Source organism: Pseudothauera rhizosphaerae (assembly GCF_004801305.1).
Lineage (GTDB): Bacteria > Pseudomonadota > Gammaproteobacteria > Burkholderiales > Rhodocyclaceae > Pseudothauera > Pseudothauera rhizosphaerae.
On sequence record NZ_SSOD01000004.1, the window covers coordinates 1 to 55,642 of the forward strand.

The following is a 55,642-nucleotide window of genomic DNA, read 5'->3' on the forward strand; positions in this document are numbered from 1 at the left end:
CAGTCTGACGACCATAGCTGCTCGGTCCCACCCCTTCCCATCCCGAACAGGTCCGTGAAACGAGTACGCGCCCATGATAGTGAGGTTCCCCTCGCGAAAGTAGGTCATCGTCAGACTAACTCATACCAAAACCCCCGCCAGCACAATCCGCTGGCGGGGGTTTTTGATTTAGAGGGGCGGAATTTGCCCTGAAGACGCCACAGGCGCGGTGCTATGCTCCTTGCAGTGCACAGCAAAGGCGGAACGAGGCAATGAAGGTCCAGCCGGTGATACTCTGCGGAGGCTCGGGAACGCGGCTTTGGCCGCTGTCGCGCGAACAGTATCCCAAGCAATTGCTACAACTGGCCGGCGAGCGTTCGATGCTGCAGGAGACGGTCCTGCGGATTGCCGATCTCGCCCGCTTGCTGCCGGTTTCTCCTACGCCCATCGTGGTCTGCAACGAGGAGTACCGCTTCATCACGGCGGAGCAGTTGCGCGAATGCGGTTATCCGTGCGGCGACATCCTGCTGGAACCGTTTGGCCGCAATACGGCGCCGGCCCTGACCCTGGCCGCGCTCGCGGCACTGGCGTACGAGGATGATGCCCTGCTGCTGGTGATGCCGGCAGATCATCTGATCCGGGACGGCGCGGCGTTCGCGCGTGCCGTCGCGGCGGGCGCGCCGGCCGCGGAGGTGGGCGACGTGGTGACCTTCGGCATACAGCCCACCCGGGTGGAGACGGGCTACGGTTATCTGCGGATCGGCGCGGTGGACGCTTCCGGTACGTTCCCGGTCGAGGCTTTCGTCGAGAAGCCGGACCAGCAGACGGCCGCACGCTATGTCGCCGACGGCAATCATCTCTGGAACAGCGGCATCTTCCTGCTGCGTGCATCGGTGTGGCTGCATGCGATAGAGCGTTTCGCTCCGTCCATTCTGCTTGCCTGCAAGGATGCCTTCGCCGCGGCGGTGCGTGATGCCGATTTCGTGCGGGTCGAACGCACGAGTTTCGAGGGCTGCCCGGCCGATTCCGTCGACTACGCGGTCATGGAGCATCTGCCCGGGGCGGCCAATCCCGGTGTGGGGATTCGCGCCGTGCCGATGGCGGCCGGGTGGTCGGACGTCGGTGCCTGGGACGCGCTGTGGGATGTCTCGGACAAGGATGGGCAGGACAATGTCGTGCGCGGCGACGTGCTGACCGAAGGCGTGCGCTCGTCCATGGTGGTTGCCACCGATCGCCTGGTGGCCTGCGTCGGCGTCTCCGACCTGGTCGTGGTCGAAACCGCGGACGCGGTGCTTGTAGCGGGCAAGGATGCGACGCAGGGAATCAAGGATGTCGTCGCCCGGCTCAAGCGCGAAGGTCGTGTCCAGGCCGATGCCCACCGCAAGATCCATCGCCCCTGGGGTTACTACGACGCCATCGACGCCGGCGAGCGCTTCCAGGTCAAGCGCATCGTTGTGAAGCCGGGCGGGACCTTGAGCCTGCAGATGCACCACCATCGCGCCGAGCACTGGGTCGTGGTACGCGGGACGGCGCGCGTGACACGCGGCGAAGAATGCTTCCTGCTGGGCGAAAACGAGTCCACCTATATTCCGCTCGGCGTCACGCATCGCCTGGAAAATCCCGGCAAACTTCCGCTGGAGATCATCGAGGTGCAGTCGGGCAGTTATCTCGGCGAGGACGACATCGTTCGCCTGGAGGATTACTACGGCCGCGGCTAGATGAAAAAGGGGCGTTGCCGCCCCTTCGTTCACCCGGCGCCGAAGTTCACCAAAGCTGCCACCACGGGCGGTCGTCGGCAGGGCCGCCGGCGAAGTACACGCTGTCGGGGAAGTTCTTGCGCAGGATGCGTTCGGCGTCGTCGCGCAGGTCGGCCATGCCCAGCGCGTCGTAACTGCGCATCAGCAGAAACAAGGCTTCTTCCACGGCGGGCGTCTGCGGATAGTTCGAAATCGCCGCCTGCGCGCGGTTGATGGCCGCCACGTGCGCGCCGCGGCGGGAGTAATAGCGTGCGACGTGGACCTCGTGGCTGGCCAGGGCGTTGACGAGGTACTGCATGCGCAGACGGGCGTCGTCGGCGTAGCGGCTTTCCGGGAAGCGGCCGACCAGTTCCTTGAAGGTATCGAAGGATTCCTGCGCACCCTTGGGATCGCGTTCGGAGAGATCCTGGTTCGCCAGTGTGCCGAGCAGGCCGAGGTCTTCGTTGAAGGTCGCCAGCCCCTTCAGGTAGTAGGCGTAATCGACGTTCGGATGATCGGGGTGCAGGCGGATGAAGCGGTCCGCGGCGGTGATCGCCAGCGCCGGCTCGCCGGACTTGTAGTAGGCGTAGGCGATCTCGATCTGCGCCTGTTGGGCGTAGCGGCCGTAGGGGTAGCGCGCTTCGAGCTTCTCGAACAGTTGAATGGCGCGGTCATAGCCGCCCTCGATCATCGACGCCTTGGCTTCGGAATAGAGCTTCTGGGCATTCCAGTCGGACGTCTCGTCGATCTGTTCGGGCAGCAGGCCGCAGCCGCCGAGCAGCAGGGCGCCGATAACCGCTAAACTTCGCAGGGTGAACCTAGCCATCGAGAACTCTCGCGTGAGTGAACGCGGCGATTATAGCCCAGAGGACGAAGACGCCCCCTGTCATGTCCTGGCGATTCCCGCGGATTGTGCCGGGATGCGCCTGGACCAGGCGCTGGCGGCGCTCTTCCCCGAGCACTCGCGCAGCCGGCTGCAGGGCTGGCTGAAGGCGGGTCGCATCAGGCTCGACGGTAGCGTGCCGGAGGCCAAGCACCGAGTCGCGGGGGGCGAGCGGCTGGAGGTGGAAGAGATACCGCTGCCCGAGGAGCAGGGGGCTGCTGCCGAGGACATTCCGCTGGCGGTGGTGTACGAGGACGCGGACATCCTGGTCATCGACAAGCCTGCCGGCCTCGTCGTCCATCCGGGCAGCGGCAACTGGAGCGGAACCCTGCTCAACGCCCTGCTGCACCACGCCCCGCAACTGGCCGGCGTGCCGCGGGCGGGCATCGTGCACCGGCTGGACAAGGAGACCTCCGGCCTGCTCGTGGTGGCCAAGACGCTGGCCGCCCAGACCGATCTCATCCGCCAGCTCCAGGCGCGTACGGTGAGCCGGCGCTACCTCGCCCTGGTGCGCGGACAGTTGAACGGTTCGGGCCGGATCGATGCGCCCATCGGCCGCCACCCGACCCAGCGTACCCGCATGGCGGTGGTCGATGGCGGCCGGGATGCGGCCACGCAGTACATGGTGCGCGAACGCTTCGCCGACTGCACGCTGGTGGAGTGCCGGCTGGAGACCGGGCGCACGCACCAGATTCGCGTACACATGGCCCACAGGGGCTTTCCGTTGGTCGGCGATGCGACCTACGGTGCGCGCCGGCGCGGCAATCCGCTGCTCGACGCCTTTCCCCGCCAGGCCCTGCATGCGTGGCGGCTGGGCCTGCTGCATCCGGTGAGCAGGGAAGCCCTGGAGTGGGAATCGCCGCTGCCGGAGGACTTCGCGCGCCTGTTGGCTGACCTGCACCGTACGGAGGGGGCATGACGGTAAGCGACTGGATCGTGCCGGACTGGCAGGCACCGGCCCGCGTGCGCGCGCTGATGACCACGCGCCACGGCGGTGTCAGTCGCCCGCCCTACGACGAACTCAACCTCGGCGCCCACGTGGGTGACGATCCGGCCGCCGTGGCCGCCAATCGCGCCCGGGTCCGCGCCCGCGTCGGCAGCGAGCCCCTGTGGCTGGAGCAAGTACACGGCACGGACGTGGTGGATGCGGCCGAGGCCGTCGGGCAGGGTGTGCCGCGGGCGGATGCCGCGCTGGCGCGTCGTCCGGGCGTGGTGTGCGCGGTAATGACTGCGGACTGCCTGCCGGTGCTGTTCTGCGACGATGACGGCACCGTGGTGGCGGCCGCCCACGCCGGCTGGCGCGGCCTGTGCGCCGGGGTGCTGGAACGCACGGTGGAGCGCATGGCGGTTGCGCCTTCGTCCATCCAGGCCTGGCTGGGGCCGGCGATCGGTCCCACGGCCTTCGAGGTGGGCGGAGAGGTGCGCGAAGCTTTCCTTGGCCACGACACCGCGGCCGGCAGTGCCTTCGTGCGCGCCGGCGCTCCCGGGAAATGGCTCGCCGACCTCTATGGGCTGGCGCGCCAACGCCTGGCAGGCGCCGGGGTGACGCGGATCGGCGGCGGGGAATACTGCACCTGGTCCGACTCGGCCCGCTTCTTCTCCTATCGCCGTGACGGGACGACTGGGCGCATGGCGGCGCTGATCTGGCTGCAGGAGTGAGACCGCATGCGTCACGACACCGTGGCGGACGCCTATTGCCTGCCGTCCGAATCGGCTCTATCGTTGTGACTCGGGTCTTCGGCGGCACGCCTGGCCGCGGCGCGGTGACGTGCCGGGGTACCGAACAGCCACAGGTAGAGCGCCAGCGGACCGATGCCGAAGAACAGGAAAGTCAGCACGCCGCCGACCACCGTAGTGTTGGCGATGGCGACGAGCAAGGCCACGTAGAGCCAGGCAATGGCAACGATGTACATGGCGCCGATTCTACCGCCGCCCGCGCACGGGGGCCGGACGGCAGGATGCGCGGCGCACCGTAACGATGCCTCAGGAGGGGCGGATGTCAGATTCAGGTGAAAAGATCCCCGCGGCGATCGTGCAGGGCATGCTCCAGTTCGGCCAGACCATGGCGCAGGGGTTCTTCGACGTGCTCGCCAAGCAGCACGCGGCCATGCAGGACACCAGCGGTACTGCGGCGCCCAGCCTGCCGCTGCCGGAAGCCGAACAATTCACCCGCCTGCAGAAGGAGTTCGCCGAGAAGCACGCCGAACTGTGGTCGGCCATGCTTGCGCGCCAGAAGGGCGAGCCGGGGACGGCGGTGGTCCAGCCGCCGCCGGGCGACCGCCGTTTCAGCGCCCCCGACTGGTCCGAGAGTCCTGTATTCGATTACGTGCGCCAGGCCTATCTGCTCAACGCCGGCTTCCTGCAGCAGGTGGCCGAGGAGATGCCGATCGCCGATGGCCGGGCCAAGTCCCGCATCCAGTTCCTGACCCGGCAGTACGTGGACGCCCTGGCGCCGACCAATTTTGCCGCGACCAATCCGGAGTTCATCCGTACCGCCATCGAAAGCAAGGGCGAGAGCATCTCGCGCGGCATCCGGAACATGCTTTCCGACCTGGAGAAGGGCCGCATCTCCATGACCGACGATGCGGCCTTCGAGGTGGGGCGCAACCTGGCGCTCACGCCGGGCTCGGTGATCTACGAGAACGAGCTGATGCAGCTCATCCAGTACGCGCCGCTCACCGACAAGGTGGCGCAGGTGCCGCTGCTGATCGTGCCGCCGTGCATCAACAAGTTTTACATCATGGACCTGCAGCCGGAAAACTCGCTGGTGCGCTTCGTGGTCGAGCAGGGCTTCACGGTATTCCTGATCTCGTGGAAGAATCCGAAGAGGGAGGAATCCCAGGCGACCTGGGACGACTACCTTGCCAAGGGGCCGCTGGCGGCGCTGGACGTGGTGCGCGCGGTGACCCGGGTCAAGAAGCCCAACGTGCTCGGCTTCTGCGTCGGCGGCACCATCCTGGCCTCGGCGCTTGCCGTCGCCAAGGGGTGTGGCGAGGACCCGGTGACCAGCCTGACGCTGATGACGACCCTGCTGGATTTCGCCGATGCCGGCGAACTGGGCTGCCTGGTGGACGAGGCCAGCGTCACGGCGCGCGAGGCGGCGATCGGCAAGGGCGGGCTGCTCCAGGGACAGGAACTGGCCAACGTGTTCTCGGCCCTGCGCGCCAACGACCTGGTATGGCAGTACGTGGTCGGCAACTATCTCAAGGGCAACAAGCCACAGGCCTTCGACCTGCTCTACTGGAACGCGGACAGCACCAATCTGCCCGGCCCCTTCCTGACCTGGTACCTGCGCAACATGTACCTGGAGAACAACCTGCGCGTGCCGGGCAAGCTCAAGATGCAGGGGGTCAAGGTGGACCTCGGCAAGGTGGACGTGCCGGCCTACCTGATGGCCGCGCGCGAGGATCACATCGTGCCGTGGAAAAGCGCCTACCTGTCGCGCAACCTGCTCGGCGGCGAGACCACCTTCGTCCTCGGCGCGAGCGGGCACATCGCCGGCGCCATCAACCCGGCGAGCAAGAACCGGCGCAGCTACTGGAAAAGCGACGCGAGTGCGAGCGATCCGGACGAGTGGCTGGAAACCGCCGTCGAAGCTCCGGGCAGTTGGTGGCTGCACTGGGTGGAATGGCTCAGGGGGAATGGCGGCAAGCAGGTCGCCGCGCGCGGGCGCGCGGGCAATGCCAGGTACAAACCCATCGAGCCCGCCCCGGGGCGCTATGTGAAGGAGAGGGCCTGACGGCGGGCCGCCGCAAGAAAAGCACGAAGACAGGCGAGCGGCAGCGGGTAACGGGAGGGGCGCTGCCGCGGAAGATCGACTTCCCCCCGGAGAGCCCAGTTTGGGAGAGGAGAAAACCATGTCAAGAATTGCACTCGTAACCGGCGGCATGGGCGGTTTGGGAGAAGCGATCTGCATCAAGCTGGCGGCACTCGGCTACCGTGTGGTGACCACCCACTCGCCCGGCAACACGAAGGCTGCCGAGTGGCTGCAGACCATGAACAACATGGGCTACGGCTTCAAGGGTTACCCCTGCGACGTGTCGGATTTCGATTCCGCGAAGGCCTGCGTGGAGCAGGTGACCAGGGAGGTCGGGCCGGTGGACGTGCTGGTGAACAACGCCGGCATCACCCGCGACATGACCTTCAGGAAGATGACCAAGGCGGATTGGGATGCGGTGATCAGCACCAACCTCGACAGCGTGTTCAACCTGACCAAGCAGGTCATGGACGGCATGGTCGAGCGCAGGTGGGGGCGTGTGATCAACGTATCCTCGGTCAACGGCCAGAAGGGCGCTTTCGGGCAGACCAACTACTCGGCGGCGAAGGCCGGCATGCACGGCTTCACCAAGGCCCTGGCGCTGGAGGTGGCACGCAGCGGCGTCACGGTGAACACGATTTCGCCGGGCTACATCGGTACCAAGATGGTGATGGCGATCCCGCAGGAAATCCTGGATTCCAAGATCCTGCCCCAGATTCCCATCGGCCGGCTCGGCAAGCCGGAAGAGATCGCCGGCCTGGTGGCCTACCTGGCCTCCGAGGAAGCGGCTTTCGTGACCGGCGCCAACATCTCCATCAACGGCGGCCAGCACATGTTCTGACCGCTCCCCGCGGCGACGAGGAAGGCGGCGCACCCCGTTCCGGGGGCGCCGCCTTCGTTTTTTTGCGATGCAACATTCGCTCACGAAACTGTTTATAATCGTGCGCGTGGTGGCTTGCGCAGCGCCGCATCACGTTACGGAAGGGACCGCCCGCGAGCCTTGCTCCGCCGTCCCTGCTTCAATCGAACTGCAGCAAAAGGACTCGAACAATGACTCAGAAAGTCGCGCTCGTCACCGGCGCCATGGGCGGCCTCGGCACCGCCATCAGCCAGGCTCTGGCCAAGGACGGCTTCAAGGTGTTGGCCAACTGTCTGCCGGGTTTCCCGCAGAAGGATGAGTGGCTGGCCCAGCAAAAGGCCGCCGGTTTCGATTTCGTCGCCGCCGAGGGCGACGTGTCCGACTACGAATCCTGCAAGGCGATGGTCGAGAAGATCGAAGCCGAAGTCGGCCCCATCGACGTGCTGGTCAACAATGCCGGCATCACCCGCGACAAGTTCTTCCCGAAGATGGAAAAGGCGCAGTGGGATGCGGTGATCAACACCAACCTGAACAGCCTGTTCAACGTCACCCACCACATTTCGCCGAAGATGGCCGAGCGCGGCTGGGGCCGCATCATCAACATCTCCTCGGTCAACGGCGTCAAGGGCCAGGCCGGGCAGACCAATTACTCCACCGCCAAGGCCGGCGTGCTGGGCTTCACCAAGGCACTGGCGGCCGAACTGGCGACCAAGGGCGTCACCGTCAATGCCGTCGCCCCCGGCTACATCGGCACCGACATGGTCATGGCGATCCGCGACGACATCCGCCAGGCCATCATCGACACCGTGCCGATGAAGCGTCTGGGCAAGCCGGAAGAGATCGGTGCGCTGTGCGCCTACCTGGCCTCCGACCTGGCCGGCTACGTCACCGGTGCCACGATCAACATCAACGGCGGCCTGCACATGTGCTGATGCCGCATCGGCGCCATGCGCGCCCCGATGCACGACCCCGTCCGATGGCGGGGTTTTTTATTGCGCAGCGCGGTATAATTCCGCACCATGAGAGTGCGGGAAAACCGCCGCCGAGGAGATGACCGAAAATGGCCGAGCAAGTGCGTCTGATCAAGAAATATCCCAATCGCCGTTTGTATGACACCCGCACCAGTTCCTACATCACGCTTGCCGACGTGAAGGAACTGGTGCTGGGCAGCGAGGACTTCCAGGTGGTGGACGCCAAGACCGGCGAAGATCTCACCCGCAGCATCCTGCTGCAGATCATCCTGGAAGAAGAGGCCGGCGGCGCGCCGATGTTCACCAGCGACCTGCTCGCGCACATGATCCGTTTCTATGGCAACGCCATGCAGGGCATGCTGGGCAAGTACCTGGAAAACAACATCAAGGCCTTCACCGACATGCAGGCCAAACTGCAGGAACAGGCACGCGCGCTTTACGGCGAGAACAGCCCCATCAACCAGGACCTGTGGGCCCAGTTCCTCAATTTCCAGGGGCCGGCCATGCAGAGCATGATGGGTGCCTACGTCGAGCAGAGCAAGAAAATGTTCCAGCAGATGCAGGAACAGATCGAAAGCCAGACGCGCAACATCTTTACCGGTTTCCAGTTTCCCACCTATAACAAGACCGGGCAGGACGAGAAATCCGCAGAGACTTCCTCCACCGGCAAGGGGCAAGGCAAGTCCTGAGACGGCCGGCCCGGCGGTGCCGCGCGCATTCGCGGTCCCCTGGAGTTTCCCCAACAGCATGAACCAGAGAGTTTCCCAGGGTATGCCGCGAGTGGGCTTCGTGTCCCTCGGCTGTCCCAAGGCCACAACCGATTCCGAGCACATCCTGACCCGTCTGCGTGCCGAGGGTTACGAGATATCGGGCAGCTACGACGAGGCCGATCTGGTGGTGGTCAACACCTGTGGTTTCATCGATGCGGCGGTCGAGGAGTCGCTGGACGCGATCGGCGAAGCGCTGGCCGAGAACGGCAGGGTCATCGTCACTGGCTGTCTGGGCGCCAGGGACGACGTGGTGCTCGCCGCCCATCCACAGGTGCTGGCGGTCACCGGCCCCCACGCCACCGAGGACGTGATGCACGCGGTGCACAAGCACCTGCCCAAGCCGCACGACCCCTTCGTGGACCTGGTGCCGCCCCAGGGTGTGCGCCTCACCCCGCCGCACTACGCCTACCTGAAGATTTCCGAAGGCTGCAACCACCGCTGCACCTTCTGCATCATCCCGTCCATGCGCGGCGACCTGGTCAGCCGGCCCATCCACGAGGTCATGCGCGAGGCCGAGTCGCTGGTGGAGGCCGGCGTCAGGGAGATCCTGGTGATCTCCCAGGACACCAGCGCCTATGGGGTGGATGTGAAGTACCGTACCGGCTTCTGGGGCGGCAGGCCGGTCAAGACCCAACTGCTCGATCTGGCCAAGGCGCTGGGCGAACTGGGCATCTGGATCCGCATGCACTACGTCTATCCCTATCCCAGCGTGGACGACCTGATTCCGCTGATGGCCGAGGGCAGAATCCTGCCTTACCTGGACGTGCCCTTCCAGCACGCCAGCCCGCGCATCCTGAAGGCCATGCGGCGCCCGGCCAATGCCGAGAACGTGCTCGAGCGCGTGCGCAAGTGGCGCAGCATCTGTCCGGATCTCACCATCCGCTCGACCTTCATCACGGGTTTCCCCGGCGAGACTGAAGAGGATTTCGATCAGTTGCTGGAGTTCCTCGACGAGGCCCGCCTCGACCGTGTGGGCGCCTTCGCCTACTCGCCGGTGGAGGGGGCTGCCGCCAACGAGCTGCCCGACCCGATACCGGAGGACGTGCGCGAGGAACGTCGCATGCGGCTGATGTCCTTCCAGGAGGACATCTCCACGCAGCGCCTGGAAGCCCGCATCGGCCGCGAAATGACCGTGCTGGTGGACGACGTGGATGAGGACGGCGCGCTGGCCCGCTCGCCGGGTGACGCGCCGGAGATCGACGGACTGGTCATCATCCCGGATGCAGACGATCTCGCCCCGGGCGACTTCGTGCAGGTGCGCATCACCGACTGCGACGTGCACGATCTCTACGCCGAACGGATCGATTGAGACCAAGCTCATGATCGATCTCGCCCCCACCCGAGGCAGTTCCGGCGGCCCCCTCGTCGGGGTGGCGCTGGGCGGAGGCGGGGCGCGTGGGTGGGCGCATCTGGGCGTGCTGCGCGCGCTCGAGGAGGAGGGCATCCGCCCCGATCTGGTGTGCGGCTGCTCCATCGGCGCGCTCGTCGGCGCGGCGTTCGCGTCGGGAAAGCTCGCCGAACTCACCCAATGGACCGAATCGCTCGACTGGCAGGGCGTGGTGTCCATGCTCGACATCGGCCTCAAGGGCGGGCTGATCCGCGGCGATAAGGTCATGCAGTACTGCACCCGCCATTTCCTCGCCGACGACTTCCAGCGTCTGTCCATTCCCTTCGCCTGCGTTGCCACCGAGCTCGAATCCGGGCGCGAGGTATGGCTGCGCCAGGGCAGCGTGGCCGACGCGGTGCGCGCCTCGATCGCGCTGCCCGGCCTGATCTCGCCCACCGTGCACGACGGGCGGGTGCTGGTGGACGGCGGCCTGGTCAACCCGGTGCCGGTTTCCCTGTGCCGCGCCATGGGGGCGGACGTGGTGATCGCAGTGGATCTCGGCTCCGACCTGGTCGGTCGCGCCCGCCGTCGCCAGCCAAAGCACGAACTGCCTGCCGACACATGGAGCCAGCGCCTGCTGGCCATGGTCGGACTGGGCAACGGCAACGATGCGGCGACCGAGCCGGACCTGCCTTCGCTCGCCACCATCCTGACCACCAGCATCAACATCATGCAGATGCGCATCGCGCGCAGCCGCCTGGCCGGGGAGCCGGCCGACGTGCTGATCACGCCGCGCGTCGCGCAACTGGGCATCATGGATTTCGACCACGCCACGGAAGCCATTGCCGAGGGCAGGGCCGCGGCCGAGCGCGCCCGCCCGACCCTGCGCCACGCGTTGGCGCTGGACTGAACGATGGACGGCGCGGTGAAACTGCTGGAGGCACTGGCTGCGACGGTGGGCGCGGAGCGCGTGCTCACCGACGCGGCCGATACCGAGCCGTATTTCACCGACTGGCGCCGACGCTATCGGGGCCGTGCACTGGCCGTGGTGCAGCCGGGCAACGTGGATGAGCTCGCACGGGTCGTGCGCGCCTGTGCCGAGGCCGGCGTGGCCATCGTTCCGCAGGGCGGCAATACCGGCCTGTGCGGCGGGGCGACGCCGCCGGCCGACGGGCGTTCCGTCCTGCTCAGCCTGTCGCGCATGAACCGCATCCGGGCGGTGGATGCCGACAACAACACGCTGATCGCCGAAGCCGGGTGCACGCTCGCGGCGGTCCAGCAGGCTGCGGAGGAGGCCGGGCGGCTGTTCCCGCTGTCGCTGGGTTCGCAGGGCAGTTGCGAAATCGGTGGCAACCTCTCCACCAATGCCGGCGGCGTGCACGTGCTGCGCTACGGCAACATGCGCGAGCTGACCCTGGGGCTGGAGGTGGTGCTGCCCGATGGCCGCGTGTGGGACGGCCTGCGCGGTCTGCGCAAGGACAACACCGGCTACGACCTCAAGCAGCTCTTCATCGGCGCCGAAGGGACGCTGGGCGTCATCAGCGCGGCGGTGCTGAAGCTTTTCCCGTGTCCGCGCGCGCAGGCGGTAGCCTGGCTCGCTGTCACCGGCCCCGCTGCGGCCGTCGCGCTGCTCGGTTTCCTGCGCGACCACGTGGGTGAGCGGCTGACTGCCTTCGAACTGATCGGGCGCAACGCGCTGGAACTCGTCCTGCGGCACATCCCGGGCGCCCGTTCGCCGCTGCCCGCGGTGCCGGAGTGGTCGTTGCTGGTGGAACTGAGCGATCCGCACCCCGATGCGGTGCTCGACGAACTGCTCGGCGGCGTGCTGGAAGAGGCGCTCGGCCACGGTTGGGTGCAGGATGCGGCGCTGGCCGCCAGCCTCGCCCAGCGTGCCGAGCTGTGGGCGCTGCGCGAGAACGTCTCGGAAGCGCAGAAGATCGAGGGCTTCGCCATCAAGCACGACGTGGCGGTGCCGGTGAGCCGCATCCCCGACTTCCTCGCCGCAGCCGAAGCCGCGCTGCGAGCCGTGTGGCCCGTCGTGCGCATCGTCGCCTTCGGCCACCTGGGCGACGGCAACCTGCACTACAACCTGTCCTTGCCGCGGGCCGAGGACAACGTCGCCTTCATCACTCGCACCGCCGACGTCAACCGCATCGTGCACGACATCGTCGACGGGCTGGACGGCACCATTTCGGCGGAGCACGGCATCGGTCAGCTCAAGCGTGCGGAACTCGTACACTACAAGTCACAAGTGGAGCTCGACCTGATGCGCGCGGTCAAGACCGCACTCGATCCCCAGGGGTTGATGAACCCCGGCAAGGTGCTTTGAAGCGGGTCGTCTCCGCTGTTTCCCGAATGGGCGAAAAAAGTGTGGGCGAGCGCTTTACAGGTCAGGGGGGTGTTCATATAATGCGCGCTCTTTCGCGGTCGGGGGTATAGCTCAGCTGGGAGAGCGCTTGCATGGCATGCAAGAGGTCAGCGGTTCGATCCCGCTTACCTCCACCAACCCGAATAGGTCCCCATCGTCTAGAGGCCTAGGACACCGCCCTTTCACGGCGATAACCGGGGTTCGAATCCCCGTGGGGACGCCAGTCACGGCGAACCTGCGATGAGCAGGTGAGCGAGCCGGCAGTGATGCCGGAGCAGGTCAGCGCGGAGTGGTAGTTCAGTCGGTTAGAATACCGGCCTGTCACGCCGGGGGTCGCGGGTTCGAGTCCCGTCCACTCCGCCACGTATTACCCGCGAAGTCGGCATGATTCGTGGTTCCGGGAGAAGATGCCAGCCCGGAGAAGCTTGCGGTGGCCTTTACCGGCCGCTATAATCTTCGACTCTGTTGGGGGTATAGCTCAGCTGGGAGAGCGCTTGCATGGCATGCAAGAGGTCAGCGGTTCGATCCCGCTTACCTCCACCAACGAATAGGTCCCCATCGTCTAGAGGCCTAGGACACCGCCCTTTCACGGCGATAACCGGGGTTCGAATCCCCGTGGGGACGCCAGTCACGGCGAACCTGCGATGAGCAGGTGAGCGAGCCGGCAGCAATGCCGGAGCAGGTCAGCGCGGAGTGGTAGTTCAGTCGGTTAGAATACCGGCCTGTCACGCCGGGGGTCGCGGGTTCGAGTCCCGTCCACTCCGCCACCAAAAAACGGGAGCCACATGGCTCCCGTTTTTCTTTCAGTGGCCGCCCTGCGCCTTGCGCAGCAGGCTGCGCCGCACCAGTTGGATGTGCTCGCGCAAGGTGTACAGCTCGTTGGCGAATGCCAGCGGCACCTTGCGCCGGTTGGCCTGCTCCTCGATGCGGTCCAGGTGGGCGAAATAGTCTTCCGTCCGCTGCGGTTCGAAGTGGCGGGCGATGTCGCTTTCCAGGAACTTCAACTCCCCGTACCAGCGATAGATGCGCGAACGCATCCGCCAGGCGTAGAGCGCCGGTGTGATGCGCATCAGCGGGATCAGCAGCGCCACTACCGGCAGCAGCGAGACCAGCAGCCGGTCCACGAGGACCGCGAGCCAGAAAGGCAGGTAGCGCTGCAGCAACGGCGGGCCGGATTCGTGGAAGCGCCGCGCGGTGGGGCTGAGCGGCAGTTCGCGGCCACCCGCCTGCGGGTATTCGCCGACATGCTGGAACAGGCCGGGCCGGCCGTGGATGTCGCGGGCGGCGAGGAGCAGCAGGCTGACGATGGCCGGATGCAGGTCTTGGCGGGCAACCAGGCCGGCGGTCGCCCCCAGCAGGCGGACATCGTGCGCCGGCCTGACGTGGGCCAGATCGAGGGCGCCGGCCGGCAGCGTCAGCGGCGTCAGATGCGGGAGGCGGCGGGCGAAGGCCGGTGCCTGGGCGAGGTCCACCAGGCCGATCTCGGGGCGCTCCAGCAGGCGCTGGACCACCGGCGCCTCGGGTGCGGCGACGATGAAGGCGGCGTCGATGTCGCCGGCCAGCAGCGCTTCGGCTGCGGCGTTGTCGTCCAGCGCGAGCAGCCCCTTCGCGTCCACCGCGAAGCCGCTGGCGGCGAGCAGTTGCAGCGCAAACAACTGAGTGCCGCTTCCCGGACTGCCGACCGCCAACCTGCGGCCGGCGAGTTCGGTGAGGCGGGTCGGGGTCTGGCCGAGGCGGTGGAAGATCCATACGGGCTCCACGTACATGCTGCCGAGGGACATCAGGTCTTCCGATTCCGGCTCCACGGCGATGCCGCTCTGGACGAAACCGAGATCGATGGCCGGGTCGGTCTTGAGCAGGCGCAGGTTCTCGACCGAACCCGAAGTCGGGCGGATCACCAGTTCGATGCCTTCGCGCGCCAGCGCGGCGCGGTAGCGCTCCGCGAACATCGCATAGGCACCGCCTTCGGTACCAGCGGCGATGGTGACCGTCCTGGGCGGTGCCGGGCGGACGAAATGGAACAGCAGCCAGAAGGCCGCGAACAGGCCGGCGAAGATGCCGAGCAGGGTGAGAACGAGCATGGGCCGGGACTGGTGCCGCAGCCAGGTGATCAGGGTCATGCCGTCAGCCTAGCCCGGCGCAGGCCCCGTTGTCCATCGACGCCGGCGGTGGCCGCAGGGCTGGCGCGACATGGGCGAATAGGCTAAATTCGAATCCATACGCTGCGGTATGGATTCCGTCGTCTGTGGATCCACTGCGGCATGTTCATCGATCAAAGGAGAGATTCAAGATGACGATCAGGAAGATCGGCGTGGTCGGCGCCGGCACCATGGGCAACGGCATTGCGCAGGCGTTCGCGGTCTCCGGTTTCGAGGTGGTGATGACCGACGTGGCCGAAGCGGCACTGCAGCGCGGCCTGGCCACCATCGGCGGCAGTCTGGACCGCCTGATCAAGAAAGACAAGATGACCGAAGCCGAGAAGGCTGCGGCGCTCGCCCGCATCGGCACCTCCACCGACGTGAAGGCTGTGGCCGACGCCGACCTGGTGATCGAGGCCGCCACGGAAAATCTCGAACTCAAGCTCAAGATTTTCGCCCAGCTCGACGCCGCGGCGAAACCCGAAGCCATCATCGCCACCAACACCTCGTCGATCTCGGTCACCAAGCTGGCGGCGGCCACCGGCCGTCCCGACCGCGTGATCGGCATGCACTTCTTCAACCCGGTGCCGCTGATGGCGCTGGTCGAACTGATCCGCGGCCTGCAGACCTCGGATGCGACCTATGGGGCGGTGGAGGCGGTGTCGAAGGCGGTGGGCAAGACGCCGGTGCAGATCAAGAACAGCCCGGGCTTCGTCGTCAATCGCATGCTGTGCCCGATGATCAACGAGGCGATCTTCGCCCTCGGCGAGGGGCTGGCCAGTGCCGCCGAGATCGACGAGGCCATGAAGCTGGGCTGCAACCACCCCATCGGCCCCCTGGCCCTGTGCGACATGATCGGCCTGGACGTGGAACTGGCAGTGATGCAGGTGCTGTTCGAAGGTTTCAAGGATCCCAAGTACCGCCCGGCACCGCTGCTGGTGGAGATGGTGGAGGCCGGCTACCTGGGCCGCAAGACCGGCAAGGGGTTCTTCGACTACTCGAAATGAAGGCCGCGCAGCAGCAGGCCTGAAAACGGAAAAGCCACCCGCGGGTGGCTTTTCCTTTGACGCCCGGCGGGGGGCGTTCAGCGGCCGGAGCGCATCGCGTCGAAGAACTCCGCGTTGCTCTTGGTGGCTCGGACCTTGTCGAGCAGGAATTCCATCGCGTCGATGTCGTCCATGCCGTACAGCAGCTTGCGCAGGATCCACACCTTCTGCAGCACGTCCGACTTCATCAGCAGCTCTTCGCGGCGGGTGCCGGAGCGGTTGACGTTGATCGCCGGATAGACGCGCTTCTCGGCCATGCGGCGGTCCAGGTGCAGCTCCATGTTGCCGGTGCCCTTGAACTCCTCGTAGATCACGTCGTCCATGCGGCTGCCGGTGTCGATCAGCGTGGTGGCGATGATGGTGAGCGAGCCGCCTTCCTCGATGTTGCGCGCGGCGCCGAAGAAACGCTTCGGCTTCTGCAGCGCGTTGGCGTCCACACCGCCGGTGAGCACCTTGCCGGAGGCCGGCTGCACGGTGTTGTAGGCGCGGGCGAGGCGGGTCAGGGAATCGAGCAGGATCACCACGTCGCATTTGTGCTCGACCAGGCGCTTGGCCTTCTCGATGACCATCTCGGCGACCTGCACGTGGCGGGTGGCCGGCTCGTCGAAGGTGGAGGCCACGACCTCTCCCTTCACCGAACGCTGCATCTCGGTGACTTCTTCCGGGCGTTCGTCGATCAGCAGTACGATCAGCGTCACGTCAGGGTGGTTGGCGGTGATGGCGTGGGCGATGTGCTGCAGCATCACCGTCTTGCCGCTCTTCGGCGGTGCCACCAGCAGGCCGCGCTGGCCCTTGCCGATGGGCGCGATCATGTCGATGATGCGGCTGGTGACGTTTTCCTCGCCGCGCATGTCGCGCTCGAGCTTCAGGCACTCGTTCGGATGCAGGGGGGTGAGGTTCTCGAACAGGATCTTGTGCTTGCACTCTTCCGGCGGACGGCCGTTGATCTTGTCGAGCTTGACCAGCGCGAAGTAGCGTTCGCCGTCCTTCGGGGTGCGTATCTCGCCTTCGATGGTGTCGCCGGTGTGCAGGTTGAAGCGGCGGATCTGCGAGGGCGACACGTAGATGTCGTCGGTGCCGGCCAGGTAGGAGGCCTCGGGCGAACGCAGGAAACCGAAGCCGTCCGGCAGCACTTCCAGAGCCCCGTCACCGTAGATCGGTTCGCCTTTCCGGGCGCGATTCTTCAGCAGGGCGAACACCAGTTCCTGCTTGCGCAGCCGGTTGGCGCCCTCGATTTCGTTGGCGACGGCCATCTCCAGCAGTTCGCTGACGTGGAGAGCCTTTAACTCCGATAGATGCATGGCGGGGGATGAAAGCGAGACTTCGGTGATGGGATCGGGGGCGGGTGCCGCTGGCGCGGATTCTTCGCGGCGCCGGCTGTTGCGGCGGGGAGGCCGGGCGGCGTCGCGGGAGGCGGCCGGATCGAGTTCCGGCGCGATGGGGTCAGAGATTGCTGTCAATGAAGGCCGTCAGTTGAGATTTGGACAGGGCACCCACCTTGGTGGCTTCCACGTTGCCGCCCTTGAACAGCATCAGGGTCGGGATGCCGCGGATGCCGAACTTGGCAGGCGTGTCCTGGTTTTCGTCGATGTTGAGCTTTGCAACCTTGAGTTTGCCGGCATATTCTTTGGCGACGTCGTCGAGAATGGGGGCGATCATCTTGCACGGACCGCACCATTCCGCCCAGTAATCAACCAGCACGGGCGTTTGCGACTGCAGCACCTCGGACTCGAAATTGCCGTCGGTCACGTAATGGATATGCTCGCTCATGATTCCTCACATCAGGGGGACTGTGTTGCTGAACCGGGTCGGGGATCGGGGCCTGGGACGGCCCGCAGGAGCGAGGCTAGGAGTGTGGCCGCGCTTGGGAGTTTTGCGAAAGTTATGCGAACCCGGGGCCGCCGTCAACAAAATATGGACGAAGTCTCACCCCGGGATTCGGGGGGCGTGGCAAAAAAGCGATGCCCTGGACTATATTTGATGGCCAAGCGTCCGTTCCCGGCGTGCCGCTGGACGACGCCCGACGGAGAAAAAACATGACTTACGTCGTAACCGAGTCCTGTATTCGGTGCAAGTATACCGACTGCGTGGACGTCTGCCCCGTGGACTGCTTCCGCGAGGGCCCCAACTTTCTCGTCATCGATCCCGACGAGTGCATCGATTGCACGCTGTGCGTGGCCGAATGCCCGGTGGAGGCGATCTACGCCGAGGACGACGTGCCCGCGGGCCAGGAGCATTTCGTCGCGCTCAACGCCGAACTGTCGAAGAAATGGCCTGCAATCGTCGAGCGCAAGGATGCGCTGCCCGACGCCGAGGAGTGGGCGAAGGTCAAGAGCAAGCTCGACCAACTGAAGAAATAGAGGGCAAGCCGGGCCGCGGCCGGCGGCCGCGCACTCTTTTCGTCCCGCCGGCGATGCACTAACATGGCGCACGACGCCGTCAATATCGGATCACGAGGTCACATCAGGATGCTGGTCAGCGAAATTCTCGCCATCAAGGGCAAGGTGCTCTATACCATCGCGCCCAACCGCAGCTTGGCCGAGGCCGTCGCCATCATGACCGAGCAGGACGTGGGTTCCCTGGTCGTGTTCGACCACGGGCGCATGGCGGGCCTGCTGACCTTCCGCGAAGTGCTGGGTGCCGTGCACGCGGGTGGTGGCAACTGGCAGGCCACGGCGGTGGAGCAGGCCATGCTGCGCGACCCGCTGGCGGCTGCGCCGGACATGGAACTGGACGAATTGCGCCGGCTGATGGTGGATCGCCACCAGCGCTATCTGCCGGTGATGGACGGCGGCACGCTGCTGGGCGTCGTCTCCTTCCACGACGTGGCCAAGGCAGTGCTCGAGGAGCAGAGCTTCGAGAACCGCATGCTGAAGAACTACATCCGCAACTGGCCCGCCGAGAGCGACGAGCAGGGCTGAGCGGAAGATGAACACGCCGGCCGGATGCCGCAGGGGGGCGTCCGGCCGGCGGTAAAGAACTAGAACAATACGTCCGGGCCTCTTACGGACAAGAGCAGTACGTTGGAAGACGCGATGCCGCATGCGCGGCGCGCGTTTCGCCTCGGGAGGGCGGTGCACCAGCCACGTAACACAGTGGAATGCGGCATTTTCCAACACAAGGAGGAGACAACTTGGACAAGATCTGGCTGCAAAGCTACCCCCCTGGCGTGCCCGCGGAGATCGACCAGAACGAGTTCCGCTCGCTGGTCGATCTGTTCGAACGGGGTGTGCAGCGGTATGGCGAACGTACCGCGTACATCAACATGGGCAAGTCGATCAGCTACGCCGAGCTCGATCGCCTGTCGGCGCGCTTCGCCGCCTGGCTGCAGCACGAGCTGAAGCTGCCGCGCGGTGCGCGGGTGGCGCTGATGATGCCCAACGTCCTGCAGTATCCGATCGCCATGTTCGGTGTGCTGCGCGGCGGGTATACGGTCGTCAACGTCAATCCCTTGTACACCGCGCGGGAGTTGGAGCATCAGCTCCGGGATTCCGGCGCCGAGGCGATCGTGATCCTGGAGAATTTCGCCCACACGCTGGAGCACGTGCTGCCGCGAGCCCCTGTGCGCACGGTAATCGTCACCAGTCTGGGGGAGATGCTCGGCTTCCCGAAGGGCGCGATCGTCGATTTCGTCGTGCGCCACGTGAAGAAGATGGTGCCGGCCTGGCGCGTCCCCGGGTACGTGCGTTTCGCCACGGTGCTTGCCCGCGGCGCACGCCATGAGCTCGCGCCGGTGGAGCTCGGCCACGACGACGTCGCCTATCTGCAGTACACCGGCGGCACCACGGGAACCGCCAAGGGCGCGGTGCTGACCCACGGCAACATCGTCGGCAACCTGCAGCAGGCCCATGCGTGGATCAAGCCCTATGTGGAGGAGGGCGCAGAGACCATCATCACCGCGCTGCCGCTCTACCACATCTTCTCCCTCACCGCGAACTGCCTGACCTTCTTCAAGATCGGCGCCACCAACGTGCTGATCACCAACCCGCGCGACATTCCCGGCTTCGTCAAGGAACTGGCGAAGTACCCGTTCACGGTCATCACCGGGGTAAACACGCTGTTCAACGCCCTGCTCAACAATCCGGACTTCGCCAGGCTCGATCTCTCCCACTTCAAGATCGCGCTGGGCGGCGGCATGGCGGTGCAGCAGGTGGTGGCGGAGAAATGGAAGAAAGTCACCGGCAAGGTGCTGTTCGAGGCCTACGGGCTCACCGAGACTTCGCCGGCGGTCACCATCAATCCGCTGGACCTGGCCGAGTTCAACCACTCCATCGGTTTGCCGGTGCCGTCCACCGACATCAGCATCCGCGACGACAACGGCAAGGAGGTGGCGCTGGGCCAGCGCGGCGAGTTGTGCGTGCGCGGCCCCCAGGTGACGAAGGGCTACTGGAACCGGCCGGAGGACACCGCCCGCGCGTTCACCGCCGACGGCTTCCTGCGCACCGGCGACATCGTGGTGATGGACCCGCAGGGCTTCATCCGCCTGGTGGACCGCAAGAAGGACATGATCCTGGTGTCGGGCTTCAACGTATATCCGAACGAGGTCGAGGACGTCATCGCCAGCCATCCGGGCGTGCTGGAGGTGGCCGCGGTGGGCGTGCCGGACGAGCGCAGCGGCGAGGTGGTGAAGGTGTTCGTGGTGAAGAAGGATCCCGCGCTCACCGTGGAAGCCGTCATCGCCCACTGCCGCGAGAACCTGACCGGCTACAAGGTGCCGCACCACGTGGAGTTCCGCAAGGAACTGCCCAAGACCAACGTGGGCAAGATCCTGCGCCGCGCGCTGCGCGACGAGGCGGTGCATTCTGCGCAAGGCGCTTGAAATGCGGCCGGATTCGTGTTCTCATCCTCGGCACTGACCGTTCTGTCCGAACAATGTCCAGCTTCCTCCGCTCCCTCGCCGTAGTCCTGTCCGTACGCGTAGTAGTAGGCGTAGGCGGTCGCGCGTCGTAGCGGGTCAGGACAGAACCAGCAGGTCACCGAATCCAAACCCCCGTCGGCGCGCAAGCCGGCGGGGGTTTTCGTTTTTGCCGCCGGTCCTGACGTCGCACACCGTTCCAGGAGAACAAGATGAAGCAGATGACCGGCGCCGAACTGATCGTGCGCCTGCTCGAACGCCAGGGCGTTCGCACCGTTGCCGGCATTCCCGGCGGCGCCATCCTGCCGCTGTACGATGCGCTGTCCGGCAGCACGCTGATCCACCACGTGCTGGCGCGCCACGAGCAGGGCGCCGGCTTCATGGCCCAGGGTATGGCGCGGGTGTCCGGCGTGCCGGCGGTGTGCTTCGCCTCCAGCGGTCCCGGCGCCACCAATCTGGTGACCGCGATCGCCGACGCGCGGCTGGATTCCATCCCCATGGTGGCCATCACCGGCCAGGTGCCCCTGTCCATGATCGGCACCGACGCCTTCCAGGAGGTGGACATCTACGGCATGACGGTGCCGATCACCAAGCACAACTTCCTCGTGCGTTCGGTGGACGAACTGCTGGAAGTGATTCCGGCGGCCTTCCGCATCGCCATGTCCGGCCGTCCCGGCCCGGTGCTGGTGGATGTGCCCAAGGACGTGCAGAACCAGATCGTCGCCTGCGAGGACTTCCCGCCTCCGGCCACCCCCGATGCGCCGCCGGCGCTCGACATGGCGGCCATCGCGGAGGCCGCGCGCCTGATCAACGAAGCCGAACAACCGGTGCTCTACCTGGGCGGCGGGGTCATCCATTCGGGTGCCGCGCAGCAGGCGGTGACGCTGGCCGAGCAGGCCGGGCTGCCGACCACGATGACGCTGATGGCGCTGGGCGCGATGCCCGTGGACCATCCCCTGTCCATCGGCATGCTGGGCATGCATGCCGCGCGCCACACCAACTTCGTGCTGGAAGAGGCCGACCTGCTGGTGTGCGTGGGCGCGCGCTTCGACGACCGCGCCATCGGCAAGGCCGCCCAGTTCTGTCCGAAGGCGAAGATCGTGCACATCGACGTGGATCCGTCCGAACTGCACAAGATCCGCCAGGCCCACGTGGCGATCAACGGCGACGTGGCCCGGGTGCTGGAAGCGCTGCTGCCGCGGGTGGAGGTGAGCCTGCGCAAGCGCTGGCTGTCCCGCGTGGAGAGCCTGAAGAGCCGCTTCCCGGTGCCGTGGGCGAACCAGGACGATCCGCGCACCCATTACGGCCTGGTGCAGGCGGTGGCCGCGGCGCTGGACGACGAAGCAGTGATCGCCACCGACGTGGGCCAGCACCAGATGTGGGTGGCGCAGGCCTACCCCTTCCGCCGTCCGCGCCAGTGGCTCACTTCCGGCGGGCTGGGCACCATGGGCTTCGGCGTGCCGGCGGCGATGGGGGCGGCGCTGGCCGAACGGGACCGTACCGTGGTGTGCTTCTCGGGCGACGGTAGCCTGATGATGAACGTCCAGGAGCTTGCCACGCTGGCCGAGGAATGGCTCAACGTGAAGATCGTGCTGATGAACAACAACTCCCTGGGCCTGGTGTACCAGCAGCAGAACCTCTTCTACGGCAAGCGCGTGTTCGCGTCCAAGTACCGCGGCGCGCCGGACTTCGTGAAGATCGCCGAAGGCTTCGGCATTCCGGCGGTGGACCTGGACACCGCCGCCAACCCGCGCGGCACGTTGGCGCAGGCGCTCCACACGCCGGGGCCGTGCCTGATCCACGTGTCCATCGACCGCGAGCAGTTCGTCTACCCCATGGTGCCGCCGGGCGCCGCCAACACTGAAATGATCGGAGGCTGACCATGATCGAACAGGTCGCAGAACCCCTGCAGCAGTCCGGCTTCGCCAAGGTGATCCTGGAGATCGACGTCAACAACCACCCCGGCGTCATGAGCCACATCTGCAATCTCTTCGCCCGGCGCGCGTTCAACGTGGAAGGCATCCTGTGCATGCCGGTCTCCGACGGCAAGCGCAGCCGCATCTGGCTGCTGGTGTTCGAGGACCAGCGCCTGGAGCAGATGGTCCGCCAGCTCGAGAAGCTGCAGGACGTGCTGGCGGTGCGCCGCCACAGTGCCGGGCACGAGGTCTTCGAACGCCTGGAGGACTTCTTCCACTGAGCCCTTCGGCTTCGCTCAGGGCAGGCGTGCCGGGCCCCGGGAGCGGGGGAGCGCTGTGCTAAACTCCCCGCCTTCCGCCCGCATTCCTGAACACGAGTCCGCGATGTCCGGCAACACCCTCGGTACGCTGTTTGCCGTCACCTCCTTCGGCGAATCCCACGGCCCGGCCATCGGCTGCGTGGTGGATGGCTGCCCGCCGGGGCTGGCGCTCAGTGCGGCGGACATCCAGATCGAGCTCGACCGGCGCAAGCCGGGCACCTCCCGCCACGTCACCCAGCGCCGCGAGCCGGACGAGGTGGAGATCCTCTCCGGCGTGTTCGAGGGCATCACCACCGGCACCCCGATCGCGCTCCTGATCCGCAACCAGGACCAGCGTTCGAAGGACTACGGCAACATCGCCGATACTTTCCGCCCGGGGCACGCCGATTACCCCTACTGGCAGAAATACGGCATCCGCGACTACCGCGGCGGCGGGCGCTCGTCCGCGCGGGAGACCGCGGTGCGCGTGGCGGCCGGCGCCATCGCCAGGAAGTGGCTCGCCGAGCGCTACGGCATCGTGATCCGCGGCTGGATGGCCCAACTCGGCAGCATCGAGATTCCCTTCGTATCCTGGGACGAGATCGACAACCCCTTCTTCGCCCCCAATGCCGCCATCGTGCCGCAACTGGAAACCTACATGGACGAGCTGCGCAAGTCCGGCGATTCCATCGGCGCGCGCATCAGCGTGGCAGCGAGCGGCGTGCCGGTGGGCTGGGGCGAGCCGGTGTACGGCCGCCTGGACGCGGACATCGCCTGGGCCATGATGGGCATCAACGCGGTCAAGGGCGTGGAGATCGGCGCCGGTTTCGCCAGCATCGCCCAGCGCGGCAGCGAACACGGCGACGAACTGACGCCGGAGGGCTTCCTGTCCAACAACGCCGGTGGCGTGCTGGGCGGCATTTCCACCGGCCAGGACATCCTGGTGAGCATGGCGATCAAGCCCACCTCCAGCATCCGCCTGGACCGCCGTTCCATCGACAAGCAGGGCCATCCGGCCATCGTCAACACCCACGGCCGCCACGATCCCTGCGTGGGCATCCGTGCCACGCCCATCGCCGAGGCCATGCTGGCGCTGGTGCTGATCGACCACGCCCTGCGCCACCGTGCCCAGTGCGGCGACGTGGCCACCGCCACGCCGAAGGTTGCCGGACTGGCGCCGGGCGGCGTGCAGGCCGTGCCCAGCCCGCGCGCCTGAGGCGCGCGGCTTCTCGCGCGCCATGCTGCCTTACTGGCGCCTGTCGGCCTATTACTTCTTCTATTTCGGCTTCGTCGGCGCGTTCTCGCCGTATTTCACGCTCTACCTGCAGTCGCTGCGGTTCTCCGCCACCGACATCGCCATCCTGATGTCGCTGATGCAGGTCATGCGCATCCTCGCGCCCAACCTGTGGAGCTGGCTGGCCGAGCACCTCGGCGTGCCGGTGTCCATCCTGCGCTTCTCCGCCGTGGCCAGCCTGGCCGGCTTCTCGGTGTTCTTCTTCACCACGGAGTTCACCGGCATCTTCGCCGGCATGGCGCTGATGGCCTTCTTCTGGAGCGCCGCGCTGCCGCTGATCGAAAGCGTCACCTTCCGCCACCTGGGGCGCGACAGCCACCGCTACGGCAACATCCGCCTGTGGGGTTCGGTGGGCTTCGTCGTCGCGGTGCTCGGCATGGGCCATGCCCTGGACCATCTGCCGATCGCATCCGTGCTGTGGATGACGGCCCTGATCCTGGCCGGCATCATGCTCTGCGCGCTGGGCGTGCCGGAGGCGACCCATGCCGCCGTGCAGCGCAACGGCGCCAGCCTGCGCGAGACGCTGCGCCGCCCCGAAGTGCGGGCGCTGCTCGGCGCCTGTTTCTTCATGTCCGCCGCCCACGGTGCGCTGTACGTTTTCTATTCCATCTATCTTGTCGACAACGGCTACGGCAAGGCGCTGGTCGGGTGGATGTGGACGCTGGGCGTGCTGGCGGAGATCGCCGTGTTCCTGTTCATGCCCCGCCTGGCGAAGCGTTTTACGCTGCGCGCCATCCTGCTGTTCGCCTTCGCCGCCGCCATACTGCGCTTCGTGCTCATCGGCTGGGGCGTGGGCAGCCTGCCGGTGCTGGTGTTCGCCCAGTTGCTGCACGGCGCCACCTTCGGCGCCTATCACGCCGCCGCCATCGCGGCGGTGAACCTCTGGTTTCCGGGCAGGCTCCAAGCCAGAGGGCAGGCGCTGTACGGCAGCCTGTCCTTCGGCGCGGGCGGCATGGTGGGCGGTTTGCTGAGCGGTTTCACCTGGGACACCATAGGCCCGGCGTGGACCTACACGCTGGGTTCGGCATTCGCGCTGGCCGGCTTCGTCTGGCTGCTCAGAGGCTGGCGGCAGGGTGTGCCCGGAACGGAAGTACACGAGTGAGGAGACGATCCATGGGATCTTTGTTTCGAAACGCCTTCCCGGCCGTGCTCGCGGCCATGGTGGCGGTGGCCTGCCAGACGGTGCAGACCACCGGCGGCGGCGCGGTGGGGGTGGACCGCGGGCAGATGATGATGGTGTCCGCGCAGGAGGTGGAGCAGGCCTCGGCCCAGCAGTACCAGCAGATCATCGCCGAGGCGCGCAAGCAGAACGCGCTCAACCGCGACCCGGCGACGGTGCAGCGCGTGCAGCGCATCGTGAACCGGCTTGCCGCCCAGAGCGGCGTGTTCCGCAGCGACGCGACGCGCTGGCAATGGGAGGTCGCCGTGCTCAGTTCCGACCAGCTCAACGCCTGGTGCATGGCCGGCGGCAAGATGGCGATCTACACCGGGCTCATCGACCAGTTGAAACTCACCGACGACGAAATCGCCGCGGTGCTGGGGCACGAGATTGCCCATGCGCTGCGCGAACACGCGCGCGAGCGCATCTCCAAGTCCATGGCCACGAACATCGGCATTTCCGTGGCGGGCGCGCTGTTCGGCGTGGGCGATGCGGGGCAGAGCCTGATGGGGCAGGTGGCCAAGGTCACCTTCGAACTGCCCAATTCGCGCCTGCACGAGACCGAGGCCGACCGCATCGGCGTCGAACTGGCCGCGCGCGCCGGTTACGATCCGCGGGCGGCGGTCACGCTGTGGAACAAGATGGCCAGCAAGTCGTCGGGGGCACCGCCCGAATGGCTGTCCACCCACCCCTCCCACACCAGCCGCCAGCGCGATCTGGCCGAGTATGCGGAGCGCGTGATGCCCCTGTACCGTCAGGCGGGCGGGCGCTAGCGAACCGGGGCGGGCTGGCTGTTCAGGCACCCGGCCGCTGTGAAATAATCAAAACCTTTTCCATTTGCGCGGAAGTCAACGGATGGCACCCCAAACGCTGTACGAAAAGCTCTGGTCGAGTCACGTCGTTCACCAGGAGGCCGACGGCACGGCGCTGATCTATATCGATCGCCACCTCGTACACGAGGTCACCAGCCCGCAGGCCTTCGAAGGCCTCAAGCTGGCCGGCCGCAAGCCCTGGCGCATCTCCTCCATCGTCGCCACCGCCGACCACAACACGCCCACCGACCACTGGGACGAAGGCATCACCGACCCGGTGTCGCGCCAGCAGGTGGAGACGCTGGACGCCAACATCCGCGAAGTGGGCTCGCTGGCCTACTTCCCGTTCAAGAACGAGCGCCAGGGCATCATCCACGTCATCGGGCCGGAAAACGGTACCACGCTGCCGGGCATGACCGTGGTGTGCGGCGATTCCCACACCTCCACCCACGGCGCCTTCGCCTGTCTGGCGCACGGCATCGGCACCTCCGAGGTGGAGCACGTGCTCGCCACCCAGTGCCTGCTGCAGAAGAAGTCGAAGACCATGCTGGTCAAGGTGGAAGGGCAACTGGGCCGCGGCGTCACCGCCAAGGACGTGGTGCTGGCCGTGATCGGCCGCATCGGCACCGCCGGCGGTACCGGCTACGCCATCGAGTTCGGCGGCAGCGCCATCCGCTCCCTGTCCATGGAAGGCCGCATGACCGTGTGCAACATGGCCATCGAGGCCGGTGCGCGCGCCGGCCTGGTGGCGGTGGACGAGACCACCATCGCCTACCTGCGGGACAAGCCCTTCGCGCCCAAGGGCGAACTGTGGGACAAGGCGGCGGCCTACTGGCGCACCCTAAAGTCCGACGAAGGCGCCCAGTTCGACAAGATCGTGGAGATCGATGCAGCCACCATCGCACCGCAGGTGACCTGGGGCACGTCGCCCGAGATGGTCACCACCGTGGACGGCCGCGTACCGGACCCGGCCCAGTTCGCCGACCCGGTCAAGCGCGAGGGCGCCGAGCGGGCACTCAAGTACATGGGCCTCGCACCGAATACGGCAATCACCGAGATCGCCGTGGACCAGGTTTTCATCGGCTCGTGTACCAACTCGCGCATCGAGGATCTGCGCGAGGCCGCCGCGGTGGCCAAGGGGCGCCGCAAGGCCGCAAGCGTCAAGCGCGTGCTGGTGGTGCCGGGGTCCGGCCTGGTCAAGCATCAGGCCGAGGCCGAGGGGCTGGACAAGGTGTTCCTCGAGGCCGGCTTCGAATGGCGCGAGCCGGGCTGTTCCATGTGCCTGGCGATGAACGCCGACCGCCTGGAGCCGGGCGAGCGCTGCGCCTCCACTTCCAACCGGAACTTCGAGGGCCGACAGGGCGCTGGCGGGCGCACCCATCTGGTGAGCCCGGCGATGGCCGCCGCCGCCGCGGTCACCGGACATTTCGCCGACGTGCGCGAGCTCGCCTGAGCCGTTCGACTACGGAGAGAAGCATGAAAAAGCTGATTTCATTGTTTGCCGTGATCATGGCCGGCGTGCTGCTGGCCGGTTGCAACACCGTGCACGGCCTGGGCAAGGATATCGAGAAAGGTGGCGAAGCCATCCAGAAGGCGGTGAAGTGATGAAGCCCTTCCAGACCTTCGACGGGCTCGTCGCGCCGATCGACCGCGCCAACGTGGACACCGACGCGATCATCCCCAAGCAGTTCCTCAAGTCGATCAAGCGCAGCGGCTTCGGCCCCAACCTGTTCGACGAGTGGCGCTACCTGGACGTGGGCCAGCCCGGCCAGGACTGCACGAACCGGCCCAAGAACCCGGACTTCGTGCTCAACCAGCCGCGCTACCAGGGCGCGCAGATACTGCTCGCCCGCGACAACTTCGGCTGCGGCAGCTCGCGGGAGCATGCGCCGTGGGCGCTGGAAGACTATGGCTTCCGCGTCATCATCGCGCCCAGCTTCGCCGACATCTTCTTCAACAACAGCTTCAAGAACGGCCTGCTGCCGATCAAGCTGGACGCGGCCGAACTGGACGTATTGTTCGCCCAGTGCGAGGCCACCGAAGGCTACCGCTTGAAGGTGGATCTGGCCGCCCAGACCATCACCCGCCCGGATGGCAAGGCGATCCCTTTCGACGTGGACCCCTTCCGCAAGGAGTGCCTGCTCAACGGCTGGGACGACATCGGCCTGACCCTGCGCCACGACGACGAGATCCGCGCCTTCGAAGCGAAGCGGCGCACCGAGCACCCGTATTACTTCGCCTGACCGTTGTCGGGCGCCCAGGAGAGAGTGGATGAAGATTTGCGTTCTGCCCGGTGACGGCATCGGCCCCGAGATCACGGCCGAGGCCGTGCGCGTGCTGCGTGCGCTGGACCTGAAGTTCGAGCTGGAAGAGGCCCTGCTGGGCGGCAGCGCGGTGGACGCCACCGGCAGTCCCTATCCGGAGGCCACTTCGAAGCTTGCGCGCGAAGCCGACGCGGTGCTGCTGGGCGCCGTGGGCGGCCCCAAGTGGGACACGCTGCCCCGTGAGCAGCGCCCGGAGCGGGGCCTGCTGGGCATCCGCAAGGAACTCGGCCTGTTCGCCAACCTGCGCCCGGCCATCCTGTACCCGGAACTGGCGAATGCGTCCTCGCTGAAGCCCGAGATCGTCGCCGGCCTGGATATCCTGATCGTGCGCGAGCTGACCGGCGACATTTACTTCGGCCAGCCCCGCGGCATCGAAGTGCGCAACGGCGAGCGTTACGGCTTCAACACCATGCACTACACCGAGTCGGAAATCCGCCGCATCCTGCGCGTGGCCTTCGAGGCCGCCCGCAAGCGCAACCGCAAGCTCTGCTCGGTGGACAAGATGAACGTGCTGGAAACGACGCAATTGTGGCGCGACGTGGCCAACGAACTGGCGCCGGAATACCCGGACGTGGAACTCACCCACATGCTGGTGGACAACGCCGCGATGCAGCTCGTGCGCGCCCCCAAGCAGTTCGACGTGATGGTCACCGGCAACATGTTCGGCGACATCCTGTCGGACGAAGCCTCCATGCTCACCGGCTCCATTGGCATGCTGCCCTCGGCCTCCCTGGACGAGAACAACAAGGGTCTGTACGAACCCTCCCACGGCTCGGCGCCGGACATCGCCGGCAAGGGCGTGGCCAACCCGCTCGCCACCATCCTGTCGGCGGCGATGCTGCTGCGCTACACCTTCGCGCAGGAAGAGGCCGCCCAGCGCGTCGAGGGCGCGGTGAAGAAGGTGCTGGCGCAGGGTTATCGCACCGGCGACATCTTCGAGCCGGGCACGAAAAGGGTCGGCACCCGGGAAATGGGCGACGCCGTGCTGGCGGCGTTGTAAGCTTCGGTTACAGGTCTGGTTCGAAAGGAAGAGCAATGAGCAAGGTTGGTCTGGTCGGCTGGCGCGGCATGGTCGGTTCCGTGCTGATGCAGCGCATGGTGGAAGAGGGCGATTTCGCCCACATCGACCCGGTGTATTTCTCCACGTCCAACGCCGGCGGCAAGGCGCCGTCCTTCGGCGGCAAGGAAGCGAACGCCCCGCTGCAGGACGCGACGAACATCGACGCGCTCAAGGCCTGCGACATCATCGTTACCTGTCAGGGCGGCGACTACACCAAGGAGGTGTATCCGAAGCTGCGCGCGGCGGGCTGGAACGGCCACTGGATCGACGCGGCCTCCGCGCTGCGCATGGCCGACGACGCGGTGATCGTCCTCGACCCGGTCAACCGGCACGTCATCCAGGATGCGCTCGCCAGGGGCGGCAGGAACTGGATCGGCGGCAACTGCACCGTGTCGCTGATGCTGATGGGCCTGGGTGGCCTGTTCAAGCACGACCTGGTGGAATGGGTTTCCGCCATGACCTACCAGGCCGCCTCCGGCGCCGGTGCGCAGAACATGCGCGAACTGATCGCGCAGATGGGCGCCATCCACGGTTCGGTGGCCGACCTGCTGGCCGATCCGGCTTCGGCCATCCTCGACATCGACCGCAGGGTGGCCGAAACCATCCGTTCTGAATCCTTCCCGAAGAAGAACTTCCGCAACACCCCGCTTGCCGGCAGCCTGATCCCGTGGATCGACGTGCCGGTGGAGCACGGCCAGAGCAAGGAAGAATGGAAGGGCGGCGCCGAATGCAACAAGATCCTCGGCAAGCCGGCCTTCCGCAGCGCGGGCAGCATCCCCATCGACGGCCTGTGCGTGCGCATCGGCGCCATGCGCTGCCACTCCCAGGGCCTGACCATCAAGCTGAAGAAGGATGTGCCGCTGGACGAGGTTACCCAGATCATCGCCACCGCCAACGACTGGGTGAAGGTGGTGCCGAACGAACGCGAGATCACCGAGCGCGAACTGTCGCCGGCCGCCGTCACCGGCACGCTCTCCGTTCCGGTCGGCCGCCTGCACAAGCTGGCCATGGGGCCCGAATATCTGGGCGCCTTCACCGTGGGCGACCAGTTGCTGTGGGGCGCGGCGGAGCCGCTGCGCCGCATGTTGCGCATCCTGCTGGAGCGCTGAGCGTCCGGCCGCGGGCGAGGGCGGACCGGCTTTCGCCCGTGCTGTCGCGGCCGACACTAACCCAAAGGGCCTAGCTTGTTCTTTACTCTTGCCGATTAAACAATTGCTGCGCAAAGTTAAAGAAGATGCTAGATTGCTAGCCCAAGTCCATGAAGCTATGTCCTTTACTGCTTGGCTCAGGCAAGGGAACGCGCAGAGAACGATGAAAACTTTTTTCAAGGCATCCCTGATCGCGACCGCGATTGCATCCATCCCGTCCAGCGCATTCGCGCTCGGAGCGGGGCCGATCAACGTTCGCAGCGGCCTCGGTCAGCCCTTGCGCGCCGAGGTGCCGTTGTCCGCGACGGCGCAGGAGCTGCAGACCCTGTCGGCGAAGGTCGCGTCACCCGATGCATTCCGCCAGGCGAACATCACATACTCTGCCACGCTCACCGGGCTGCGGCTCAGCGTGGATAGTTCCGGCTCCCGGCCGGTGCTGCGGATCACCAGCGAGCGGCCGGTCAATGAGCCCTTCATCGATCTGCTGGTCGAGTTCAACTGGGCGTCCGGCAAACTGACGCGCGAATACACCTTCCTGCTCGATCCGGTGGATTTGGCCCCGGCTCGCCCGCTGGCCGCGCCGGTCACGCAGCCGAGCGTCGCCGCGGCGCCGGTGCCTCCGCTGCGCCCGGCGCAAGCCGGCCCGTCCGCCGGTGCCGACAGCTACACGGTGCAGCGTGGCGATACCCTGCAGCGCATCGCCGATACCCACCGCCCGGCCGACACCACTCTGGATCAAATGCTGATCGCCCTGCTGCGGGCGAACCCCGCGGCTTTCCACGACGGCAACATCAACCGCCTGCGTGCGGGGGCGGTGCTGCGCATTCCGCCGGCCGAGCAGATCGGCGAGATCGCGCCGGCCGAGGCGCGTCGCGAGGTCGTTGCCCAGGCAGCCGATTTCGACGCCTACCGGAAGCGTCTCGCAGGCGCTGCGACCACGGTGAGCGAGCCGGCCGACGAGGCCGCGCAGGCCGCCGCCGGGCGCATCACGCCGCGAGTGGAAGAGACTCCGACCGAAGCCGCCGCCACCGACCGCGTGCAGGTTTCGCGCGCGGCGGATGCTGACGCCGCAGGCGGAAGCGATGGTGCCCGCGACGAACGGCTGCGCGCGCTCGAAGAAGACCTGGTCGCCCGCGACCGTGCTCTGACCGAAGCCAACGAGCGGCTCGGCGAGCTCGAACGCAGCATTCGCGACCTGCAGAAACTGATCGAACTCAAGAGCGAGCAACTCGCCCAGCTTCAGCAACAAACCGGCACCGGCGCGCCGCCGGCCGAAGCGCCGGCTGCACCTGCCGCCGCACCCGGGGCCGCGCCAGCCGAACCGGCGCCCGCGGCCGAAGCCGAGTCGAAACCTGCGGCCGAAGCCGCACCGGCGGTTCCGGCCGCCGAACCGGCACCGGTGCAGGTCGCCGCCGAAGTGGCGCCGAAACCGGCCGAGCCCGCGCCCAAGCCGGTCGAAGCCGCACCCAAACCGGCGCGCAAACCGGTGGTGCCGCCCGCGCCCGAGCCGCAGCCGAGCTTCGTCGACGAATTGCTGGGTGATCCCCTGACGCTCGCCGCGGGCGGCGGTGTCCTCGCGTTGCTGCTCGGCTACGCCGGCTACAAAGTGAGCCGGCGGCGCAAGGAAAACGAAGGGGCGAGCCCGACCATCGGCCTGATGTCCGAGGCGCCCACGGGGCCGAATTCCGTGTTCGGCGTGACCGGCGGGCAGAGCGTCGACACCAGCAACAGCAGCGTCCTGCAGACGGATTTCAGCCAGACCGGCCTGTCCTCGATCGACACCGACGAAGGGGTCGACCCGGTTGCCGAAGCCGACGTCTATATGGCTTATGGGCGCGATGCGCAGGCGGAGGAAATCCTCGTCGATGCGCTCAAGGCCGATCCTTCCCGTATCGCGATCTACCTCAAGCTGCTGGAAGTCTATGCTGCGCGCAAGAGCCTGAAGCAGTTCGAGACCACGGCCGCCGAGCTCTATGCCCGCACCGGCGGGGAAGGTCCGGAATGGGCGAAGGCGGCTGCGCTCGGCCGTGATATCGATCCCGAGAATCCGCTCTATCTCGGCGGCGATTCGTCCGCACCGATCACCGAACAGGGCGAGAAGGTCCGCTCCAGCGCGGCCGCGAACGCTGCGGCGGCGGCCGCGGTGGTGGCCGGCCTCGCGGAGGAGAGCGAAGCCGAAGCGCTGCCGGCTGCGGATGAATCCGCGGGCGCGCTCGATTTCGAACTGCCCGACGTGGCCGAACAGACGCTGGAGTCCGCCGCGGCGGCCCTCGACGAGGCGGCCGGGCAGGCGGCGAATGTGCTCGATCTGCCTGAAGCCGGTGCTGCCACCGCCGCGCAGATGAAGGACACCTGGGCCATGCCGGGCGGCCTGTCGCCGTTCGGCGGCACCGATGCCGCGGCACCTGCCGAGCCGGCAGGCGAGGCGGTGGATACGAACGTGCTCGATTTCGATCTCGGCTTCGGCGATGCGTCCGAAACGCCTGCGCCTGCTGCCGAGGGCGAACCGGCTGTCGCCGGCAACGACCTGGTGCTCGACTTCGATACCGACCTGCCGGCAGCGGGCGGCGAGGTTCCCTCGGTCACCGCGACCGTGGTCGGCAGCCCCGCCGACATCGAGCGGCTGGGCGGGATCGGGGAAGCCTCGGTGGTCCAGGCGCTGGAGACCGGTGCCTCCGAAGAGTTCGACGCGACCGCCACCGTCGTCGAATCGCTCGGTACCTACGGCCAGACGAAGCGCAACGAGGCCGTCGTCGATCTCGAATCTCCCGAGGCGCCGCAGTCCTTCGACCTTTCCGCCACGGTCATCGAATCTTCCGGCACCTACGGCGCCGGCGGCGAGCAGGAAGACGAGGGGGTCATCGACCTGGAGAAGACGAGTTTCGACAACAGCCTGCTCGACTTCGATTTCGAGATCGATGCGCCCGCGACGCCGGCTGCCGGCGAACCTCCGGCGATGGATCTGTCCAGCATCGACCTGAACCTCGAACCCGCGGCAGCCGAGAAGGCCGGTGCGGAGCCGGCCGCCGCGGCTGAAGGCGGTGCGGGCCAGGAAGTCGATACCAAGCTGGAACTGGCCCGTGCCTACGAGGAAATGGGCGACAAGGAAGGCGCGCGCGAACTGCTGGAGGAGGTGCTGCGTGAAGGCAGCGCCGAGCAGCAGGCATCGGCCCGCCAGGTATTGAGCCGGCTCGACTGATCCTCGGGGTTGCGCGAAGTATCAGGCACCGGGCGGGGCGTTCCCCGCCCGGTGCCGTTTCGGGACTGCGGCGGGTTGGTGCGATGCACGCGGGTTTTCTGATTCTGCTCTGGATCGCGGTGGTCGGTGCGCTGCAGTTTCTGCGCCCCGATCTGCTGGTGGCCGTGGTTGCCGTCCTGGCCGCGATCGCACTGTGGGTGGCGCGTGCGCGCACTCTGCGCCTGCTGCGCCGGGTGCGCATCCTGCTCGTCGCCATCGTCGTGCTGTTCGCCGGCTTCACGCCGGGCGAGGCGGTGCTGGCCGACTGGCCGGCGCTGAGCCCCAGCCGCGAGGGATTGCTGCTGGCGCTCGAGCACGCCGGCAGGCTGGTGGCGGTGGTGTTCTGCGTCGCCATCCTGCTGCAGAAGCTGTCCACCGACCGTCTCGTCGGCGGCCTGTACGCGCTGAGCAGGCCGTTCGCGCTGGTGGGCCTGTCGTCGGAACGCGTCGCGGTGCGCATGCTGCTGGTGCTGCGCTACGTGGATGATCCCCAGGGCCGCGGCTGGCGGCACTGGCTGGACGACGAGGTGGAGGCCCCTGCGGAAACCCTGCACCTGCAGCGTGAGAGGCTCGGCACGGTGGAGCGGGTGCTGCTCGTCACGGCGCTGCTGACGCTGGCCTGGTGGTACGCGAGATGAGAATAGCGCTGGGCGTCGAGTATGCCGGCAATGCCTTTCGCGGCTGGCAGAGCCAGCGCGGCGGCGGCGGCGTGCAGGACGCGCTGGAGGCCGCGCTGGCCCAGGTGTGTGCCCACCCGGTGCGCACCCATTGCGCGGGGCGCACCGACGCCGGCGTGCATGCCACCGCGCAGGTCGTGCATTTCGACACATCCAGCGTCCGGCCGCTCACGGCCTGGGTGCGGGGCATCAACGCCCTGCTGCCGGATGCGGTCGCGGTGCGCTGGGCGGTCGAGGTGGACGAAAGCTTCCATGCCCGCTATCTGGCCTGCGGGCGGCGCTACCGCTACATCCTGCACAACGCACCGGTGCGTCCGGCCCTGCTCGCCGGCCGGGTGGGCTGGTTCCATCCCCCGCTCGACGCCGGGGCGATGGCCGAGGCCGCCCGCTGCCTGCTCGGGCGGCACGATTTCAGCGCCTTCCGCGCCGCCGGCTGCCAGGCGAAGACGCCCGTGCGCAAGGTGGACGAGGCGAGCGTGCACCGCGACGGCGAGTTCATCGTGTTCGATTTCCATGCCGACGGCTTCCTGCACCACATGATCCGCAACCTGGTCGGTGCGCTGTGCTACGTCGGCAAGGGGCGCTACCCGGTCGAATGGCTGGCCGAATTGCTGGCCAGCCGCGACCGCCGCCTGGCGGCACCCACCTTCGCGCCGGACGGCCTCTACCTGTGCGGTGTGGACTACCCCCCGCACTGGCCGCTGCCGGGGGATGGGCGTATCATCGCGCTGCCCCGCATCCCCCTCATCTGAATGTCCCGAACGCGAATCAAGATCTGCGGCCTGACTAGGCCGGAAGACGTACTCGCCGCAGTCGATGCGGGGGCGGACGCGGTCGGCTTCGTCTTCTATCCACCCAGCCCGCGCCACGTGGCGGTGGACCAGGCGGCGGCGCTGGCGGCGCTGCTGCCGCCCTTCGTCACTGCGGTGGGCCTGTTCGTCAATGCGGACGAAGCCTGGGTGCGCGGCGTGCTCGACGCGGTGCCGCTGCAACTGCTGCAGTTCCACGGCGAGGAGGGCGAGGCCGAGTGCGCGCGCTACGGCCGTCCGTGGATCAAGGCGGCGCGCATGCGTCCGGGAATCGATCTGATAGAATTCTCGGCTTCCCATCCGGGGGCGCGCGGCATACTCGTCGACGCCTTCGTGGATGGCTATGGGGGTGCGGGCGAGGTTTTCGACTGGGCGCTGATCCCGCGGGGTTTTGCGCGTCCGCTGGTGCTGTCCGGCGGCCTCACGCCGGACAACGTCGGCGAGGCCGTGCGGCGCGTGCGCCCCTGGGCGGTGGACGTGTCCAGCGGCGTCGAGTCCGCCAAGGGCATCAAGGACGCCCGCCTGATCACCGCCTTCATCGCCGGAGTTCGCAATGCAGATGGCTGACACGCCTTACCAGTTCCCCGACGCCAGCGGCCATTTCGGCCCTTACGGCGGCGTGTTCGTCGCCGAGACGCTGATCCCCGCCCTCGACGAACTGCGCCAGGCCTATGCGGAGTGCCAGCGCGACCCGGCCTTCGTGGCCGAGTTCGAGTACGAACTGAAGCACTACGTCGGCCGCCCCAGCCCGATCTACCACGCCCGCCGCCTGTCCGAGAAGTTCGGCGGGGCGCAGATCTACTTGAAGCGCGAGGACCTCAACCACACCGGCGCGCACAAGGTGAACAACTGTATCGGCCAGGCCCTGCTGGCACGCCGCATGGGCAAGCCGCGCGTGATCGCCGAAACCGGCGCCGGCCAGCACGGCGTGGCCACTGCCACCGTGGCGGCGCGCTACGGCATGGAATGCGTGGTGTACATGGGTTCGGAGGATGTGAAACGCCAGGCTGCCAACGTCTATCGCATGAAGCTCCTGGGCGCCACCGTGGTGCCGGTGGAATCCGGCTCCAGGACGCTCAAGGATGCGATGAACGAGGCCATGCGCGACTGGGTCACCAACGTCGGCAACACCTTCTACATCATCGGCACGGTGGCCGGCCCCCACCCCTATCCGGTGCTGGTGCGTGATTTCCAGACCGTGATCGGCAAGGAGTGCAAGGTCCAGATGCCCGAGCTGACCGGCCGCCAGCCCGATTACGTGATCGCCTGCGTGGGCGGCGGCTCCAACGCCATCGGCATCTTCCATCCCTACATCGGCGAACAGGGCGTGCGTCTGGTGGGAGTCGAAGCCGCCGGGGAGGGGATAGAAACCGGCCACCATGCCGCCCCGCTGACTGCCAACGCCAGAGTGGGCGTGCTGCACGGCAACCGCACCTATCTGATGCAGGACGAGGACGGGCAGATCATCGAAACCCATTCGATCTCGGCCGGACTGGACTATCCCGGCGTCGGCCCCGAGCACGCCTGGCTGAAGGACAGCGGACGCGCCGAATACGTGGGCATCACCGACGCCGAGGCGCTGCAGGCCTTTCACGATCTGTGCCGCTGCGAGGGCATCATCCCGGCGCTGGAATCCTCCCACGCGCTGGCCTACGCGGCCAAGCTCGCGCCTCAGCTTGCGCGCGACAAGATACTGCTGGTCAATCTCTCCGGGCGCGGCGACAAGGACATGCATACCGTCGCCGAGCGTTCCGGCATCCATTTCTGATCCCGCCGGGGCGTACCGTTCCGCGCCCCGCCACACGTAGACGAACATGTCGAAAATCCAGGCCACCTTCCAGCGCCTTCAGGCCGCCGGCCGCAAGGCGCTGATCCCCTTCATCACCGCGGGCGATCCCGACCCGGCCGCCACCGTGCCGCTGATGCACGCGCTGGTCGAGGGCGGGGCGGACGTCATCGAACTGGGCGTGCCCTTCTCCGACCCCATGGCCGACGGCCCGACCATACAGCGCGCTTCCGAGCGGGCGCTGGCCAAGGGCATGAGCCTGCGCAAGGTGCTCGCCCTGGTCGCCGAGTTCCGCCGCACCGACACGAATACCCCGGTGGTGCTGATGGGCTACGCCAACCCCATCGAGGCCATGGGCGGGCAGGCGTTCACGGCGGCCGCGCGCGAGGCGGGCGTGGATGGCGTGCTGGTGGTGGACTACCCGCCCCAGGAATGCGTCGAGTTTGCTGCCACGCTCAAGGGCGCCGGCCTCGATCCCATCTTCCTGCTGGCGCCGACCTCGTCCGCGCAGCGCTTCGCCGAAGTGGCGCGGGCGGGCAGCGGTTACATCTACTACGTTTCGCTGAAGGGCGTGACCGGTTCGGCCAACATCGACCTGGACGAGGTCGCCCGGCGCATCCCGCAGATCCGCGCCGCGGTGGGCATGCCGGTGGGCGTGGGCTTCGGCATCCGCGATGCGGAATCCGCGCGGCGCATCGGCGAACTGGCCGACGGCGTGGTGATCGGCAGCCGCATCATCGAGGAAATCGAGAACAGTGCCCCGGGCGAGGTCGTCGCCCGGGTGCGGGACTTCATCAAGGGCATCCGCACGGCCCTGGATCAGATCGGAGAAACGGCCCGATGAGCTGGCTGCAGAAACTGCTTCCCCCCAAGATCAAGCGCGCCGAAGTCAGCGCGCGCAACAAGTCCATTCCCGAGGGCCTGTGGAGCAAGTGCACGGCGTGCGAGGCGGTGCTCTACCGCTCCGACCTGGAAAGCAACCTCAGCGTCTGCCCCAAGTGCGGCCATCACCAGCGCATCCGCGCGCGGGCGCGCCTGGACATGCTGCTCGACGCCGAAGGCCGCTTCGAGATCGGCGCCGAGGTGGTGCCGGTGGACCCGCTCAAGTTCAAGGACTCGCGCCGCTATCCCGAGCGTCTCTCCGCCGCGGCCAAGGATACCGACGAGGCCGATGCGATGGTGGTCATGCAGGGCGCCATCCTGAACGTGCCGGTCGTGGTGGCCTGCTTCGAGTTCGAGTTCCTCGGCGGCTCCATGGGTTCAGTAGTCGGCGAACGCTTCGTGCGCGGTGCCCGGGCGGCGCTGGAACAGCGCGTCCCCTTCATCTGCATCACCGCCACCGGCGGCGCACGCATGCAGGAAGGCCTGTTCTCGCTGATGCAGATGTCCAAGACCACCGCGGCCATCACCCAGCTCGCCCAGCGCAAGCTGCCCTTCATCACCCTCCTCACCGACCCGACCATGGGCGGCGTGTCGGCGAGCTTCGCCTTCATGGGTGACGTGGTGATCGCCGAACCGGGCGCGCTGATCGGCTTCGCCGGCCCGCGCGTGATCGAGCAGACCGTGCGCGAGAAACTGCCGGAAGGCTTCCAGCGCTCCGAGTTCCTGCTCGAGAAGGGCGCCATCGACCTCATCGTCGATCGCCGCCAACTGCGCGCCAAGCTCGCCGAACTGCTGACCCTGCTGACCCGTCAGCCGGCGCTCCAGGCCTGACCCGCGCCATGGCCGGCAGCACACCGCCGTCCACGGTGGACGGCTGGCTGGCCCTGATCGAGGGACGCCACGGGCAGCACATCGAACTCGGCCTGGAGCGCGTGCGCGCGGTGCGCGATGCGCTCGGTGCGGCCAGCGAAGCGGTGGTGATCACGGTCGGCGGCACCAACGGCAAGGGTTCCACCTGCGCCATGCTGGAGGCCATCCTCGCCGCGGAGGGCTACCGCGTGGGCTGCTACACCTCGCCGCACCTGCTGCGCTACCACGAGCGCGTGCGCATCGGCGGCCGCGAGATCGACGACGCGGCACTCGCGGAAGCCTTCGCGGCGGTCGAACGCGCGCGTGGCGACACCCCGCTGACCTATTTCGAGCACGGTACGCTGGCTGCCTGGTGGGCCTTCTGCCGCGCGCCGCTGGACGTGATCGTCCTGGAAGTCGGCCTGGGCGGGCGGCTCGACGCCGTCAACATCTTCGACGCCGATTGCGCCATCGTCACCAGCGTGGCCATGGACCACATGGACTATCTGGGCGATACGCGCGAGCAGATCGGCTTCGAGAAGGCCGGCATCTTCCGCGCCGGGCGCCCTGCCGTGTGCGGCGATCCGCAGCCGCCCGCCAGCCTGCTGGAGCACGCTCGGGCCATCGGCGCCCAACTGTGGGTGAGCGGGCGCGATTTCGGCTTCGGCGGCGACCGTCAGCAGTGGGGCTACTGGCGCTACGCCGGGCCGCCCGCGCAAGGATCGCTCACGCGCCGCGGCGGGCTGGCCTATCCGGCGCTGCGCGGCGCCAACCAGTTGCTCAATGCGTCGGCCGTGCTGACTGCGCTGGATCTGCTGCGCGCGCGCCTGCCGGTGTCCATGCAGGCGGTGCGCCAGGGGTTGATGCTGGTCGAACTGCCAGGCCGCTTCCAGGTGCTGCCGGGCCGTCCGGCGGTGGTGCTGGACGTGGCGCACAATCCGCAGGCGGCCGGCGTGCTGGCGGAGAACCTCTCCGGCATGGGTTTCTACCCGGAGACCTGGGCGGTGCTGGGCATGCTCGCCGACAAGGACGTGGAGGGCGTGCTCGCGCTGATGCGCGAACGGGTCGAGCACTGGCTGCTCGCCACGCTGCCGGGGCCGCGCGGCCTGCCGGCCGAGGAACTCGCGCTGCGCCTGCGCGCAGCCGGCATCGAGGGCGACGTCCGCTGTTTCGCGGCGCCGCGCGAAGCCTTTGCCGCGGCACGGAAAAGCGCTGCCGAGGGTGATAGAATCGTCGCCTTTGGTTCGTTCCTGACCGTGGCCGACGTGCTTGCCGCCATCCACGCCGAACGCCATTGAGATCATCGCGCGATGGACACTGACAACCTCGAGCTCAAGAAGCGCTCGCGGCGGCGCCTGGTGGGCGCGGCGGCGCTCGCGCTGCTGGCCGCCATCCTGCTGCCGATGGTGATGGACCAGGAGCCGCGCTCGCCCAGTCAGGACATCCAGATCACCATTCCCGACCGCGATGCCGAACTGTCGCGGCCGATCGCCGGGCGTGCCCCGGTCAACGTCGAGCCGGACGTCGCCCCGCCGCCGCAGGAACAGCCGCCGGCCGCCGCTGCGGCGCCGACCGCCCCCGAACTTGCCGCTCCGCCGGCCGCCACCCCCAGCCCGGCGCCTGCTCCTGCATCCAAACCCCCGGCAACGGCAGCCGCGCCGCAGCGCGCGCCGGCGCAGGCCGCTACCCCGGCCAAGCCGCCCCAGGACGAAGCCGCGCGCGTGCGTGCCATCCTGGAAGGCAAGGTGCCGCCGCCGAGCACGGCCGGCGACGGTTTCGTGGTCCAGGTCGCCGCTTTCGGCGAGGTGGCCAAGGCCGAGGCGCTGGCACGGGAACTCAAGGGCAAGGGATTTGCCGCCTATACCGAGAAGGCCGGCAACGTGACCCGCGTGCGCGTGGGCCCGTTCCCGGCGCGGGCCGAGGCCGACCGCGCCGCCGAACGGCTGCGGGCGCAGGGCCAGACCCCGGTGGTGACGGCGCGTTGAGCGGCAACCGATGACGGTTTTCGATTACGTTTTTCTCGCCATCCTCGCCCTGTCGACGGTCATCGGCCTGTGGCGCGGGCTGGTGAGCGAGGTGATGGCACTGGTGGCCTGGGTGCTGGCTCTGTTCCTGGCCTGGCGCTATGCGCACGTGGTGGCGCCGTGGTTCTCCGGCTGGATCAATGAGCCCGCCTGGCGACACGTGGCGGGCTTCGCGGCGGTGTTCGTGGCCGTGCTGCTGGTCGCCGCGCTGTTGCGCTTCCTGTTGCGGGAACTGTTGCGGGCCATCGGCCTGGGGACGGCCGACCGCCTGTTCGGTGCCGTCTTCGGCCTGTTGCGGGGGCTGGCCATCGCGCTGCTTATTGTTTTGCTCGGGGGAATGGTGGGAATTTCCCGCGAGTCCTGGTGGTCGAACGCGCTGTTCGCACCGCCGCTGGAAACGGCGGTGATCGCCGCCAAACCGTGGCTGCCGGATGTGGTGGCCAGTAAAGTTCGTTTCAGATAGGCAGGTCTTCCATGTGCGGAATCCTTGGGGTGGTCGCCACCTCTCCGGTGAATCAGTTGCTCTACGACGGTCTGCAGGTGCTCCAGCACCGGGGCCAGGACGCGGCGGGCATCGCCACCTCGGAAGGGGGGCGCTTCCACATGCACAAGGGGTCGGGCCTGGTGCGCGACGTGTTCCGCACGCGCAACATGCGCAACCTGGAGGGCAACTGGGGCATCGGCCACGTGCGCTATCCCACCGCCGGCTCGGCCTACAATGCCGCCGAGGCCCAGCCCTTCTACGTCAATTCGCCCTTCGGCCTGCTGCTCGCCCACAACGGCAACCTGACCAATTCCGAGGCGCTCAAGCGCGAGATGTTCCTCGCCGATCTGCGCCACATCAATACCAACTCCGACTCGGAAGTGCTGCTCAACGTGCTCGCCCACGAGCTGCAGGCCGCGGCCAACGGGCTGAAGCTGGACGAGGAAGCGGTGTTCCGCGCCGTGGCCGGCGTGCACCGGCGCTGCCGCGGTGCCTACGCGGCGGTGGTCATGATCGCCGGCTACGGCCTGCTCGCCTTCCGCGACCCCTACGGCATCCGCCCGCTGGTGGTGGGGCGCAACGACACCGCGCAGGGCACCGAGTGGATGGTGGCTTCCGAATCGGTGGCCCTGGACGTGCTGGGCTTCAAGCTGCTGCGCGACGTGGCGCCGGGCGAGGCCATCCTGGTGGATACCGCCGGCAACTTCAGGAGCCGCCAGTGCGCCGAGCGCACCGTGGAAGCGCCGTGCATGTTCGAGTTCGTCTATCTGGCGCGGCCGGACTCCATCATCGACGGCGTGTCGGTGTACGAGTCCCGCGTCAAGATGGGCGAATTCCTCGCCGACAAGCTCAAGCGCACGCTGCCGCACGCAACCATAGACGTGGTGATCCCGATCCCGGACTCCAGCCGCCCGTCGGCCATGGAAATGGCCCACAAGCTGGGGCTGCCGTACCGGGAAGGCTTCGTCAAGAACCGCTACATCGGCCGCACCTTCATCATGCCGGGGCAGGCCACGCGCAGGAAGTCGGTGCGCCAGAAGCTCAACACCATCCCGCAGGAATTCCGCGGCAAGAACGTGTTGCTGGTGGATGATTCCATCGTGCGCGGTACGACCAGCAAGGAAATCGTCAACATGGCGCGCGAGGCCGGCGCGGCCAAGGTCTATCTCGCCTCGGCGGCACCTCCGGTGCGCTACGCCAACGTGTACGGCATCGACATGCCGACCCGCGGCGAGCTGATCGCCTCCGACCGGGACGAGGCGCAGATCTGCGCCGAGATCGGCGCGGACGGGCTGATCTACCAGGATCTGTCGGACCTGAAAGCGGCCGTGCGGGCGGTCAATCCGGCGATCAGCCTGTTCGAGACCTCCTGTTTCGACGGCCACTACATCACCGGCGACATCACCGCCGAGTACCTCAGTGGCGTGGAAAACCAGCGCGGCGAGGGGCAGCCCGCCGGCACCAGCCAGACGGACGACCCCGAGGACGGCCAGCTCGACCTCAACCTCGTGACCCACAACGACCACTGAGCGGCGGGCCCATGGACGCATTCGACTTCGACACCCTGGCGGTGCGCGCCGGCATCGAGCGCAGCCAGTTCAACGAACACAGCGAGGCGCTCTACCTGACCTCCAGCTTCGTGTTCGAGAACGCCGCGCAGGCCGCGGCCCGCTTCTCCGGCGAGGAGGAGGGCAACGTCTATGCGCGCTTCTCCAATCCCACCGTCACCGCCCTGCAGCGGCGCCTGGCGGCGCTGGAAGGGGCGCAGGGCTGCATCGCCACCGCCTCCGGCATGTCCGCCATCCTGTCGCTGGCCATGGCCACGATGCAGAGCGGCGACCACATCGTCGCCTCCCGCGGGCTGTTCGGCGCCACTCAGCAACTGTTCAGCAACATCCTGAGCAAGTTCGGCATCGAAACCACTTTCGTGCCGGCCACCGACCTGGCGGCCTACCGCGCGGCCGTGCGCCCGCGCACCCGGCTGTTCTTCATCGAGACGCCGTCCAACCCGCTCACCGAGGTCGTCGACATCACCGCCGTGGCCGAGATCGCCCATGGTGCCGGCGCGCTGCTGGCGGTGGACAACTGCTTCTGCACCCCGGCGCTGCAGCGTCCGCTGGAACTGGGTGCCGACGTGGTGGTGCATTCGGCCACCAAGTACCTGGACGGCCAGGGCCGCGTGCTGGGCGGCGCCGTGGCCGGGCGCGCGGACGTGGTCGAGGAAGTGTTCAAGTTCCTGCGCACCGCCGGGCCGTGCATCTCGCCCTTCAACGCCTGGGTCATCCTCAAGGGCCTGGAAACCCTGCGCATCCGCATGGAAGCGCAGTCCGCCGCGGCGCTGGAACTGGCGCGCTGGCTGGAAGCGCAGCCCGGCGTGCGCCGCGTGTTCTATCCGGGCCTGCCCTCGCATCCCCAGCACGAACTGGCGCTGCGCCAGCAGAAGAGCGGCGGCGCCATCGTCAGCTTCGAGGTGGACGGCGGGCGCGAGCGCGCCTGGCGGGTGGTGGACTCCACCCGGGTGATCTCCATCACCGCCAACCTGGGCGATACCAAGACCACCATCACCCACCCGGCCTCCACCACCCACGGGCGGATCAGCGCCGAGGCACGCGCGGCAGCCGGCATCTCCGAAGGACTGCTGCGCGTCGCGGTGGGGCTGGAGTCGGTCGAGGATCTGAAGGCCGACCTGGCGCGCGGCCTGGCCGGCTAACGCCGGCCGGCGTTTCCCACATCCCGCGCGGCCGGCCGCGCGGGATTACTGGCGGGCGAATTCGAGGGTGAAGTCGCTCACCAGGGTCTTCACCCACTTGTTGTACGACGGATGGATCAGCGGGCGCTCCGGGTCGTCGGGGTTGGGCGCGTAGCCGAGAACGGCGCTGTCGCGGTAGACGATGTCGTACTGCCTGCCGTCGATGCGGATGGTCACGTCCAGCGTGTGCTTGCGGATCGGCAGGTGGGCGTTCAGCGTGCCATCGGCGTTGCGCGTGATCTTCCAGCCGCGCGCGGCGCCGGCGCGCGTCATGGCCTGTTCGGCTTCTACTGCCGAGAGCGGTTTGCCGCTGGTGGTTTCGATCGGATTGCCGAGGAAGAGCTCCATCGGCTGGGACGGGCGGGCGGCATGGGCGGCCGTGCCTATCGTGAGCGTGGCGGCCAGGGCCATGAGAATTCGCAACCAGTTTTTCATGCTGTCGATCTCCTGATGCGTGGGGGGAAAGGGGTCACTTGCCGATGCGGGCGAGATCGCCGCGCAGCGCGACGCCGGCCATGAGAGCGCCGACGTGGCATTCGAAGTCCGTCGTGCTCTTGTACTCGTTCTTGCGGAAGTAGCTGACGATGTTGGTCACGGCGTTGGCGCCGGCATTGCGCGCCGCATCCTGCAACTGGATGAGCGCGGACTGGGCGGTCCAGATGCACGCCTGTTCGTGGTCCTTGGCGAAGGCGTTGCTCTTCTTGTTGGTGAGCGCGCTGGCCTTCAGGACTTTGCCCTTGGGGCCGGTGCCGGCCAGGTAGAACTTGACGCTGCCGTCGAGCTTGCCGGACGCGGTGGCGGCGTCGATGGCCTTCTGCAGCGGAACGTGGATGACGTCGTCGGCGGCAAGGGCGGTGCCGCTAGCGGCCAGGGCCAGGGCGGCGGAGGCGCCCAGGTGGGCGAGTCGAACGCGGATCGTAGGCACGGGTGATTCTCCTTGTTGTCGGTGGAACGATGCAGAGGCGAAAAACGGAGCCGGCCTAGGGCCAGCGCCGGAAGATCAGCGAGGTGTTGAGGCCGCCGAAGGCGAAGTTGTTGTTCATGACGTACTCGTGCTCGGCCCGGCGTGCCCGGCCGGTGATGTAGTCGAGTTCGCCGCAGCGCGGGTCGATCTCGGTCAGGTTCAACGTGGGGGCGAAGCGGCCGTTCCTGAGCATCTCGATGCTGAACCAGGATTCCAGTGCACCGCAGGCGCCCAGGGTGTGGCCCAGGTAGCTCTTCTGCGAGCTGATCATCACGCGCGGGCCGAACACAGCATGGGTGGCCTGGGTTTCGGCGATGTCGCCGTGCTCGGTGGCGGTGCCGTGGCCGTTGATGTAGCCGATCGCGTCGGGGGGCAGGCCGGCGTCGGCCAGTGCCTGTTCCATGGCGATGCGCATCGTGGCGGCTTCCGGGCGGGTGACGTGGGTGCCGTCCGAATTGCTGCCGAAGCCGACGATCTCGGCGTGGATGCGCACGCCGCGCGCCTGGGCGTGGGACAGCGACTCCAGCACCAGCATGCCTGCGCCTTCACCGATGACCAGGCCGTCGCGGGCGCTGTCGTAGGGCCGCGGCGAGAGTTCGGGTGTGTCGTTCTTCTGGCTGGTGGCGTACAGGGCGTCGAATACGATGGCCTCGCTGGCGCACAGTTCCTCGGCGCCGCCGGCCAGCATCAGGGCCTGGCGGCCGTAGCGGATGGACTCGAAAGCATAGCCGATGCCCTGGCTGCCCGAGGTGCAGGCGCTGGAGGTGGGAATGACGCGGCCCTTGAGGCCGAAGAAGATGCCGATGTTGGCCGCCGTGGTGTGCGGCATCATGCGCACGTAGGAGTTGGCGTTGAGGTTGTCGGTGACGCCGTTGAGCAGCATGTTGCCGAAGGCGCGGATCTCCGCCGTGCTGCCGGTGGACGAGCCGCAGGCCACGCCCATGCGGCCGTCGGCGATGGCCGGGTCGTTCAGCAGGCCGGCGTCGGCCAGGGCACGCTCGGCCGCGTAGACGGCGAGCTGCGACACCCGCCCCATGCTGCGCAACTGCTTGCGGGTCCAGTGGTCGGGCACCTCGAAGGCGGGCAGCGGTGCGCCCAGGCGGGTGTTGAGGTCGGCATAGCGGTCCCATTCGGGCATCACGCGCACGGCGCTGCGGCCGGCGTCGAAGGCCGCCTCGATCCGGGCCCATTCATCGCCCAGCGCGCTGATGCCGGCCATGCCGGTGACGACGACGCGTTCCATCAGCACAGCCCTCCGTTGACGGCCAGCACCTGGCGGGTGATGTAGGCCGCGCCCGGCGACATCAGGAACACCACCGCGGCGGCGACCTCCTCGGGCGTGCCCATGCGCTGGGCAGGCACGGCCTTGAGGATTTCTTCCACGGGTACGTTCTCGTCGATCATGTCCGTGTCGATGAGGCCGGGGGCCACGCAATTGACGGTGATCCGGCGCTTGGCCAGTTCCACCGCCAGCGCCTTGGCGGCGCCGATCAGGCCGGCCTTGGAGGCGCTGTAATTGACCTGGCCGCGGTTGCCGGTGAGGCCCGATACCGAGGCCATGCAGACGATGCGTCCGTCCGTGCGGCGGCGGATCATGGGCATCACCACCGGGTGCAGCACGTTGTAGAAGCCGTCGAGGTTGGTGCGCAGCACCTGGTCCCAGTCGTCGTCCGACAGGGCCGGGAAGGCGCCGTCGCGCGTCAGGCCGGCGTTGAGCACCACGCCGTAGTAGGCGCCGTGGGCGTCGATGTCGGCGAGCAGCGCGGCGCGCGCGGCATTGCGGTCGCCGACGTCGAACTGCAGCACGCGGGCGTCGCGGCCCAGTTCGCGCACGGCCTGGGCCACGGCCTCGGCCTCTTCGGCCTTGCTGCGGCAGTGGATGACGAGATCGTGGCCCGCCTGCGCGAGGGCGAGAGCGATGGCGCGGCCGATGCCGCGGCTGGAACCGGTGACGAGGATGGACGAACTGTTCATGTGGATCGAGGTGGTTGGGACTCTTGGACGAAGGAATTCACATCGCGGGGGCTGAAGACGTTGAGCCTGGCCTGGGCGAGCGTGGCGCCCGCGCCGAGGAGGCGGCATTCGAACATGCCCATGCCGGTCGCATCGTGCAGGGAGCGGCTCACGTCCACCAGCAGTTCGGTGCCGGCCGCGAAGGCCGGCACGTGGCATTCGTAGTTGCGCGTGCCGAGCAGGAAGCCCAGTTCCACCGGCCGGCCGGCGGCGCGGGCATGGCAGCCGGCCCAGGCCGCCACTGCCTGGGCCATGATCTCCAGGCCCATCCAGTTGGGCAGGCTGCCGTCGGGCTCGCTGAACAGGCCGTCCGCCCGCACCGTGGCGCGGGCCTGCAGCGTGTCGGTATCGAAGGCGAGCACATGGTCGAGAAGCACCATGTCGCCCGCGTGGGGGATGAGGTCGGTGACGGGCCAGGGGATCATGCGTGCGTTCCCAGGATGAGGCTGGCGTTGTTGCCGCCGAAGGCGAAGGAATTGCTCATGGCAATGCGCGGCCGGCCGGCGGCGAAGGACTGCGCGCCGGTGCAGAAATCCAGCGCGGGCAGGGCGGGGTCGGGCACGCCGTCCCAGACGTGGGTAGGCAGGCGGCCGTCCGTATTGGCGGGTGACAGGGCCATCCAGCACAGCGCCGCTTCCAGGGCGCCGGCCGCGCCCAGGGCGTGGCCGGTGAGGCCCTTGGTGGAGGCGCAGGGCACGCCGGCGGGGAAGACGGCGTGCATGGCGTGGCTTTCCATGGCGTCGTTGAGTTCGGTGGCGGTGCCGTGCAGATTGACCCAGCCGATATCGGCAGCGTCCACTCCGGCGTCGGCCAGTGCCCCGAGCATGGCCTGCCGCGCACCCGCACCGCTGGGGTCGGGGGCCGACATGTGCCAGGCGTCGGAACTGCCCGCGCCGCCCAGCAGGGCGATGCCGGCGGGGTCGGCAGGCGTGCGCTCCATGAGGAACAGCACGCCGGCTTCGCCGATGTTGATGCCACGCCGGTTGGCGGAGAAGGGCAGGCAGTGCGCGTCGGAGATCGCTTCGAGGGCGGCGAAGCCGTTGATGGTGAGACGGCACAGGGTGTCGGCACCGCCGCACACCACGGCGTCGCACAGGCCCAGATCGAGCAGGCGGCGCGCCGACAGCAGGGCGCGGGCGCTGGACGTGCACGCCGTCGACAGCGTATAGGCGGGGCCGGTGGTGCCCAGCCAGGCGGCGAGGAACTCGGCCGGCGCGTTGAGGTACTGGCGGCGGTAGTCGTAGTCCGCCGGCCAGTAGCCGTCCCGGGCCAGCGCGCCGAAGGCGGGGGCGTTGTCGTTGACGCCAGAAGTGCTGGTGCCCAGCACGATGGCCACACGGGCCGCGCCGTAGCGCTGCACCGCGGCGCGCAGGGGCGCCTCGATCTGCAGCGCGGCGGCGAGCAGAAGGCGGTTGTTGCGGCTGTGCAGGTGGGCGGGCAGTTCGGCGGGCAGGGCCGGCAGCGGCGTGCTCACGGCGCCCAGCGTGGGCATGCGGTCCATGATCCAGCCCGACAGGGGCGCGAGTCCGCCCGTATCGCCGGCCATCAGGCGCTCGCGCACCTGGGCCGTGCCGGCGCCCAGCGCGCAGATCACGCCGGGTTCAGCGAGCCAGCAGGGTCGGTTTGCAGCCATCACTGTGTCTCCAGGGGGGCGACGGTCCAGTGCGTGCCGTCGCCCAGCTCAAGCCGCAGGTGCATGCCGTCCGACCTGGCGGTGACCACCGGGCGGCCGTGGGCAGCCAGGGTGCGCACGCCGTCGCCGACGACGACGTTGGCCGCGCCGTAACGCGCCGCCAGCTCCGCCGCAGGCGTCCAGGCGAACACCAGAGCGGAAAACAGCGTGCGCGCCGTGTCGTTGGGCGGCAGGAAGCCGTCGTTGCGCCAGTTCCCCGCGTGCAGTATCTGGCGCGCCTGCGGCGCTCCCAGCGGGTCGAACAGCGACCAGCGGGTGCCCTGCGCCTCGGCCTGTACCACCAGCACGCCATCCGCCGCCGGCCGTCCGGGCACGTGGTGGGTCACGTGCAGCATGCGTGGCAGGCTGAAGGCGGGGGTCTGGTCCGGTACCGGCACGGCGGTGGCGCAGCCGGCGAGCGCGCCGGCCAGGGCTAGCGTGGCCAGGCTGCGCTGCAGGGCGGGGGAGAGGGCTGGCATCACGGGGATCTCAAGCGGTGGCGGCGGCGCGTGCGGTGGAGCCGGCGCAGATCGAAGCCAGCGCCTGCAGGCGGCGTCCCGGCTCGGCCACATAAGGATTGTCGCGGTCCCAGGCATAGCCGGCCAGTACGGAGCTGATCATGCGGCGGATTTCGGGCTGGGCCTGTTCGTAGAACACCACGTCCTGGAAGCTGCCGTCGTACCAGCCGTTCACGTAGGCGCGGAAGGTCTCCACGCCTACCATCAGCGGGTCGGCGAAATCGGCCTGCCAGTCCACCGCTTCGCCGCGGAGCTGGCGGTGCAGCGCGTCGGCGGCGAGCTTGGAGGAGCGCAGGGCGATGGTCACGCCCGAGGAGAACACCGGGTCGAGGAACTCCGAGGCGTTGCCGAGCAATGCGTAGCCGGGGCCGTACAGGGAGGTGACGCTGGCCGAATAACCGGTGATGGTGTTGGCCGGAGTGTCCCATTGGGCGTTCCCGAGCAGGCGGCGCAGGTTGGGGGCACCGTCGCACATATGGCGCAGCGTGTCCATGAGCGCTTCGCCGGGGGCGCCGAATTCCTCGACGCGGCCCACCACGCCGATGGAACTGCGGCCGTTGGAGAAGGGGATCAGCCAGTACCAGATGCTGCGAATCTCGGGATGTACGCTGATGAGGATCTTTTCCCGGTCGAAGGCGGGATCGTCGATGCGGTCCTCGATGTGGGTGAACACCGCCTTGCGCGGCGGCAGCGCCGACGGTTGCTCCAGATCGCACAGGCGGGCCAGCACGCGGCCGTAGCCGCTGGCATCGAGGACGAAGCGGCAGCCGACGCGGCAGGTCGTGCCGTCGGCCGCGCGGATGTCGAGCACCGGTGTCTCACCGCCGAAATCGGCAGCGACGACTTCCTGTTCGTAGCGTATCTCCACGCCTTGGCGTTCGGCCTCATCGGCCAGCAGTTTGTCGAAGCGGGCCCGCTGCACCTGGAAGGTGGCGCCCGGGCCCGGCGAGAACTTGTCGCGGAAATCGAAGTGCGTGCTCGTGTCGCCGCAGGCGAAGGCGGCACCGTTCTTGATCTGGAATCCGGCGGCGCGCACGGCGTCCATCATGCCGGCCTCCTCGATGAACTCCAGGCAATGGGCCAGCAGGCTCTCGCCGATGCAGAAGCGCGGAAAGCGTTCGCGTTCGAGCACCAGCACGTCGTGGCCCTGGCGCTTGAGCAGGGCGGCGGCCACCGCGCCGGAGGGGCCGGCGCCGATCACTACGACTTCACGGGTTTCCATGGATGTAAGGCCTTTCTATGCAGGTTGTTCTTGTGACCAGGGAGGAATCCGGTGCCGTTCGCGCAGGCATCCAGGCCGCGAACAGCACCGAGAATAGGACGCCCACGGCGACGGCGAGGCCGAAGCTGGCGATGGCCGGGGTGGCGCTGGCGGCCAGCAGGCCGAAGGACAGCAGCGTGGTGACCGCGCCCAGGCCGATGCCGATGAGGCAGGCGGGCGCGCCGCCCACGCCTTCGTACATGAAGATGGCGTAATCCACGCCCAGGGCAGAGACCAGCAGCAGCCCGAACAAGGCGAACAGGGTGACCGGCTGGCCGGCATAGCCCAATACGGCCAGCGTGCACAGCGTGGCGGCGAGCGGCACGGCGAGAATGCGCCACACTGCGGCACGGCCCAGCATCTGCCACAGCAACAGCGTGGCCACGGCGTAGGAGGCGAGCTTGAGCTCGGCGGCTTCGAGCCGGGTGGCACCGAACAGGACGTTGAGCTCGCCGCTGCGGTCCACCAGTTCGACGCCGGGCAGGCCGTCCGCGAGCGCGGCCAGGCCGTCGGCGGAGGCCAGCCCCTGCAGCGTGACCAGGCCGACCGCCTGGCCGTCGATCTGCCCCAGCCACAGGGAACGCCAGCGTTCGGCCAGCGGCGAATCCAGCACCTGGGGCAGCGGGAGCACGGGCAGCGCCGCCAGCGCCCGCAGTTCGGCCTGCAGCGCGGCCGGCGGCACACCGACCGCGGCGAGGGGTTGCCAGACTGCAGGGGTGTCGGCCAGCGCGGCCAGGTGTGTACGCAGCCGGGTCTGCGTCTCGGCTGGTGCAGCGGCCTGGCTCAGGGCGTCGTAGCCGCGCAGCCGGCCCTGGGCCACCAGCGGGTCCAGGCGCGCGGCGAGTTCCGCCTGGCGGCGCAGCAGGGCGTCGGCGTCGGGGGCGCGTACGAGGAAGAACTGGCTGGTGGGCATGATGCCGGTGATGGTGCCGATGGCCTGCGCGTCGTCCACGAGCGCGGGCGGCACGCCCAGCCACTGGCGCATGTCGTCGTGCAGGTTCAGGCGCGCGATGCCGGCGGCACACAGCGCCGCGGCCACCAGCGCGAGAGCGAGGCGCTGCGGCCAGGCCAGGCGGCGTGTCCGCTCGACGGTAGCGAGCAGGCGGGCCGCCCCCTGCGCCAAGCCCGGCCAGGGCTGCGGCCGCCAGCGGCCGAACAGGGCGGGCAGCAGCAACAGGGTGCAGGCGTAGGCGGCAGCGAGGCCGGCGGCCGAGAAGACGGCGGTCTGCGTGAGGGCCGGGAAGGGTGTGAAGAGCAGCGCGAGATAGCCCACCAGCGTCGTGGCGAGGCTGATCGTCAGCCCCGGGCGCACCTGGCGCATGGCGCTCCAGGCCTGCCAGTCGGGCAGTCCGTAGGCTTTGCCCAGCCAGTGCATGGGGAAGTCGATGGCGATGCCGAGCAGGCTCGCACCGGTGACCAGGGTGAAGACGTGGATGTGGCCGAAGACCGCCACGCACGCGGCGGTGCCGGCGGCAAGGCCGGCACCCACCGGCAGGAAGGCCACCAGCGTGCGCGGGCGCCGCAGCGCGAGCAGCAGCACCAGTACGGTGCCGGCGAGGGACAGCGCGCCGATGCGCGTGCTTTCGAGTCTGGCCTGGGTGCTGCCGGCCGCGGCATAGAGGGCGCCGGCGGCGGCGAGCAGACGGCCGCCGTCCCCTGTCACCGCGGCGCGCGCCGCATCCACGGCGGCGGCCACGCGCGCACTGGCCTGATGGTCGAAGCCGTCGCCCCGCGCCTGGGCGACGATGAGCACCCAGTGGCGGCCGTCGCCGTCGGCCTGCAGGGTGTTGCTGGCGAGGTCCACCCGCAGCGCGCCGGTGGGCTGCAGGGCGTGTTCGATGCGCCCGCCCAGGCCGAGGAAGTCGTCCTGCAGCGGCAGGATGCCGGCGCTGGCGAACGGATCGACCAGTTCGGCCGCGCGCTGCGCCGCGTAGACGGCCGGGTCGCCGGCCAGGCGCGCACGCTCGGGCGCGGGCAGCATGGCCAGGCGTGCCGCCAGCAACTGGGCGCGCAGGGCGGGGACGTCGACGCCGATCTCCAGTTGCACGCCGGTGAATTCGCCGCTCCCTTCGAGTTGCCCGGCTGCGGTGCGGGCGAGCGCCACCGCGCGCTGGCGTTCCTCATGGCCCACCAGCACCACCAGCCGCTGGGCCAGCGGTGCGTCCACGCGTTGCTGTGCCCGGCGGCGCAGGTCGTCCTGGGCGGTCTGCGGCGCCAATTCGAGCAGATCGGACGACACCGGCCAGCCGTCGCGGCATTGCCACGCCAGCAGCGCCAGCAGTGCGGCCAGCGCGATCCAGGCGCAGTACTGCAGGCGCCGTTCAGTCGGTGTAGGCGCGCTGTTCATCGTCGCTGAGGGTGTCGTCGGCGCGGGCGCCTTCCATGCGCAGCACGGTGCGGTCGCCCTGGGTTTCGCGCAGTTCGATCCGCTGCACCAGGGCGCCGCCGCGGATTTCGATGTCGGTGAAGATCTGGCGCAGGATGGCCGAACTGGGGGTCATCACCATGCGCCAGTCGGCGGCGCTGCCTTCGAGGCGGAGGTCGAAGCTCTCCCCCAGCCCTTGCGTGTCGCCGGCCAGCAGGGCGAGGAAGAGGCCGTTGTCGCGGCTGCCGGCGTCTGCCGCCTGCCAGCTTCCGTCGGGCAGGCGGCGCGCGACCCCCTGCGGGGTGATGCGCAGGGTGTGGGCGAGGGGGGACTGCAATTGCCACAGCAGGCCGCGCCCGGCCACCAGCACGAACTCGCCGCGGGACACCAGCGGCTGGGGCAGGGCGCGCAGGTGCTTCTCCTGCACGAAGCTGCCGCGCACCACAGGCGCCGCGCCCAGTTGGGTGCGCAACTGGGCCAGGTCGAAGGCCCAGCCGGCGGCCGGCAGCAGGGCCGTCGCCAGCAGCGCGGCGCGCAGCAGGGGGCGCCTCATCGCAGCGCCCCGAGTTCCGCGAGCCGGCGCTCGATGGCTATGCGCATGGCGGGGGGCGAGACGAGCTGCATCTCGCGGGTGGCGATGTCCACCGCCACCTGCACCGTGCTGGCGCGGGTCAGGCGCGTGCCGCTGGCGGCGTCGGTGATCAGGTAGTGGATCTTCAGGCGGCTTTCCCATTCCACCAGTTCGGCGCGCACCGTGAGATGCTGGCCGAACACGGCCGGCTGCACGTAGCGCAACTGCATGTCGATCACGGGCCAAGCGTAGCCGGAGGCCAGCATGGCCGGATAGTCGTGTCCCAGTTCGGCCAGCAGCGCGCAGCGTGCCTGTTCCAGGTACTTGACGTAGTGGCCGTGCCAGACCACCTGCATCATGTCCACGTCGAAGAAGGGCACTTCGACGGCGATCTGCACGCTATGGACGCCGCGGCTGCGCATCGTCTCTCCAGAAAGGGTAGAAGTTGAACCATTGCAGCGGCGCGCCGGCGCAGGCCTGCGCCAGCCGGTCCGCATAGGCCTGGGCCCAGCGCGCGACCTCGCGCTCGCGGGTGCTGCGGGTCCAGCGCACGCCATCGGTCAGGCGCGCCAGTTCGATGCGGTAGCGTCCGTCCTGGCGGGTGCAGGTCAGCAGGTTGACCGGGCAGCCCAGCAACCCCGCCAGCAGCCACGGGCCCTGGGGCAGCGGCGCGCGGGCGCCGAGGAAATCCACGTCCACCGTGCGCTCGCCCGTCAGCGGCACGCGGTCGCCGGCGATGGCGATCCATTCGCCGCGGGCCTGCGCCTGCGCCAGTTCCAGCATGCGCGCTGCGTCCAGTTCGCTGACTTCGATGAGGCGCAGGTGCTCGGCGCCGGCCTCGCCGAGCAGGCGGTTGAAGGCCTGGGCGTGCTTGTTGTGTACGAGGACGTTGAGCGTGAGCTTCTGTTCGCGCTCGGCCAGCGCCCGGCAGATTTCGATGTTGCCCAGGTGCGCGCCGACCAGAAGCTGGCCTGCGCCGCCGGCCATCTGGCGGTGCACGTCGTCGGGGTCGACGAGGTCCACGTCCGTCAGCCGGATGCGGCCCTGCCAGGCGTCGAGCTTGTCGAGCAGGGCGGCGGCGAAGGCCAGGTACTGGCGGTAGACCGGCGCGCGGCGCGGCAGGGCGGCCTGCGGATAGGCCGCTGCCAGCCGCGCCTGGTAGCGCGCGATGCTGAGGCGCGCGCGCCGGCCGGTGAGGTAGAAGTACAGCACCACCAGCCACACCACCGGCGCCACGGCGCGCCGGCCGAGGTGGCGCGCGGCCCAGGCGGTAAGGCGCATCAGCAGCGGGCTGCCACGCTCGCGCTGGTCGGCCCAGTGGGTCGAATCGGAGGCGGAAACCATGCCGGGCTTCATGTTGGTCTCCCTCCAAGGCGTCTCACCAGCAGCCGGGGCGAGCGCAGCAGCATGCCGAAGAACAGACGCGCGTGCATGCGGCTGATGAGCAGGTTGTCCGCCAGGCCGCGGAAATGGGAGATGCCGCCTTCCGGGTAGCGCACCTGCGTGGGCAGCCAGCGCATGGGCACGCCGGCCCAGTGCAGGCGCACCAGCACGGCGATGTCGAAGTCCATGCGCGCGCCGCAGCCGGGCAGCACCGGCAGCACGCGGGCGAGGGGGTAGACGCGGAAGCCGCACATGGCGTCGGGGATGTCCCGCGACAGGGTGTTGATCCACACCCATACGCGGGTCAGCCAGCGCCCGTACAGGCGCGCGCGCGGCACGTCGGCACCGTACACCGGCAGGCCGCCGATCAGCGCATCGGGATGGGCGCGGGAGGTCTGCAGCAGGCGCAGGGCGTCGGCCAGATCGTGCTGGCCGTCGGCGTCCACCTGCAACGCGTGGGTGTAGCCGGCCTGGGCGGCTGCGCGCAGGCCGTCCCGCACCGCGGCGCCCTTGCCGCCGTTGACGGCGCGGCGCACCAGGGTCACGCCGGGACCGGCGAGGGTGTCGAGCACGGCGGCGCAATCGGCGCGGGAGCCGTCGTCCACCAGCACGCAGGGCAGTTCCAGGGCGGCGAGCGCCGCCACCACCGCGCCCACCGTGGCGCCGTGGTTGTACACCGGGATGACCGCGCAGGGC

54 protein-coding genes, 6 tRNA genes and 1 rRNA gene (1 of these 61 cut by a window edge) are annotated in these 55,642 nt (G+C 68.1%); 43 read left to right on the plus strand and 18 right to left on the minus strand.

What is annotated here, in order from left to right; translation table 11 throughout:
* The first annotated feature begins 3 nt into the window (after positions 1-3).
* Both rrf and E6O51_RS05605 read left to right on the plus strand, forming a co-directional pair.
* Positions 4-116, plus strand: a 5S ribosomal RNA gene (gene rrf / locus E6O51_RS05600).
* Between the two features lie 135 nt (positions 117-251).
* Complete coding sequence (locus E6O51_RS05605) at positions 252-1,697, plus strand: mannose-1-phosphate guanylyltransferase/mannose-6-phosphate isomerase (RefSeq protein ID WP_136384006.1); 1,446 nt, start codon at positions 252-254, stop codon at positions 1,695-1,697.
* 46 nt (positions 1,698-1,743) lie between these two features.
* Here E6O51_RS05605 and E6O51_RS05610 read toward each other — a convergent pair whose 3' ends face one another.
* The gene (locus tag E6O51_RS05610; protein ID WP_136384007.1) at positions 1,744-2,541 is read right to left on the minus strand and encodes an outer membrane protein assembly factor BamD; all 798 of its coding nucleotides are present in this window, start codon (positions 2,539-2,541) and stop codon (positions 1,744-1,746) included.
* A 13-nt stretch (positions 2,542-2,554) separates the two neighbouring features.
* Between E6O51_RS05610 and rluD the strand changes: the two genes are divergently transcribed.
* The gene (rluD, locus tag E6O51_RS05615) at positions 2,555-3,517 is read left to right on the plus strand and encodes a 23S rRNA pseudouridine(1911/1915/1917) synthase RluD (protein ID WP_269140097.1); all 963 of its coding nucleotides are present in this window, start codon (positions 2,555-2,557) and stop codon (positions 3,515-3,517) included.
* Positions 3,514-4,257 (plus strand): peptidoglycan editing factor PgeF, encoded by a 744-nt coding sequence (gene pgeF, locus E6O51_RS05620; RefSeq protein WP_136384009.1) that lies wholly within the window; start codon positions 3,514-3,516, stop codon positions 4,255-4,257. Before rluD ends, pgeF begins: the two co-directional genes overlap by 4 nt.
* Before the next feature lie 32 nt (positions 4,258-4,289).
* Here pgeF and E6O51_RS05625 read toward each other — a convergent pair whose 3' ends face one another.
* Positions 4,290-4,511 carry a hypothetical protein gene (locus E6O51_RS05625; protein ID WP_136384010.1) on the minus strand — a complete coding sequence of 74 codons (222 nt, stop codon included), beginning with the start codon at positions 4,509-4,511 and terminating at the stop codon, positions 4,290-4,292.
* 83 nt (positions 4,512-4,594) lie between these two features.
* Between E6O51_RS05625 and phaC the strand changes: the two genes are divergently transcribed.
* The 13 genes from phaC to E6O51_RS05690 all read left to right on the plus strand — a co-directional run bounded on the left by phaC (position 4,595) and on the right by E6O51_RS05690 (position 13,417).
* Positions 4,595-6,337: a class I poly(R)-hydroxyalkanoic acid synthase gene (gene phaC / locus E6O51_RS05630; protein WP_136384011.1), complete on the plus strand. Its 1,743-nt coding sequence runs from the start codon at positions 4,595-4,597 to the stop codon at positions 6,335-6,337.
* Positions 6,338-6,455: 118 nt separating this feature from the next.
* The gene (gene phbB / locus E6O51_RS05635) at positions 6,456-7,196 is read left to right on the plus strand and encodes an acetoacetyl-CoA reductase (RefSeq protein WP_136384012.1); all 741 of its coding nucleotides are present in this window, start codon (positions 6,456-6,458) and stop codon (positions 7,194-7,196) included.
* Between the two features lie 209 nt (positions 7,197-7,405).
* Positions 7,406-8,146, plus strand: a complete 741-nt coding sequence (gene phbB, locus E6O51_RS05640) for a beta-ketoacyl-ACP reductase (RefSeq protein ID WP_136384013.1) — start codon at positions 7,406-7,408, stop codon at positions 8,144-8,146.
* Between the two features lie 128 nt (positions 8,147-8,274).
* The gene (gene phaR, locus E6O51_RS05645; RefSeq protein WP_136384014.1) at positions 8,275-8,874 is read left to right on the plus strand and encodes a polyhydroxyalkanoate synthesis repressor PhaR; all 600 of its coding nucleotides are present in this window, start codon (positions 8,275-8,277) and stop codon (positions 8,872-8,874) included.
* A gap of 58 nt (positions 8,875-8,932) precedes the next feature.
* A complete protein-coding gene (rimO, locus tag E6O51_RS05650; protein ID WP_136384015.1) occupies positions 8,933-10,264 on the plus strand; it encodes a 30S ribosomal protein S12 methylthiotransferase RimO in 1,332 nt (443 codons plus the stop codon).
* A gap of 10 nt (positions 10,265-10,274) precedes the next feature.
* Positions 10,275-11,192: a patatin-like phospholipase RssA gene (rssA, locus tag E6O51_RS05655; RefSeq protein WP_136384016.1), complete on the plus strand. Its 918-nt coding sequence runs from the start codon at positions 10,275-10,277 to the stop codon at positions 11,190-11,192.
* A 3-nt stretch (positions 11,193-11,195) separates the two neighbouring features.
* Positions 11,196-12,611: an FAD-binding oxidoreductase gene (locus E6O51_RS05660; RefSeq protein ID WP_136384017.1), complete on the plus strand. Its 1,416-nt coding sequence runs from the start codon at positions 11,196-11,198 to the stop codon at positions 12,609-12,611.
* 100 nt (positions 12,612-12,711) lie between these two features.
* Positions 12,712-12,787 (plus strand) — tRNA-Ala (locus tag E6O51_RS05665).
* Positions 12,788-12,797: 10 nt separating this feature from the next.
* Positions 12,798-12,873 (plus strand) — tRNA-Glu (locus E6O51_RS05670).
* Positions 12,874-12,936: 63 nt separating this feature from the next.
* A tRNA-Asp gene (locus E6O51_RS05675) sits at positions 12,937-13,013 on the plus strand.
* Positions 13,014-13,117: 104 nt separating this feature from the next.
* A tRNA-Ala gene (locus E6O51_RS05680) sits at positions 13,118-13,193 on the plus strand.
* Between the two features lie 8 nt (positions 13,194-13,201).
* Positions 13,202-13,277, plus strand: a tRNA-Glu gene (locus E6O51_RS05685).
* A gap of 63 nt (positions 13,278-13,340) precedes the next feature.
* Positions 13,341-13,417: transfer RNA gene (locus E6O51_RS05690), tRNA-Asp, on the plus strand.
* A gap of 36 nt (positions 13,418-13,453) precedes the next feature.
* Here the strand turns inward: E6O51_RS05690 and E6O51_RS05695 are convergent.
* A complete protein-coding gene (locus E6O51_RS05695) occupies positions 13,454-14,770 on the minus strand; it encodes a TAXI family TRAP transporter solute-binding subunit (RefSeq protein ID WP_136384018.1) in 1,317 nt (438 codons plus the stop codon).
* 170 nt (positions 14,771-14,940) lie between these two features.
* Between E6O51_RS05695 and E6O51_RS05700 the strand changes: the two genes are divergently transcribed.
* Positions 14,941-15,795 carry a 3-hydroxybutyryl-CoA dehydrogenase gene (locus tag E6O51_RS05700; RefSeq protein ID WP_136384019.1) on the plus strand — a complete coding sequence of 285 codons (855 nt, stop codon included), beginning with the start codon at positions 14,941-14,943 and terminating at the stop codon, positions 15,793-15,795.
* 77 nt (positions 15,796-15,872) lie between these two features.
* Here E6O51_RS05700 and rho read toward each other — a convergent pair whose 3' ends face one another.
* Both rho and trxA read right to left on the minus strand, forming a co-directional pair.
* A complete protein-coding gene (gene rho / locus E6O51_RS05705) occupies positions 15,873-17,135 on the minus strand; it encodes a transcription termination factor Rho (RefSeq protein ID WP_136384309.1) in 1,263 nt (420 codons plus the stop codon).
* A 142-nt stretch (positions 17,136-17,277) separates the two neighbouring features.
* The gene (gene trxA, locus E6O51_RS05710; RefSeq protein WP_136384020.1) at positions 17,278-17,604 is read right to left on the minus strand and encodes a thioredoxin TrxA; all 327 of its coding nucleotides are present in this window, start codon (positions 17,602-17,604) and stop codon (positions 17,278-17,280) included.
* A gap of 266 nt (positions 17,605-17,870) precedes the next feature.
* Between trxA and fdxA the strand changes: the two genes are divergently transcribed.
* The 25 genes from fdxA (at position 17,871) to E6O51_RS05835 (ending at position 44,160) form a co-directional block, all read left to right on the plus strand.
* The gene (gene fdxA, locus E6O51_RS05715) at positions 17,871-18,194 is read left to right on the plus strand and encodes a ferredoxin FdxA (protein ID WP_136384021.1); all 324 of its coding nucleotides are present in this window, start codon (positions 17,871-17,873) and stop codon (positions 18,192-18,194) included.
* Between the two features lie 108 nt (positions 18,195-18,302).
* Entirely contained in the window at positions 18,303-18,755 is a 453-nt protein-coding gene (locus tag E6O51_RS05720; protein WP_136384022.1) for a CBS domain-containing protein, read from the plus strand.
* A 212-nt stretch (positions 18,756-18,967) separates the two neighbouring features.
* Positions 18,968-20,653, plus strand: coding sequence for a long-chain-fatty-acid--CoA ligase (locus tag E6O51_RS05725; RefSeq protein WP_136384023.1), 1,686 nt, complete (start codon positions 18,968-18,970; stop codon positions 20,651-20,653).
* Positions 20,654-20,901: 248 nt separating this feature from the next.
* The gene (gene ilvB / locus E6O51_RS05730; RefSeq protein ID WP_136384024.1) at positions 20,902-22,569 is read left to right on the plus strand and encodes an acetolactate synthase large subunit; all 1,668 of its coding nucleotides are present in this window, start codon (positions 20,902-20,904) and stop codon (positions 22,567-22,569) included.
* A 2-nt stretch (positions 22,570-22,571) separates the two neighbouring features.
* Positions 22,572-22,886, plus strand: a complete 315-nt coding sequence (ilvN, locus tag E6O51_RS05735; protein WP_136384025.1) for an acetolactate synthase small subunit — start codon at positions 22,572-22,574, stop codon at positions 22,884-22,886.
* A 103-nt stretch (positions 22,887-22,989) separates the two neighbouring features.
* Positions 22,990-24,120: a chorismate synthase gene (gene aroC, locus E6O51_RS05740; protein WP_136384026.1), complete on the plus strand. Its 1,131-nt coding sequence runs from the start codon at positions 22,990-22,992 to the stop codon at positions 24,118-24,120.
* Between the two features lie 22 nt (positions 24,121-24,142).
* A complete protein-coding gene (locus E6O51_RS05745; RefSeq protein WP_136384027.1) occupies positions 24,143-25,300 on the plus strand; it encodes an MFS transporter in 1,158 nt (385 codons plus the stop codon).
* An 11-nt stretch (positions 25,301-25,311) separates the two neighbouring features.
* A complete protein-coding gene (locus E6O51_RS05750) occupies positions 25,312-26,130 on the plus strand; it encodes a M48 family metallopeptidase (protein ID WP_136384028.1) in 819 nt (272 codons plus the stop codon).
* Between the two features lie 82 nt (positions 26,131-26,212).
* Complete coding sequence (gene leuC / locus E6O51_RS05755) at positions 26,213-27,622, plus strand: 3-isopropylmalate dehydratase large subunit (protein WP_136384029.1); 1,410 nt, start codon at positions 26,213-26,215, stop codon at positions 27,620-27,622.
* 23 nt (positions 27,623-27,645) lie between these two features.
* Positions 27,646-27,774, plus strand: a complete 129-nt coding sequence (locus tag E6O51_RS05760) for an entericidin A/B family lipoprotein (RefSeq protein WP_136384030.1) — start codon at positions 27,646-27,648, stop codon at positions 27,772-27,774.
* Positions 27,774-28,412, plus strand: a complete 639-nt coding sequence (gene leuD / locus E6O51_RS05765) for a 3-isopropylmalate dehydratase small subunit (RefSeq protein WP_136384031.1) — start codon at positions 27,774-27,776, stop codon at positions 28,410-28,412. Before E6O51_RS05760 ends, leuD begins: the two co-directional genes overlap by 1 nt.
* Before the next feature lie 28 nt (positions 28,413-28,440).
* Entirely contained in the window at positions 28,441-29,493 is a 1,053-nt protein-coding gene (gene leuB / locus E6O51_RS05770; protein WP_136384032.1) for a 3-isopropylmalate dehydrogenase, read from the plus strand.
* 35 nt (positions 29,494-29,528) lie between these two features.
* Positions 29,529-30,662, plus strand: coding sequence for an aspartate-semialdehyde dehydrogenase (gene asd / locus E6O51_RS05775; protein WP_136384033.1), 1,134 nt, complete (start codon positions 29,529-29,531; stop codon positions 30,660-30,662).
* 202 nt (positions 30,663-30,864) lie between these two features.
* Positions 30,865-33,900: a FimV/HubP family polar landmark protein gene (locus tag E6O51_RS05780; protein WP_136384034.1), complete on the plus strand. Its 3,036-nt coding sequence runs from the start codon at positions 30,865-30,867 to the stop codon at positions 33,898-33,900.
* An 83-nt stretch (positions 33,901-33,983) separates the two neighbouring features.
* Positions 33,984-34,577 (plus strand): CbiQ family ECF transporter T component, encoded by a 594-nt coding sequence (locus tag E6O51_RS05785; RefSeq protein ID WP_136384035.1) that lies wholly within the window; start codon positions 33,984-33,986, stop codon positions 34,575-34,577.
* Positions 34,574-35,368, plus strand: coding sequence for a tRNA pseudouridine(38-40) synthase TruA (gene truA / locus E6O51_RS05790; protein ID WP_136384036.1), 795 nt, complete (start codon positions 34,574-34,576; stop codon positions 35,366-35,368). Before E6O51_RS05785 ends, truA begins: the two co-directional genes overlap by 4 nt.
* Positions 35,369-35,992: a phosphoribosylanthranilate isomerase gene (locus E6O51_RS05795; RefSeq protein ID WP_136384037.1), complete on the plus strand. Its 624-nt coding sequence runs from the start codon at positions 35,369-35,371 to the stop codon at positions 35,990-35,992.
* The gene (gene trpB, locus E6O51_RS05800; RefSeq protein ID WP_136384038.1) at positions 35,979-37,193 is read left to right on the plus strand and encodes a tryptophan synthase subunit beta; all 1,215 of its coding nucleotides are present in this window, start codon (positions 35,979-35,981) and stop codon (positions 37,191-37,193) included. Before E6O51_RS05795 ends, trpB begins: the two co-directional genes overlap by 14 nt.
* Positions 37,194-37,239: 46 nt before the next feature.
* Positions 37,240-38,055 (plus strand): tryptophan synthase subunit alpha, encoded by an 816-nt coding sequence (trpA, locus tag E6O51_RS05805; protein ID WP_136384039.1) that lies wholly within the window; start codon positions 37,240-37,242, stop codon positions 38,053-38,055.
* A complete protein-coding gene (accD, locus tag E6O51_RS05810) occupies positions 38,052-38,924 on the plus strand; it encodes an acetyl-CoA carboxylase, carboxyltransferase subunit beta (RefSeq protein WP_136384040.1) in 873 nt (290 codons plus the stop codon). The genes trpA and accD overlap by 4 nt, the downstream gene beginning before the upstream one ends.
* 8 nt (positions 38,925-38,932) lie before the next feature.
* Entirely contained in the window at positions 38,933-40,240 is a 1,308-nt protein-coding gene (folC, locus tag E6O51_RS05815; protein WP_136384041.1) for a bifunctional tetrahydrofolate synthase/dihydrofolate synthase, read from the plus strand.
* A gap of 12 nt (positions 40,241-40,252) precedes the next feature.
* Entirely contained in the window at positions 40,253-40,927 is a 675-nt protein-coding gene (locus E6O51_RS05820; protein ID WP_136384042.1) for an SPOR domain-containing protein, read from the plus strand.
* Positions 40,928-40,937: 10 nt separating this feature from the next.
* The gene (locus E6O51_RS05825) at positions 40,938-41,429 is read left to right on the plus strand and encodes a CvpA family protein (RefSeq protein ID WP_136384043.1); all 492 of its coding nucleotides are present in this window, start codon (positions 40,938-40,940) and stop codon (positions 41,427-41,429) included.
* 11 nt (positions 41,430-41,440) lie between these two features.
* The gene (gene purF, locus E6O51_RS05830) at positions 41,441-42,979 is read left to right on the plus strand and encodes an amidophosphoribosyltransferase (protein ID WP_136384044.1); all 1,539 of its coding nucleotides are present in this window, start codon (positions 41,441-41,443) and stop codon (positions 42,977-42,979) included.
* Between the two features lie 11 nt (positions 42,980-42,990).
* Positions 42,991-44,160, plus strand: a complete 1,170-nt coding sequence (locus tag E6O51_RS05835) for an O-succinylhomoserine sulfhydrylase (protein WP_136384045.1) — start codon at positions 42,991-42,993, stop codon at positions 44,158-44,160.
* Between the two features lie 45 nt (positions 44,161-44,205).
* Here E6O51_RS05835 and E6O51_RS05840 read toward each other — a convergent pair whose 3' ends face one another.
* The 13 genes in view from E6O51_RS05840 to E6O51_RS05900 are tightly spaced (at most 55 nt apart) and all read right to left on the minus strand, a layout consistent with a single transcriptional unit that may run on beyond the window.
* Positions 44,206-44,634, minus strand: a complete 429-nt coding sequence (locus E6O51_RS05840; RefSeq protein ID WP_136384046.1) for a hypothetical protein — start codon at positions 44,632-44,634, stop codon at positions 44,206-44,208.
* A 34-nt stretch (positions 44,635-44,668) separates the two neighbouring features.
* Positions 44,669-45,124 carry an excinuclease ATPase subunit gene (locus tag E6O51_RS05845; protein ID WP_211091333.1) on the minus strand — a complete coding sequence of 152 codons (456 nt, stop codon included), beginning with the start codon at positions 45,122-45,124 and terminating at the stop codon, positions 44,669-44,671.
* A 55-nt stretch (positions 45,125-45,179) separates the two neighbouring features.
* Positions 45,180-46,406, minus strand: a complete 1,227-nt coding sequence (locus E6O51_RS05850) for a beta-ketoacyl-ACP synthase (RefSeq protein WP_136384047.1) — start codon at positions 46,404-46,406, stop codon at positions 45,180-45,182.
* The gene (gene fabG / locus E6O51_RS05855) at positions 46,406-47,137 is read right to left on the minus strand and encodes a 3-oxoacyl-ACP reductase FabG (protein ID WP_136384048.1); all 732 of its coding nucleotides are present in this window, start codon (positions 47,135-47,137) and stop codon (positions 46,406-46,408) included. Before fabG ends, E6O51_RS05850 begins: the two co-directional genes overlap by 1 nt.
* Complete coding sequence (locus E6O51_RS05860) at positions 47,134-47,601, minus strand: ApeP family dehydratase (protein ID WP_136384049.1); 468 nt, start codon at positions 47,599-47,601, stop codon at positions 47,134-47,136. The genes fabG and E6O51_RS05860 overlap by 4 nt, the downstream gene beginning before the upstream one ends.
* The gene (locus E6O51_RS05865) at positions 47,598-48,809 is read right to left on the minus strand and encodes a beta-ketoacyl-[acyl-carrier-protein] synthase family protein (protein WP_136384050.1); all 1,212 of its coding nucleotides are present in this window, start codon (positions 48,807-48,809) and stop codon (positions 47,598-47,600) included. Before E6O51_RS05865 ends, E6O51_RS05860 begins: the two co-directional genes overlap by 4 nt.
* Positions 48,809-49,327, minus strand: a complete 519-nt coding sequence (locus E6O51_RS05870; protein ID WP_136384051.1) for a hypothetical protein — start codon at positions 49,325-49,327, stop codon at positions 48,809-48,811. Before E6O51_RS05870 ends, E6O51_RS05865 begins: the two co-directional genes overlap by 1 nt.
* A 10-nt stretch (positions 49,328-49,337) precedes the next feature.
* Positions 49,338-50,588 carry an NAD(P)/FAD-dependent oxidoreductase gene (locus E6O51_RS05875; protein WP_136384052.1) on the minus strand — a complete coding sequence of 417 codons (1,251 nt, stop codon included), beginning with the start codon at positions 50,586-50,588 and terminating at the stop codon, positions 49,338-49,340.
* Entirely contained in the window at positions 50,575-52,974 is a 2,400-nt protein-coding gene (locus tag E6O51_RS05880; protein ID WP_211091334.1) for an MMPL family transporter, read from the minus strand. Before E6O51_RS05880 ends, E6O51_RS05875 begins: the two co-directional genes overlap by 14 nt.
* Positions 52,949-53,545, minus strand: coding sequence for an outer membrane lipoprotein carrier protein LolA (locus tag E6O51_RS05885; RefSeq protein ID WP_136384053.1), 597 nt, complete (start codon positions 53,543-53,545; stop codon positions 52,949-52,951). The genes E6O51_RS05880 and E6O51_RS05885 overlap by 26 nt, the downstream gene beginning before the upstream one ends.
* Positions 53,542-53,985: an acyl-CoA thioesterase gene (locus E6O51_RS05890; protein WP_136384054.1), complete on the minus strand. Its 444-nt coding sequence runs from the start codon at positions 53,983-53,985 to the stop codon at positions 53,542-53,544. Before E6O51_RS05890 ends, E6O51_RS05885 begins: the two co-directional genes overlap by 4 nt.
* Positions 53,963-54,919 (minus strand): LpxL/LpxP family acyltransferase, encoded by a 957-nt coding sequence (locus E6O51_RS05895; RefSeq protein WP_211091335.1) that lies wholly within the window; start codon positions 54,917-54,919, stop codon positions 53,963-53,965. The genes E6O51_RS05890 and E6O51_RS05895 overlap by 23 nt, the downstream gene beginning before the upstream one ends.
* On the minus strand, positions 54,916-55,642 hold the 3' portion of the coding sequence (locus E6O51_RS05900) for a glycosyltransferase family 2 protein (protein ID WP_136384055.1). Its footprint extends 20 nt past the window's final position; 727 of the gene's 747 nt are visible here — the last part of the coding sequence; the start codon falls outside the window, past its right edge; its stop codon occupies positions 54,916-54,918. The genes E6O51_RS05895 and E6O51_RS05900 overlap by 4 nt, the downstream gene beginning before the upstream one ends.

Bases quoted from the DNA above. Each gene is read 5' to 3' on its own strand.
- E6O51_RS05605 (WP_136384006.1), top strand. From the start codon at position 252: ATGAAGGTCCAGCCGGTGATACTCTGCGGAGGCTCGGGAACGCGGCTT.
- E6O51_RS05610 (WP_136384007.1), bottom strand. From the start codon at position 2,541: ATGGCTAGGTTCACCCTGCGAAGTTTAGCGGTTATCGGCGCCCTGCTG.
- pgeF (WP_136384009.1), top strand. From the start codon at position 3,514: ATGACGGTAAGCGACTGGATCGTGCCGGACTGGCAGGCACCGGCCCGC.
- E6O51_RS05625 (WP_136384010.1), bottom strand. From the start codon at position 4,511: ATGTACATCGTTGCCATTGCCTGGCTCTACGTGGCCTTGCTCGTCGCC.
- phaC (WP_136384011.1), top strand. From the start codon at position 4,595: ATGTCAGATTCAGGTGAAAAGATCCCCGCGGCGATCGTGCAGGGCATG.
- phbB (WP_136384012.1), top strand. From the start codon at position 6,456: ATGTCAAGAATTGCACTCGTAACCGGCGGCATGGGCGGTTTGGGAGAA.
- phbB (WP_136384013.1), top strand. From the start codon at position 7,406: ATGACTCAGAAAGTCGCGCTCGTCACCGGCGCCATGGGCGGCCTCGGC.
- phaR (WP_136384014.1), top strand. From the start codon at position 8,275: ATGGCCGAGCAAGTGCGTCTGATCAAGAAATATCCCAATCGCCGTTTG.
- rimO (WP_136384015.1), top strand. From the start codon at position 8,933: ATGAACCAGAGAGTTTCCCAGGGTATGCCGCGAGTGGGCTTCGTGTCC.
- rssA (WP_136384016.1), top strand. From the start codon at position 10,275: ATGATCGATCTCGCCCCCACCCGAGGCAGTTCCGGCGGCCCCCTCGTC.
- E6O51_RS05660 (WP_136384017.1), top strand. From the start codon at position 11,196: ATGGACGGCGCGGTGAAACTGCTGGAGGCACTGGCTGCGACGGTGGGC.
- E6O51_RS05695 (WP_136384018.1), bottom strand. From the start codon at position 14,770: ATGACCCTGATCACCTGGCTGCGGCACCAGTCCCGGCCCATGCTCGTT.
- E6O51_RS05700 (WP_136384019.1), top strand. From the start codon at position 14,941: ATGACGATCAGGAAGATCGGCGTGGTCGGCGCCGGCACCATGGGCAAC.
- rho (WP_136384309.1), bottom strand. From the start codon at position 17,135: ATGCATCTATCGGAGTTAAAGGCTCTCCACGTCAGCGAACTGCTGGAG.
- trxA (WP_136384020.1), bottom strand. From the start codon at position 17,604: ATGAGCGAGCATATCCATTACGTGACCGACGGCAATTTCGAGTCCGAG.
- fdxA (WP_136384021.1), top strand. From the start codon at position 17,871: ATGACTTACGTCGTAACCGAGTCCTGTATTCGGTGCAAGTATACCGAC.
- E6O51_RS05720 (WP_136384022.1), top strand. From the start codon at position 18,303: ATGCTGGTCAGCGAAATTCTCGCCATCAAGGGCAAGGTGCTCTATACC.
- ilvB (WP_136384024.1), top strand. From the start codon at position 20,902: ATGAAGCAGATGACCGGCGCCGAACTGATCGTGCGCCTGCTCGAACGC.
- ilvN (WP_136384025.1), top strand. From the start codon at position 22,572: ATGATCGAACAGGTCGCAGAACCCCTGCAGCAGTCCGGCTTCGCCAAG.
- aroC (WP_136384026.1), top strand. From the start codon at position 22,990: ATGTCCGGCAACACCCTCGGTACGCTGTTTGCCGTCACCTCCTTCGGC.
- E6O51_RS05745 (WP_136384027.1), top strand. From the start codon at position 24,143: ATGCTGCCTTACTGGCGCCTGTCGGCCTATTACTTCTTCTATTTCGGC.
- E6O51_RS05750 (WP_136384028.1), top strand. From the start codon at position 25,312: ATGGGATCTTTGTTTCGAAACGCCTTCCCGGCCGTGCTCGCGGCCATG.
- leuC (WP_136384029.1), top strand. From the start codon at position 26,213: ATGGCACCCCAAACGCTGTACGAAAAGCTCTGGTCGAGTCACGTCGTT.
- E6O51_RS05760 (WP_136384030.1), top strand. From the start codon at position 27,646: ATGAAAAAGCTGATTTCATTGTTTGCCGTGATCATGGCCGGCGTGCTG.
- leuD (WP_136384031.1), top strand. From the start codon at position 27,774: ATGAAGCCCTTCCAGACCTTCGACGGGCTCGTCGCGCCGATCGACCGC.
- leuB (WP_136384032.1), top strand. From the start codon at position 28,441: ATGAAGATTTGCGTTCTGCCCGGTGACGGCATCGGCCCCGAGATCACG.
- asd (WP_136384033.1), top strand. From the start codon at position 29,529: ATGAGCAAGGTTGGTCTGGTCGGCTGGCGCGGCATGGTCGGTTCCGTG.
- E6O51_RS05780 (WP_136384034.1), top strand. From the start codon at position 30,865: ATGAAAACTTTTTTCAAGGCATCCCTGATCGCGACCGCGATTGCATCC.
- E6O51_RS05785 (WP_136384035.1), top strand. From the start codon at position 33,984: ATGCACGCGGGTTTTCTGATTCTGCTCTGGATCGCGGTGGTCGGTGCG.
- truA (WP_136384036.1), top strand. From the start codon at position 34,574: ATGAGAATAGCGCTGGGCGTCGAGTATGCCGGCAATGCCTTTCGCGGC.
- E6O51_RS05795 (WP_136384037.1), top strand. From the start codon at position 35,369: ATGTCCCGAACGCGAATCAAGATCTGCGGCCTGACTAGGCCGGAAGAC.
- trpB (WP_136384038.1), top strand. From the start codon at position 35,979: ATGCAGATGGCTGACACGCCTTACCAGTTCCCCGACGCCAGCGGCCAT.
- trpA (WP_136384039.1), top strand. From the start codon at position 37,240: ATGTCGAAAATCCAGGCCACCTTCCAGCGCCTTCAGGCCGCCGGCCGC.
- accD (WP_136384040.1), top strand. From the start codon at position 38,052: ATGAGCTGGCTGCAGAAACTGCTTCCCCCCAAGATCAAGCGCGCCGAA.
- folC (WP_136384041.1), top strand. From the start codon at position 38,933: ATGGCCGGCAGCACACCGCCGTCCACGGTGGACGGCTGGCTGGCCCTG.
- E6O51_RS05820 (WP_136384042.1), top strand. From the start codon at position 40,253: ATGGACACTGACAACCTCGAGCTCAAGAAGCGCTCGCGGCGGCGCCTG.
- E6O51_RS05825 (WP_136384043.1), top strand. From the start codon at position 40,938: ATGACGGTTTTCGATTACGTTTTTCTCGCCATCCTCGCCCTGTCGACG.
- purF (WP_136384044.1), top strand. From the start codon at position 41,441: ATGTGCGGAATCCTTGGGGTGGTCGCCACCTCTCCGGTGAATCAGTTG.
- E6O51_RS05835 (WP_136384045.1), top strand. From the start codon at position 42,991: ATGGACGCATTCGACTTCGACACCCTGGCGGTGCGCGCCGGCATCGAG.
- E6O51_RS05840 (WP_136384046.1), bottom strand. From the start codon at position 44,634: ATGAAAAACTGGTTGCGAATTCTCATGGCCCTGGCCGCCACGCTCACG.
- E6O51_RS05850 (WP_136384047.1), bottom strand. From the start codon at position 46,406: ATGGAACGCGTCGTCGTCACCGGCATGGCCGGCATCAGCGCGCTGGGC.
- fabG (WP_136384048.1), bottom strand. From the start codon at position 47,137: ATGAACAGTTCGTCCATCCTCGTCACCGGTTCCAGCCGCGGCATCGGC.
- E6O51_RS05860 (WP_136384049.1), bottom strand. From the start codon at position 47,601: ATGATCCCCTGGCCCGTCACCGACCTCATCCCCCACGCGGGCGACATG.
- E6O51_RS05865 (WP_136384050.1), bottom strand. From the start codon at position 48,809: ATGGCTGCAAACCGACCCTGCTGGCTCGCTGAACCCGGCGTGATCTGC.
- E6O51_RS05870 (WP_136384051.1), bottom strand. From the start codon at position 49,327: ATGCCAGCCCTCTCCCCCGCCCTGCAGCGCAGCCTGGCCACGCTAGCC.
- E6O51_RS05875 (WP_136384052.1), bottom strand. From the start codon at position 50,588: ATGGAAACCCGTGAAGTCGTAGTGATCGGCGCCGGCCCCTCCGGCGCG.
- E6O51_RS05880 (WP_211091334.1), bottom strand. From the start codon at position 52,974: ATGAACAGCGCGCCTACACCGACTGAACGGCGCCTGCAGTACTGCGCC.
- E6O51_RS05885 (WP_136384053.1), bottom strand. From the start codon at position 53,545: ATGAGGCGCCCCCTGCTGCGCGCCGCGCTGCTGGCGACGGCCCTGCTG.
- E6O51_RS05890 (WP_136384054.1), bottom strand. From the start codon at position 53,985: ATGCGCAGCCGCGGCGTCCATAGCGTGCAGATCGCCGTCGAAGTGCCC.
- E6O51_RS05895 (WP_211091335.1), bottom strand. From the start codon at position 54,919: ATGAAGCCCGGCATGGTTTCCGCCTCCGATTCGACCCACTGGGCCGAC.